37 protein-coding genes, 1 tRNA gene, 1 rRNA gene and 1 riboswitch are annotated in these 42,395 nt (G+C 44.4%); of the genes, 25 read left to right on the top strand and 14 right to left on the bottom strand.

All coding sequences use genetic code 11. The annotated features are described in order from the left end of the window. The first annotated feature begins 83 nt into the window (after positions 1–83). The 9 genes from CW749_RS07640 to thiH all read left to right on the top strand — a co-directional run bounded on the left by CW749_RS07640 (position 84) and on the right by thiH (position 7,209). Positions 84–159, top strand: a tRNA-Thr gene (locus tag CW749_RS07640). A 52-nt stretch (positions 160–211) separates the two neighbouring features. Then, a 5S ribosomal RNA gene (gene rrf / locus CW749_RS07635) occupies positions 212–328 on the top strand. A 196-nt stretch (positions 329–524) separates the two neighbouring features. Continuing rightward, positions 525–908, top strand: a complete 384-nt coding sequence (gene crcB, locus CW749_RS07630) for a fluoride efflux transporter CrcB (RefSeq protein ID WP_101111440.1) — start codon at positions 525–527, stop codon at positions 906–908. Between the two features lie 50 nt (positions 909–958). Continuing rightward, a riboswitch (TPP riboswitch) is annotated at positions 959–1,075 on the top strand. Between the two features lie 136 nt (positions 1,076–1,211). Then, positions 1,212–3,152 carry a phosphomethylpyrimidine synthase ThiC gene (gene thiC, locus CW749_RS07625; RefSeq protein ID WP_101111439.1) on the top strand — a complete coding sequence of 647 codons (1,941 nt, stop codon included), beginning with the start codon at positions 1,212–1,214 and terminating at the stop codon, positions 3,150–3,152. Beyond that, entirely contained in the window at positions 3,153–4,346 is a 1,194-nt protein-coding gene (locus CW749_RS07620; RefSeq protein WP_101111438.1) for a thiamine phosphate synthase, read from the top strand. A 4-nt stretch (positions 4,347–4,350) separates the two neighbouring features. Continuing rightward, complete coding sequence (locus CW749_RS07615; protein WP_101111437.1) at positions 4,351–5,118, top strand: HesA/MoeB/ThiF family protein; 768 nt, start codon at positions 4,351–4,353, stop codon at positions 5,116–5,118. Then, the gene (gene thiS, locus CW749_RS07610) at positions 5,118–5,327 is read left to right on the top strand and encodes a sulfur carrier protein ThiS (RefSeq protein WP_101111436.1); all 210 of its coding nucleotides are present in this window, start codon (positions 5,118–5,120) and stop codon (positions 5,325–5,327) included. The genes CW749_RS07615 and thiS overlap by 1 nt, the downstream gene beginning before the upstream one ends. A gap of 2 nt (positions 5,328–5,329) precedes the next feature. Next, on the top strand, positions 5,330–6,091 hold the full coding sequence (locus CW749_RS07605; protein ID WP_101111435.1) for a thiazole synthase: 762 nt from the start codon (positions 5,330–5,332) through the stop codon (positions 6,089–6,091). A gap of 5 nt (positions 6,092–6,096) precedes the next feature. Beyond that, a complete protein-coding gene (thiH, locus tag CW749_RS07600; protein WP_101111434.1) occupies positions 6,097–7,209 on the top strand; it encodes a 2-iminoacetate synthase ThiH in 1,113 nt (370 codons plus the stop codon). Positions 7,210–7,363: 154 nt separating this feature from the next. On the opposite strand, the gene CW749_RS07595 is transcribed toward thiH, so the two are convergent. Then, entirely contained in the window at positions 7,364–9,151 is a 1,788-nt protein-coding gene (locus CW749_RS07595) for an aminopeptidase P family protein (RefSeq protein WP_101111433.1), read from the bottom strand. Positions 9,152–9,320: 169 nt separating this feature from the next. After that, positions 9,321–10,271, bottom strand: a complete 951-nt coding sequence (locus CW749_RS07590; protein ID WP_101111432.1) for a LysR family transcriptional regulator — start codon at positions 10,269–10,271, stop codon at positions 9,321–9,323. Positions 10,272–10,374: 103 nt separating this feature from the next. Here CW749_RS07590 and CW749_RS07585 point away from each other — a divergent pair, with 103 nt between their 5' ends. Further along, the gene (locus CW749_RS07585; protein WP_237322363.1) at positions 10,375–11,571 is read left to right on the top strand and encodes a multidrug effflux MFS transporter; all 1,197 of its coding nucleotides are present in this window, start codon (positions 10,375–10,377) and stop codon (positions 11,569–11,571) included. A 134-nt stretch (positions 11,572–11,705) separates the two neighbouring features. Further along, positions 11,706–11,990 carry a hypothetical protein gene (locus CW749_RS07580; protein WP_101111430.1) on the top strand — a complete coding sequence of 95 codons (285 nt, stop codon included), beginning with the start codon at positions 11,706–11,708 and terminating at the stop codon, positions 11,988–11,990. Between the two features lie 785 nt (positions 11,991–12,775). Here the strand turns inward: CW749_RS07580 and CW749_RS07575 are convergent. The 4 genes from CW749_RS07575 to CW749_RS07560 form a co-directional block, all read right to left on the bottom strand. Continuing rightward, a complete protein-coding gene (locus CW749_RS07575; protein WP_101111429.1) occupies positions 12,776–13,231 on the bottom strand; it encodes a DoxX family protein in 456 nt (151 codons plus the stop codon). Further along, the gene (locus CW749_RS07570; protein ID WP_101111428.1) at positions 13,228–14,007 is read right to left on the bottom strand and encodes a DNA-binding domain-containing protein; all 780 of its coding nucleotides are present in this window, start codon (positions 14,005–14,007) and stop codon (positions 13,228–13,230) included. Before CW749_RS07570 ends, CW749_RS07575 begins: the two co-directional genes overlap by 4 nt. Further along, the gene (locus CW749_RS07565) at positions 13,988–14,857 is read right to left on the bottom strand and encodes a DUF692 domain-containing protein (protein ID WP_101111427.1); all 870 of its coding nucleotides are present in this window, start codon (positions 14,855–14,857) and stop codon (positions 13,988–13,990) included. The genes CW749_RS07570 and CW749_RS07565 overlap by 20 nt, the downstream gene beginning before the upstream one ends. A 126-nt stretch (positions 14,858–14,983) precedes the next feature. Continuing rightward, positions 14,984–15,244, bottom strand: a complete 261-nt coding sequence (locus CW749_RS07560; protein WP_101111426.1) for a DUF2282 domain-containing protein — start codon at positions 15,242–15,244, stop codon at positions 14,984–14,986. Positions 15,245–15,520: 276 nt separating this feature from the next. On the opposite strand from CW749_RS07560, the gene uvrD reads away from it, so the two are divergent. Then, a complete protein-coding gene (uvrD, locus tag CW749_RS07555) occupies positions 15,521–17,692 on the top strand; it encodes a DNA helicase II (protein WP_101111425.1) in 2,172 nt (723 codons plus the stop codon). A 794-nt stretch (positions 17,693–18,486) separates the two neighbouring features. On the opposite strand, the gene ggt is transcribed toward uvrD, so the two are convergent. The 4 genes from ggt to rarD all read right to left on the bottom strand — a co-directional run bounded on the left by ggt (position 18,487) and on the right by rarD (position 22,870). Next, the gene (gene ggt / locus CW749_RS07550; RefSeq protein WP_101111424.1) at positions 18,487–20,244 is read right to left on the bottom strand and encodes a gamma-glutamyltransferase; all 1,758 of its coding nucleotides are present in this window, start codon (positions 20,242–20,244) and stop codon (positions 18,487–18,489) included. Between the two features lie 99 nt (positions 20,245–20,343). Next, complete coding sequence (locus CW749_RS07545; RefSeq protein WP_101111423.1) at positions 20,344–21,009, bottom strand: LysE family translocator; 666 nt, start codon at positions 21,007–21,009, stop codon at positions 20,344–20,346. A gap of 63 nt (positions 21,010–21,072) precedes the next feature. After that, the gene (locus CW749_RS07540) at positions 21,073–21,882 is read right to left on the bottom strand and encodes an AraC family transcriptional regulator (RefSeq protein WP_101111422.1); all 810 of its coding nucleotides are present in this window, start codon (positions 21,880–21,882) and stop codon (positions 21,073–21,075) included. 94 nt (positions 21,883–21,976) lie between these two features. Further along, the gene (gene rarD / locus CW749_RS07535) at positions 21,977–22,870 is read right to left on the bottom strand and encodes an EamA family transporter RarD (RefSeq protein ID WP_101111421.1); all 894 of its coding nucleotides are present in this window, start codon (positions 22,868–22,870) and stop codon (positions 21,977–21,979) included. Positions 22,871–23,087: 217 nt separating this feature from the next. On the opposite strand from rarD, the gene recQ reads away from it, so the two are divergent. The 3 genes from recQ to CW749_RS07515 all read left to right on the top strand — a co-directional run bounded on the left by recQ (position 23,088) and on the right by CW749_RS07515 (position 26,219). Beyond that, on the top strand, positions 23,088–24,926 hold the full coding sequence (recQ, locus tag CW749_RS07530; protein ID WP_101111420.1) for an ATP-dependent DNA helicase RecQ: 1,839 nt from the start codon (positions 23,088–23,090) through the stop codon (positions 24,924–24,926). Between the two features lie 71 nt (positions 24,927–24,997). Continuing rightward, positions 24,998–25,312 carry a DUF3630 family protein gene (locus CW749_RS07525; RefSeq protein WP_101111419.1) on the top strand — a complete coding sequence of 105 codons (315 nt, stop codon included), beginning with the start codon at positions 24,998–25,000 and terminating at the stop codon, positions 25,310–25,312. Between the two features lie 241 nt (positions 25,313–25,553). Beyond that, entirely contained in the window at positions 25,554–26,219 is a 666-nt protein-coding gene (locus CW749_RS07515) for a 7-cyano-7-deazaguanine/7-aminomethyl-7-deazaguanine transporter (protein WP_101111417.1), read from the top strand. 251 nt (positions 26,220–26,470) lie between these two features. Here CW749_RS07515 and CW749_RS07510 read toward each other — a convergent pair whose 3' ends face one another. Together CW749_RS07510 and CW749_RS07505 are read right to left on the bottom strand one after the other, a co-directional pair. Beyond that, on the bottom strand, positions 26,471–27,580 hold the full coding sequence (locus tag CW749_RS07510; RefSeq protein WP_101111416.1) for a Gfo/Idh/MocA family oxidoreductase: 1,110 nt from the start codon (positions 27,578–27,580) through the stop codon (positions 26,471–26,473). Positions 27,581–27,630: 50 nt separating this feature from the next. After that, on the bottom strand, positions 27,631–28,365 hold the full coding sequence (locus tag CW749_RS07505; protein WP_101111415.1) for a GntR family transcriptional regulator: 735 nt from the start codon (positions 28,363–28,365) through the stop codon (positions 27,631–27,633). 329 nt (positions 28,366–28,694) lie between these two features. Between CW749_RS07505 and CW749_RS07500 the strand changes: the two genes are divergently transcribed. The 4 genes from CW749_RS07500 (at position 28,695) to CW749_RS07485 (ending at position 32,994) form a co-directional block, all read left to right on the top strand. Then, on the top strand, positions 28,695–29,228 hold the full coding sequence (locus CW749_RS07500; RefSeq protein WP_101111414.1) for a TRAP transporter small permease subunit: 534 nt from the start codon (positions 28,695–28,697) through the stop codon (positions 29,226–29,228). A 3-nt stretch (positions 29,229–29,231) separates the two neighbouring features. Then, complete coding sequence (locus CW749_RS07495) at positions 29,232–30,521, top strand: TRAP transporter large permease (protein WP_101111413.1); 1,290 nt, start codon at positions 29,232–29,234, stop codon at positions 30,519–30,521. Positions 30,522–30,660: 139 nt separating this feature from the next. Continuing rightward, positions 30,661–31,722, top strand: coding sequence for a TRAP transporter substrate-binding protein DctP (gene dctP / locus CW749_RS07490; RefSeq protein WP_101111412.1), 1,062 nt, complete (start codon positions 30,661–30,663; stop codon positions 31,720–31,722). A gap of 291 nt (positions 31,723–32,013) precedes the next feature. After that, positions 32,014–32,994, top strand: a complete 981-nt coding sequence (locus tag CW749_RS07485) for a TauD/TfdA family dioxygenase (RefSeq protein WP_101111411.1) — start codon at positions 32,014–32,016, stop codon at positions 32,992–32,994. Positions 32,995–33,072: 78 nt separating this feature from the next. Here the strand turns inward: CW749_RS07485 and gppA are convergent, their stop codons facing one another. Further along, on the bottom strand, positions 33,073–34,566 hold the full coding sequence (gene gppA, locus CW749_RS07480) for a guanosine-5'-triphosphate,3'-diphosphate diphosphatase (protein ID WP_101111410.1): 1,494 nt from the start codon (positions 34,564–34,566) through the stop codon (positions 33,073–33,075). 18 nt (positions 34,567–34,584) lie between these two features. Further along, the gene (rhlB, locus tag CW749_RS07475) at positions 34,585–35,886 is read right to left on the bottom strand and encodes an ATP-dependent RNA helicase RhlB (protein ID WP_101111409.1); all 1,302 of its coding nucleotides are present in this window, start codon (positions 35,884–35,886) and stop codon (positions 34,585–34,587) included. Positions 35,887–35,998: 112 nt separating this feature from the next. On the opposite strand from rhlB, the gene trxA reads away from it, so the two are divergent. The 6 genes from trxA (at position 35,999) to fre (ending at position 41,879) form a co-directional block, all read left to right on the top strand. Beyond that, the gene (gene trxA / locus CW749_RS07470; RefSeq protein WP_101111408.1) at positions 35,999–36,325 is read left to right on the top strand and encodes a thioredoxin TrxA; all 327 of its coding nucleotides are present in this window, start codon (positions 35,999–36,001) and stop codon (positions 36,323–36,325) included. Between the two features lie 205 nt (positions 36,326–36,530). Continuing rightward, entirely contained in the window at positions 36,531–37,790 is a 1,260-nt protein-coding gene (gene rho, locus CW749_RS07465; RefSeq protein WP_101111407.1) for a transcription termination factor Rho, read from the top strand. A gap of 108 nt (positions 37,791–37,898) precedes the next feature. Further along, positions 37,899–38,900 (top strand): hypothetical protein, encoded by a 1,002-nt coding sequence (locus tag CW749_RS07460; protein WP_101111406.1) that lies wholly within the window; start codon positions 37,899–37,901, stop codon positions 38,898–38,900. Positions 38,901–39,021: 121 nt separating this feature from the next. Next, complete coding sequence (gene ubiD, locus CW749_RS07455; RefSeq protein ID WP_101111405.1) at positions 39,022–40,887, top strand: 4-hydroxy-3-polyprenylbenzoate decarboxylase; 1,866 nt, start codon at positions 39,022–39,024, stop codon at positions 40,885–40,887. Next, positions 40,884–41,156 (top strand): 2Fe-2S iron-sulfur cluster-binding protein, encoded by a 273-nt coding sequence (locus CW749_RS07450; protein ID WP_004399134.1) that lies wholly within the window; start codon positions 40,884–40,886, stop codon positions 41,154–41,156. The genes ubiD and CW749_RS07450 overlap by 4 nt, the downstream gene beginning before the upstream one ends. Before the next feature lie 9 nt (positions 41,157–41,165). Beyond that, entirely contained in the window at positions 41,166–41,879 is a 714-nt protein-coding gene (gene fre, locus CW749_RS07445; protein WP_101111404.1) for an NAD(P)H-flavin reductase, read from the top strand. Positions 41,880–42,395: the final 516 nt, after the last annotated feature.

The raw sequence follows: 42,395 nt of genomic DNA, 5'->3' as shown, positions 1-42,395 counted from the left end.
ACATCGCCAGGCTTTAAATTTATTGAAAGAGCCCGTTTGAAAAAACGGGCTTTTTTAGTCCAACGCATATAAGAATTTAATGTGCTGGTATAGCTCAGTTGGTAGAGCGCACCCTTGGTAAGGGTGAGGTCCCCAGTTCAAATCTGGGTACTAGCACCACTATTTATTGTTTTTAGATTTAAAGAAAGTCTAAGAGCAAAAACCAAATTTACTTGGCGACCATAGCATTGTGGACCCACCTGACTTCCATGCCGAACTCAGAAGTGAAACGCAATAGCGCCGATGGTAGTGTGGGGTTTCCCCATGTGAGAGTAGGACATCGCCAGGTTCAAATTGATAAGCCCTGATCTTTGATCAGGGCTTTTTTGTTTGCCTGTTAAAAAACATGCTTTACATCACCTAAAGTGACTCCTGTAACTTTTTATATTTATCCTTCTTTATGGCGAGTATTACCCGAAATTAAAAACGAATTTTGGCGTATATAGAGATAGAATGGTTTCAATATTTGATTAGGGTTGGTAGAGATGGGACAGTTATCCATTCTTGGTTTCATAGCATTAGGTGGTGCATTTGGCGCATGTTCTCGCTTTTTGGTGTCGGAGTTATGCGCGAGTTTATTTGGTAGAGGGTTTCCATATGGCACGCTCACAGTGAACGTAGTGGGTTCATTAGCGATGGGAATGCTGATAGCTTCATTTGAGAATGGAAGCCTTGCTACAGAGCCTTGGAGGCAGATAATCGGTCTTGGCTTCCTAGGAGCACTAACTACTTTTTCTACCTTTTCTATGGACAACGTTTTACTCATACAGCAAGGTGCGTTTTTTAAAATGGGTCTCAATGTGTTATTGAATGTCGTTCTTAGTATCTCTGCCGCATGGATTGGCTTTCAATTGTTGATTAAAAGTTAATCTTTTTAAACTTTGGTCTTGGTTTTGACCTAACCTTTCCCTTATACTGGCTTCACTTGTCGGAGTGCTCCGCCCGATTTATTAATGGGCGAGCTGAGACCGCGTTAGCGGGATCCGTTGAACCTGATCAGACTAATATCTGCGAAGGGAACAAGAGAAGATACCTCACCTGATATTAGTCGGGATCTATCTACTTTCAGATGGCGTTACTCACGCACATTTGCCCTCTTGTAACAACAATCCGCCAAGCATTTTCTTCCTAGGGACTTTGTCCTAAAAATAATGATTGCAAGGAAAAATGCTATGTCGAATCGCAAGCAAGCGAGACTGGAAGCCAAACAGTTTATTGATAACCTGTCGACTCAACCGTATCCAAATTCTCATAAAGTGTATGTAGAAGGCTCTAGAAGCGATATTCGAGTGCCAATGAGAGAGATCTCTCTGGCAGACAGTTTGGTTGGCGGGACTAAAAAAGACCCAATATTCGAGCCTAATGAACCAATACGTGTCTACGATACGTCTGGGGTCTATACCGATCCAGAGCATGAAATCGATCTTTATAGTGGTCTGCCAAAGTTACGTGAAGACTGGATTAAAGAGCGAAATGACACCGAAATCTTGTCGGATGTGAGTTCGGTTTATACCAAAGAGCGTTTAGAAGACGATACGTTAGACGATTTACGCTACGGCAATCTTCCAAAAATCCGACGTGCTAAAGAAGGTCAGTGCGTTACTCAGCTGCACTATGCGCGCCAAGGTATTATTACCCCTGAAATGGAATACATTGCCATACGTGAGAACTTGCAGCGTCATAAGTTTGCTGATGATCAACTGAACATTGAACATCCTGGTGAAAGCTTTGGTGCAAACCTTCCTAAAGAAATTACCCCTGAATTTGTGCGAAAAGAAGTTGCTGAAGGACGCGCCATTATTCCTTCCAATATTAACCACCCTGAATCAGAACCTATGATTATTGGGCGTAATTTCCTTGTTAAGGTAAATGCGAATATTGGTAACTCTGCTGTGTCATCTTCAATCGAGGAAGAAGTTGAAAAGCTTGTTTGGTCGACTCGATGGGGCGGTGATACAGTAATGGACTTGTCTACTGGTCGAAACATTCATGAAACACGTGAATGGATCATGCGTAATAGTCCTGTTCCTATTGGTACTGTTCCTATGTATCAAGCACTAGAAAAAGTAAATGGTGTCGCTGAAGACCTCAATTGGGAAGTCATGCGAGATACGCTAATTGAGCAGGCAGAGCAGGGAGTTGATTACTTCACCATTCACGCTGGTTTGCTATTACGTTACGTGCCAATGACGGCAAAACGTGTCACCGGTATCGTATCTCGTGGTGGTTCTATCATTGCGAAATGGTGTTTAGCTCACCATCAGGAAAGCTTCCTATATACCCACTTCCGTGAAATCTGTGAAATATGTGCGAAGTATGATGTTGCTCTTTCACTTGGTGATGGCTTACGCCCTGGTTCAATTGCAGACGCGAACGATGAAGCACAGTTTTCCGAGCTGAGAACCTTAGGTGAGTTGACTAAAATTGCGTGGGAATATGATGTTCAGGTAATCATAGAAGGTCCTGGTCATATCCCAATGCACATGATCAAAGAAAACATGGACGAGCAGCTTAAGCACTGTCATGAAGCTCCATTTTATACTCTTGGTCCACTAACAACAGATATTGCCCCTGGTTACGATCATATTACTTCAGGCATCGGTGCGGCCATGATTGGTTGGTATGGCTGTGCCATGCTTTGCTATGTGACACCGAAAGAGCACCTAGGCTTACCCAACAAAGAAGATGTTAAAACGGGTTTGATTACCTATAAGTTAGCGGCGCACGCAGCAGATTTAGCGAAAGGGCATCCTGGTGCTCAAATTCGCGATAACGCACTTTCAAAAGCTCGATTTGAATTCCGCTGGGAAGACCAATTTAACTTGGGTCTGGATCCTGAAACCGCACGTAAGTTTCATGATGAAACGCTTCCACAAGAGTCCGGGAAAGTCGCTCACTTCTGTTCAATGTGTGGTCCAAAGTTCTGTTCAATGAAGATTTCTCAAGAAGTAAGAGAGTACGCAAAGGATACTAAGCAAGTCGCGCAGGATCAGGCTATTGAGATCAAGATGCTAGATGACCCATTGGAAGGTATGCGTAGGAAGTCCGAAGAGTTTAAAGCGACGGGCTCAGAGTTGTACCACCCTGCCAAGCAGAGTGTTTTGGAGGATTAAATGGCTCAGCTATTACTGCCAAAGGCTCAAGTCGAATTAACAGGTCTCGTTCAGTCTAGACTGTTATTAGCTCAGGAGCAGGGCTTTGATATTGCTGATATCGAGTTGGGTGTAAGCCCAACTCATTTGACGCAATGCTACGTTGATGACAGGTGTACGTCTCTTTCGTTTGATGAATCCGATAGTGAAGCAACTCATGTTTGCCGTTTTTCTAATGGTCAGGCTTCACCTTTGGCTTTATCTCAACTTTCGAAAGAGCCTAACCTACTGCTGATTGACGTTTATCATGATTTTCAGCTTGTTGATCTATGGTGCCACGACGAATCTAATAGAGCGTTGAGTTTCAAAGGCGCTCCATTATCTGAGGCAGAACAACAATCCTATCTGGCTTGGTTATTGACATCTCTTGTACTTGATTTTCCGATTGAAGATGCGCTCGTGATAGCAAGAGGTGCAGTACGTTCTGATGTTTCACGTGAAACATGGCCTCAGAATCTTTCTGAATTTCCAACACCGATACTCTCTGATGAGCTATTAGATATCCATGTAGGATGGGATATAGAAAACGCTTTGCCTTTTCCTGATACAAATGCCGAACATCTTAGCTTATATCCGGTTGTAGATACGGTGGAATGGGTAGAGCGACTTCTTGAACTAGGAGTAAAGACAGCACAGCTTCGGATAAAAAACGTCGATGACCCGGAGCTAGAAACAAAGATTACAAAAGCTATCGAATTAGGACGTCAGCATAACGCTCAAGTCTATATTAATGACTATTGGCAGTTAGCGGTAAGACATGGTGCTTATGGCGTGCATTTGGGACAGGAAGATCTCGAGTTTGCAGACTTAGACCAAATTGCAAAAGCTGGCGTACGGATAGGGTTATCCACTCACGGTTACTACGAAATACTTAGAATAAAACAGGTTAACCCTAGCTATATAGCGCTCGGTCATATATTTCCAACGACCACTAAAGTAATGCCCTCACGCCCTCAAGGGTTAGTGAGGCTTAAGCTTTACCAAGTACTGTCAGGAAAGTTTCCCACCGTTGCGATTGGTGGAATTGACTTAGAACGAGCACCAAAGGTGTGGGAGTGTGGGGTTTCAAGCCTAGCCGTTGTTCGGGCTATTACACTAAGTTCTGACCCAAAGAAAGCTATTAGCGATTTTCGTGAAATTCTAAGTAGTAGGTAGTTCCGTGACGATTACAGATTCTGAGTTTCTGAGATATCAGCGTCAGGTAGCGTTACCTGAGATTGGAGAGCTCGGACAAGCAAAGCTTAGAAATTCGAGCATTCTAGTTGTTGGGTGTGGTGGGTTAGGGTGTTCTGCCATTCAGCATCTTGCTGCTTCGGGTATAGGTCATCTTGTTATTGCTGATGATGATGTTGTTGAAGTGAGTAACCTCCCGAGGCAAATACTCTACTCAAATGACGAGATAGGTCTAGCCAAGGTAGATGCAACAAAAAAAGCTATTGCCAAAATCAATTCGGATGTGCGCGTTCGTGCTATCAAAAAGAAACTTCTGGGTAGTCGGCTTCAACTTGAATGTATGCAAGCGGATATCGTTTTAGACTGCAGCGATAATTTTGAAACTCGACAAGAAATTAATCGTGCGTGTCACAAATCAAAAACACCTTTGGTATCTGGTGCCGCAATCGGCTGGGAAGGTCAATTAGCTACTTTCACGTATCAAGACTCAGATCCTTGCTATCACTGCTTATATCCAATCAACGAGTCACAACCCAATATGCGCTGCTCAGAATCTGGTGTAGTGGGTCCTGTCGTAGGAATTATTGGAACTCATCAAGCTCTTGTCGCTATTCGTTTAGTCACATTAGAGCGAGATTTAGCGAACCGTCTTACATTATTCGATGGCTTATCCATGCAGTTCCATCAATTTGCTATTCCAAAAGACAACGCGTGCAGTGTGTGCAACCCAACTTTTGATGCTCAAGGAAAATAATGAGTACGTTAAAAATTACTTTTAATGGCGAGCCTATTTCGATTTCAGATGAAATGACGCTTGTTGATTTGCTGGAAAACAAAAAAATTGAACTAGTAGGTATTGCAATCGCAGTTAACCAAGAAGTTCAAACCAAAACAATGTGGTCCGATACTCGCTTTAAAGCGGGTGACGATGTTGTGGTATTTAGAGCGATTGCCGGAGGTTAAAAGTGTTAACAATAGCAGGAAAAACATTTGAGTCTCGCTTATTCACAGGGACAGGAAAGTTTTCAAATAGCCGTGTAATGAGCGATGCCATTATTGCCTCTGGCTCCCAGCTTGCGACGATGGCATTAAAGAGAGTGGATCTCGATACAAAGGATGACGACATACTTTCGCCACTCATCGAAAATAGAATAGCCTTACTGCCAAACACATCGGGCGCAAAGAATGCGAAAGAAGCGATATTTGCTGGTCAGTTAGCGCGTGAAGCCTTGGGTACAAAGTGGCTTAAACTAGAAATTCATCCAGACCCTAAGTATCTAATGCCCGATCCTATTGAGACGCTAAAAGCTGCGGAAAAGTTGGTTGAACAGGGGTTCATTGTATTGCCTTATTGCCACGCTGACCCAGTACTTTGTAAACATCTTGAAGAAGTGGGTTGTGCTGCGGTAATGCCTTTAGGAGCACCTATTGGTTCAAACAAGGGTATCGCGACACAGGACTTTCTGGAAATCATTATCGACCAAGCAAATGTTCCGGTTGTTGTAGATGCAGGGATAGGCGCACCTTCTCACGCAGCAAAAGCGATGGAACTTGGAGCGGACGCGGTATTGGTAAATACGGCAATTGCTGCCGCGGCTAATCCCGTTCAAATGGCTAGAGCCTTCAAGCTTGCTGTTGAAAGTGGTCGCCTAGGTTACGAAGCTGGCTTGGTTGGGCAAGTGAATCACGCTGTTGCATCTAGCCCACTCACATCATTCTTGGAGTGATCAATATGAGTTTTTCAGACCAGTTTGAAAAGATGAATTGGGATGAGATCCGCATGTCTATCTACAGTAAAACGTCTGAAGATGTACAAAGAGCAATATCGAAATCAAAGCGTGATTTAGAAGATTTCAAAGCGCTTATTTCGCCTGCAGCGGAACCCTTCCTAGAACAAATGGCGCAACAATCTTACGCGCTTACACGAAAACGCTTTGGCAATACTATTGGGTTTTATATTCCATTGTATCTATCAAATCTATGCGCAAATTCCTGCACCTATTGTGGCTTCACTATGGAGAACAGAATTAAGCGTAGAACATTGAACGTTGATGACATTCAGCTGGAAATCGATGCGATCAAGAAAATGAGTTTCGATTCAGTTTTACTCGTCACGGGGGAGCATGAAACGAAAGTAGGTATGAATTACTTTCGTGAAGTAGTTCCAGCTATAAAAAAACGATTTAGCTATCTGGCTATGGAGGTTCAACCTCTGGACCAAGAGTGTTATGCAGAGTTAAAAACACTCGGCTTAGATGCGGTTATGGTTTACCAAGAAACGTATCATCCATCGACCTACGGTCAGCATCACCTTCGCGGCAACAAAACAGATTTTAACTATCGTTTGAATACTCCGGATAGATTGGCTTCCGCTGGCATCGATAAAATTGGTATGGGTGCATTGATCGGATTGGAAGAGTGGAGGACGGATTGCTTTTTTGTTGCTGCTCACCTTAGCTATATGGAAAAGACTTATTGGAAGTCCCGCTATTCGATTTCTTTCCCTCGATTGAGACCTTGTGAAGGGTCTTTGCAGCCAAAGTCAGTGATGTCCGATAAACAACTGGTTCAATTGATATGCGCATACAGAATGCTAAATCCGGAAGTTGAGCTTTCCCTTTCAACACGAGAGTCACCGGAATTTAGAGACAATGTATTGCCTCTTGGAGTGACAAGTATTTCAGCTGCTTCAAAGACTCAGCCAGGAGGGTATGCTAATGACGAAGAAGAACTTGAGCAGTTTGCGATAAGCGACGAGCGTTCTTCTGCTCAAGTGGCAAATGCCGTTAGGAGTAAGGGATTTGAACCTGTTTGGAAAGATTGGCACCACGCTTATTCTGGATAAGTTGTTTTTCTGGAAGGTGATTAGAATGCGTTTTTCGGTGAGATGTTTCACGTGAAACACAACGGTCCAACTTAGTATCTTTTTGACTTTCATTACTCATATAAAAACCCCGCTAAACTTAGCGGGGTTTTCGTTTATGAGACCTTCGGAAATCTTATCGAGTTAGTGGCTCAGTAGCGAGTTTTAACCAATCTAAAGATGAACCAGATACTAACGGGCTGATCTCATCCCACACTTTTGTATGGTAGCTGTTTAACCAAGTTAATTCTGGATCGGTCAGAAGAGCGACATCAATATTGCGCTTATCGATAGGGCATCGTGTCAGTGATTCAAACGCTAGCATATTCGTATCGCCTTGCGTTTCAACTTCGACAACTAACTCCAAGTTTTCTATCCGAATACCGAACTCATCAGCACGGTAATAACCTGGTTCATTAGAAAGTACCATGCCTTCCAGTAGAGCGACGTTATTAACAACAGGCGCGATTCTTTGAGGACCTTCATGAACACTTAGGAAATGCCCAACACCATGACCAGTACCATGATCGAAATTATAGCCATTTGCCCAGAGATGCTGACGCGCAAGAATGTCGAGCTGGTGACCTGTTGTGCCATGAGGGAATATTGCATTAGCAAGCCCGATATGACCTTTCAAAACCAACGTAAATTGCTGGATCATGTCGTGGCTAGGTTTACCTATCGCAATAGTACGTGTGATGTCTGTTGTACCATCTGGGTACTGACCACCTGAATCTACAAGGTAAAGTGAATTTGGTTCTAACTTACCGGGTTCTGGTTGGTTCATGTGATTGTAGTGACACATTGCGCCATTGCCTGCTGAAGCAGAAATAGTGTCAAAGCTTAAATCTGCTAACGTTGGATCGGCCTTACGGAACTCATGAAGCTTATCTGCAAGAAGACCTTCATCATGATAATTACCTGCTTCTACCTCGGCATCAAGCCACGATAAGAAGTTAACCATTGCCGCACCATCACGAAGGTGCGATGCGCGCATCCCTTCAATTTCTGCTGAGTTTTTTGCTGCCTTCGGAAGTAAACATGGGTCGTCACCATTAATAACTTCGGCACCGGCATTTTGTAGAGTCAGTGTAAACCAAGCGTTGCTTGTTGCCGGGTCCACTAAAACATTCTTGCCTGAAAGCGCTTGAAGTTGTGTCTCAAGATGTTCCGGAGAATAAACCGTTACACCTTGACCTACATGCTTAGAAAATTCGCTAGGTAAGCGTGCTGGGTCAATAAAGAACTCGACATTAGCGTCAGCATGAACAATGGCGTGTGATAGCAGCACCGGCAAGCAAGAGACATCTAAGCCGCGGACATTCAACAGCCAACAAATGGAATCAAGTTGAGTTAGTAATGCAACGTCGGCACGGTTTTCTTTTATTATTTCGGCTATTTCTTGGCGCTTACTTTCACTTGTTTGTCCAACAAGCTCTTGCTCCATTAAGCGAGCATCTGTATAGACTGGAGCAGGTCTGTCCGACCAGATTAGATCGACCGGGTTATCGTTGACCAGTACTAACTCAAGCTTATCAGTAACCTTGTCTTGCGCTTTTAGAAGCCAAGAGTGTGAGTGCATTTTAGGATCGACGGCCAACTTAGCATTTGTCGGTAAGTTGTCGAGTACCCAATCCAAAGGAGGTTGCTGGATGAGATGACAGTATTCAAAAACATCAGCAGGTGATTGCTTCGTTACTTGAACAGTGTATCTACCGTCGACAAAAATAGCGGCTTTGTCAGCCGTGATTACAGCTGCACCAGCAGATCCAGTAAATCCGGTCGCCCAAAGTAAACGTTCATGGTGAGCGGGAACGTATTCTCCTAAAAACTCATCTTCATGGGGAATGATAACCGCATCAACGTTGTTCTCGCTTAACCAGCGACGAAGGGCTTCTACTCTTTCTTTAATCATGACATCCATCCGTATGATTCATTTTCGACTGTTCTATTATCCGTACTTGCGACGAAATTGCGTACAAACTATCGTTTTTTAATCAGACAAGCAATGTATTCTGCTGTGAGATGAAGCCTAGCTTGTAAGCAATTTTGAACGTACCAAAATATAGCTAAAATGATTCAATCTCTGAGTCTTAATCGACACCATTTAAGTGGTGTGTATGCGAGGTGATGATATTCCTAAACCAGCTAAGCGCTGCGTCTTGTGTTCTGTCTTTATGCCAGAAAAGCGTATATGCCATTGGAGGTAATTCTGTTGGTAAAGGTAATAGTACCAAGTCGAGGTAGCCAGAAATGTACTGAGCGAAATGTCTTGGTGCTGTGAACACGAAGTCGGTGTAAGTACACAAGCTGGCTGCGCTGTTAAAGTCGGGAACATATAAAGCGATGTCTCGTTCCAAGCCTTTATCAGCAAGTTTATAATCAAGTAACCAGCGATCGTTCCCATCACACCTTACTTGGACGTGTCGCTCGGCAAGATAAGAATCAAGGTCCCAGTGACGGCTCAGAACTGGATGGTATTTTCGAACCAAGCAAATCTGCTCATCCTGAAATATTTCCTGCATTTCTATATCGCTAGGAGGTAACATCGTCAGAGTGGCATCATTAATATCGATGTCTTTTCCAGTAATACCGAAGTCTATATCACCGGATTGAAGAAGCTTAAAGGTATCTTTATTCCAGGGGTGGGTCGTAAGTTTGATGCCTGGCGATTCTTGGAAAAGTTTCGGAAGAAAATGGGGCAGAATAAGTGGGTACACACTTTCAACTAAAGATATATGGAATCGACGATCAGATGTTTTCGGGTCAAAACTATCTGGCTGTGTAATAGATTCCAAATGATAGATTAGAGCTTCTAATTTGGGTTTAAGGAATAGTGCCCGTGGTGTTGGGTTTAGTCCGTGTGCGCTCCTATAAAACAGTGGATCATCAAATTGTGTACGCAGCTTGGCTAATGATTTGCTGACCGCAGATTGTGTTAAGCAGAGCCGAGATGCGGCTCGGGTTACGTTTCTTTCTTCAAGAAGCACGTTAAGGCAAACCAGAAGGTTGAGATCGATTCGACCCAGTTGTTCAATGTTCATTGAGAAATTCCCCCATGGAATATCTGAGATGAAAATAGTCCATTTCCATTCATATCTTCATGATAATAAACTGCGCCTTAAGAAAACAGAAGTGACGGTTACTATGTCGACAATAAATCCAGAGAAAGTCTCAAAGCTACAATTCACCATGTTGGTAATGCTTGTGCTCTTTAGCCCGATGGCTATAGATATTTATCTTCCAGCGCTACCAACTATGGCGAAAGCATTTCAAGTGGAAGCCACGCTTGCACAAGATACGGTGACCTGGTTTTTATTTGCGATGGGAGTCGGGCAATTATTTGCAGGTCCCATTGCCGACAGATACGGACGTCGAACTGTTGCATTAGGAGGCATAGTTATTTACGGGTTGAGCGCTTATTTGGCGTGGGTTGCTCAATCCATAGAGTGGATGCTAATGGCTCGGCTGCTACAAGGCTTCGGTGCTTGTGCGACATCGGTGGCAGCTTTTGCAACAGTTCGCGATATGTTTGGTCCTAAAAAAAGCGGCAGAATGATCAGTTACCTAAACGGGGCAATATGTTTCATTCCGGCTCTGGCACCAATCTTAGGAAGCTGGTTAACCCAACAGTTTGGCTGGCGGAGTAACTTTAGCTTTATGGCTGGTTTTGCTGTGGTTGGCGGTATCATGATGCTGATGAACTTCAAAGAAACCAACCCATCACGCTCGGAAGAGCCCTTGTTTAGACCTTCGAGATACTTGAGCGTATTGAAGCATCCGAGTTTTATATTTCATTCGTCTCTTTGCATGTTGGGCATGGCTGTCATTCTTGCTTACGTAACATCAGCCCCCGTTGTATTAATGACGAATATGGGGATTACGATGAACGCGTTTACGTTCTGGTTCGGAATCAATGCCATATTCAACATCGTATTTTGCATGGTTGCACCTAAACTAATGGATCGCTGGGGCACGCATGGGACATTGGTATTTGGAGTCGCTGTTTTGTTAATTGGCGGTACCATGATGCTTGGCATGAAATCGTGGCAAACGCCTTTAGGGTTTATGTTGCCTATATTTATGTCATCCATTGGATTTGCATGTATCATGGGCGCGGGAGCAGGGAAAGCTTTGGCTCCATTTGGTGATAAAGCAGGCACAGCTGCGGCTCTATTGGGTCTATTTCAAATGAGCGGTTCTGGTCTTATGGTTGGTATTATGCAAAGATTGTCTTTTGAACCTGAAACGCTAATTGCATTGCATATGTGGCTTTTGGCACCGGCTTTAATCATTCTGTACAGCCGAGTGGGTCGTAATTGGCATGCAGAAGCAGTCAGCTAACCGCATTTTGTAAGGTGCTGAGTATATAAATGACCAATAATTGAAATTGATTGTTTTCCCAACAGCGAAAGGGGTGTATATTTAGCGTCACATATATAATTATTTCCCCGATCTATTTGGAAGATACATATTCAATGTCGATGACAACATATGAGATGGCTCGTATTTTAGAGCAATTAGAAGAGTCTCCAGAAAAAGTAATGTTCGGAAAACTGCTTAGTGAACTCGGGAATCAGAGTGAAGAGCGTATTCGAAGCGCCGCCAAACAAGTTCCTTTGCATATGCTAAGAGATATTGTTTACCAATTTCAGCAAGTGATTGAATCCCGTAAGAGTGAAAGTGTTCAGCAACTCGCTGCTGAATTGGCTCAGCAGGGTATTTCACCGGATGAACTGAAAGAATTCCTTTCTAAGAAATAATCGGATTCTAAAATTAAAAGCCAGCCTTTGTGCTGGCTTTTAATTTATCTGCGGAATTCTTAGTAATATTTAGCAAATTCGAAAGGCTTTTGACTGTTAATATATTTCTCAAAATTATCCAAATAAATAATCTAGGTTTTCATCCAACCCTGCCTAATTATATTTTCCCTATCTGCATTAAATATCCTGAAACTTATCCATTCACTTTCGTATTGATAGCTGTAAGCGCCTAGAGCACTAAAAAAAGGCGGCTCTATAACAGCCGCCTTGGTCATCCACGGTTGAGGGGGGAGGTGTGGTGACGAAATACATCAATGTTTTAGCTTCATTTCAACAATATTGGTGTTTACTGCACAAACGATAGTAGTGATATAGATGTTAATAGAATATTTATTGAGCCTAAGACAATAATTTCAGGCTTATACTCAAGTAACCTCAAGATGCTAGGTTCAGCGAGAGTTAACTGGTTTTCAGGCAAGGCATCGATTTGAAGATCTAGTTATTCTAAATCAAGAATCGATAACGCAGTATGAAAGCCAGTTAAACTCGCCCTTGGGAGCTCATATTCTGCTCCACTTCATCGTCTAAGAATTTGGAAAGGACTTGTCATTCCGCTGCGTTCCTGATTTTGAAGTAGAAAGGCTTGAATTGAAACAGAATATGAGGCTCTGAATCCTGCATTTTGAAGTCACTTGGGTATAGAGGCACAAGCAAAAAAATGCCCCAGAAACTGGGGCGAATTGGTAGGTAGCTTACAGGTTGCTACTTAACTAAAGGGAGGTTTGTTATTGGGTTATCTTTCTCTTTAGGATATGGTCGACCGAAATCAGACCTGCTCCCCAAACAACATTTATAAGAATCATCAAACCCCACAGTTGATGATCGTAGAAGCCTTTTTCCCAAAGAAGCGGATAAGAGATAACGGCAATAATATTGAATACAAATAGTATGGCGGCCATTGGGCGTGTAAAAAGCCCGAGCGCTAGGAATACAGGCAGAATCAGTTCTGCTGCTGTTCCTGAATACGCAGCAAACTCCCAAGGCAGTAATGGGACGACATATTCAAACTCAAAGAGGTACAGGGTACTGTCCCATGATGCAATTTTGGTTAGACCTGAATTGAAAAAGACCCAGGCTACCCACAAGCGGCAAAAAACAAGTAACAACGGAATAAATCCAGCTTGAAGTTTGTCTACGATTCCATCGTAGGTGTCGATAATATTTCGAATGGCTGAACTCATAATTCTTCCTCTATTTGTTGTTCTTTTATACTGAACCCATCTAAGTAGCCTGAAGCCATTAAAGTGTTCAAATGCGTCAATAAATCGGGTTCGATTTCTGCTAGTGATAACCCCATCGAACAAGATTGAATAAGTTGATGTACTTCATCTGATATCGGATCGATATGAAGATGGCGAGCAGAATCAAGCCATACCACACCTTGCTCGGCGTTATTCAGCTCTACTCCGTCGAATTTCTCTTTCTCTAAGGCTTCCCACAAAGAGAAAACGGCAAATTGGCTGGATATAAGCTGAATATTTGAAGCAAGATGAAAGACAAGCGATGGCTGTTGTTCCTCAGCCACGGAGGCGAGTTTGTCCAAAGATAAGTATGGCTTTTCTCTTGCTAAAGATAATGCCATTTCACTTAGATCCAGTTTCCATTCCATGTCAGCGATATCCGAGAGGTAAGGCACAGCAGCAATGACTTGATCAAACTGTCGTATCGTGTCGGCAAAACCTTCACCATATCCAGAGACATCACCTTCGGTTAAAGGGCGTGTCAAAACGTGTTGACGAGCAAGCTGTTGAAAACATTCCTCACCGACTAGCGCTAAAACCTTGGGATAGGTTGCTTCAATTACCTCGCACAAACTCATCACAAAATTGTTGCGATAAATCTGCATGCGTTCGTCAGCAGAGAACTCATCAGACACTAAATCACAGGATTCACCAGTGGCCTGGTAATGCAGCGCTTTGGCAAACTGACTTTGCAGCTCAGCGAGGGAAAGTGCCATAAGACTCTCCTTGGATTCGCATTAAGTAATGACTGGCTTTGCTGGCTTCCTGAATCAAAACTTGAGGTTCAGGAATATCCAAATCCCACTCTATAAGAGTATGTCGCTCACCATGCTTGTTGATCCAGGCATTAAATAACGCCCAAACTTCATCACAAACAGGGCGACTATGGGTATCAATCCAGATTTCCCCTTTCTCATGTTGCTTAATGGTGAAGCCTGCAAGGTGTATCTCATCCACCTTTGTTGCATCGATGCCTGCTAAGAATTCATCGCTATCGAAGCCGTGATTGAACGCGCTGACATAGATGTTATTGAAGTCGAGTAATAATCGGCAATCGGTACGCTTTTGCACTTCGGACAGAAAAACCCACTCATCTATCGTAGAGTGAGAAAACTTCACGTAACTCGATGGATTTTCAATGAGTAGCGGTCTCTTTATCGCATCTTGAACTTGCAGTACATTCCGACAAAATACATCCAACGCCTCTTCCGTATAGGGAAGCGGCAAAAGATCGTTGAAGTAATGACCGCCGTTTTCGCTCCAACTTAAGTGATCAGAAACTAAAATTGGCTGTAAATCACTGATTAAGCGTTCTAGTCGCGCCAAGTGTGATTGACTGACGCCGTCTACCGAGCCGAGAGACAGTCCAATTCCATGGCAGCTTATGTCGTAATTATCCGCTATCTGATTAAGTTGTTGGCGTTGCAGAGAGTTAGGGAGAAAGTAGTTTTCACTGTGGATTTCCAACCAGCTCAATCCAGTCGCTTCCTCAGAAAAGTAATCCAAATGTGGTGTTCTTAATCCAACGCCAACTTTGTTATGCATGTCTCTCTCCGGTGAGTTCATCAAGATTTAGCCAATCTTGTAAAGCTGTATGCGTTTAGCGGTTATTAAGCCTTTTTCACAAAGCCACTCCATAAATTAGGGCGATAAGCATGGCTCATCGCCCTGAAATGGCTAAGAGGGAAAGGCTTAAGAAGACGTGTTGCTTCCACCAGCCAAACGGTCACAAAGACCTTTAGGTACTACGATGAATGCGTCTTTTTGGAAATCTTCTTTAGATGTACCAGCACATGAGCTAGTTTTGGTTGCACAGTCGTTTTTACCTGCTTTGGAAACGCCATAGCATTTCTCTTTTTCTGCTGCGACCGCAGAAGTAGCAGTTAGAGTAGTACCAGCGATGGCAAGAAGACCTGTAACAGCAGCAGTAACAGCAAGATTAGACTTTTTCATATTTCAATCCTCGAACTTGATCCTTAGTTTCTTTAATAAAGACAACCTGTTTCGCGATGGACAAGCGTTTGTCAGGTTGCTTACACAATAAGATTAGGAATGAACGACAAATCTTTCACAAAAAAGGCGATTTTTTTTTACTTATTTTTTTTAAAATTCCCAACTCATTGATTTTGTGTGGATTATAAAGTGGGATTTTTATTGCGAATTCAACCTTATTCTTGATAGGAATTCGGTTATAATGACCAGTTATGTATAAATACACAGTAGAAAACGATGGACGCTTCCCTATTACTTGATGGTTTGAATGACAAACAACGCGAAGCGGTAGCAGCCCCGCTAGAGAATATGCTCGTGCTTGCGGGCGCTGGCAGTGGTAAAACACGCGTGCTGGTACACCGAATTGCTTGGCTAATGGCTGTCGAGAATGCCTCTCCGTTTTCTATTATGTCGGTAACGTTTACCAACAAAGCCGCGGCTGAAATGCGTGGTCGTATCGAAGAGTTAATGATGGGCAGCGCATCGGGTATGTGGAACGGCACTTTCCACGGTATCTGCCATCGTATTCTGCGGGCGCATTACTTGGATGCCAAGCTTCCTGAAGACTTTCAGATATTGGATTCAGAAGATCAACAACGTCTACTGCGTCGATTGATCAAAGCCATGAACCTTGATGAAAAACAGTGGCCAGCGAGACAAGCGGCTTGGTGGATTAACGCCAAAAAAGACGAAGGTTTGCGCCCTAACCACATCGATTGCTATCAAGACCCCATTACTAAAACAAACCTACAAATATACACCGCATACCAAGAGGCTTGTGACCGAGCTGGGCTGGTGGATTTTGCTGAAATTCTGCTCCGAGCGCATGAGTTGCTTCGAGACAAACAACACATTCGCGAGCATTATCAGGCGAGATTTAAACACATATTGGTCGACGAGTTTCAAGATACCAACAACATTCAATACGCTTGGCTTCGTATGATGGCGGGACCTGAGGCACGCGTCATGATCGTGGGTGATGACGACCAATCCATTTATGGTTGGCGTGGTGCGAAGGTCGAAAACATTCAGCGTTTTCTTGATGAATTTCTTGGCGCAAAAACCATCCGATTAGAGCAAAACTATCGTTCAACCAAGACCATTTTATCGGCAGCCAATGAATTGATTTCTAATAATACGGAGCGCATGGGTAAAGAGCTCTGGACTGATGGCAATGATGGCGAGCCCATCTCTGTGTATTCGGCGTATAACGAGCTCGATGAAGCTCGCTTTACCGTTAGCAAGATAAAAGAGTGGCAAGAGAAAGGCGGAGCGCTGAATGACACTGCCATGCTTTATCGTAATAACGCCCAATCCCGTGTTCTGGAAGAAGCGTTAATTCAGTCTGGATTACCTTATCGTATCTACGGTGGTATGCGATTCTTCGAACGACAAGAAATCAAAGACGCACTGTGCTACTTGCGTTTGATGTCTAACCGGAATGACGATGCCGCATTCGAACGTGTTGTAAATACGCCAACCCGTGGAATGGGAGATAAGACACTCGAAACTATTCGGTTTGCTGCGCGAGATCGTGGTGCCACACTCTGGCAAGCCTCACAAGCGTTGTTGGAAGAAAAGGTTCTAGCCGGACGAGCCGCTGGTGCGTTAAGTCGATTTATCGAACTCATCAATGCACTTGAAGACGATACGTTTGAAATGCCGATGCATCATCAAACCGACCACGTCATTAAAAATTCAGGTTTGTACGCGATGTACGAACAAGAAAAAGGCGAAAAGTCGAAAGCTCGAATTGAAAACCTTGAGGAATTGGTTACGGCTACTCGCCAATTTGAAAAGCCAGAAGAAGCCGAAGAATTATCCGAACTCACTGCATTCCTTACGCACGCTGCGCTTGAAGCCGGAGAAGGGCAAGCCGACGAATTCGATGATGCGGTGCAGCTCATGACTCTTCACAGTGCTAAAGGGTTGGAGTTTCCCCTCGTATTTATGGTTGGTGTCGAAGAAGGGATGTTCCCAAGCCAGATGTCGGCTGAAGAAGCTGGCAGGTTAGAAGAGGAACGACGCCTTTGCTATGTGGGTATGACACGAGCAAAAGAGAAGCTTTACATCACTTACGCGGAAATGCGTCGTCTATACGGGCAAGATAAGTACCATAAACCTTCACGCTTTATTCGTGAACTGCCAGAAACGTGCTTGGATGAAGTTCGAATGAAAGCGCAAGTGAGCCGACCGGCATCATCTGGGCGGTTCAGTCAGCAAGTCGTGAAGGAAAACTTCAACGAAACGGGCTTTTCATTAGGCGCGAGAGTGATGCATCCGAAATTTGGTGAAGGGACGATTATTAACTTTGAAGGCAGTGGCCCTCAAAGCCGTGTTCAAGTCGCGTTCAATGGTGAAGGGATTAAATGGTTAGTAACGGCATTCGCCAAGCTAGAAAAGCTCTAACCGCGACAATGAATGGAATCAAAGCCTGCGCAAGCGGGCTTTTTTTGTCTCACTACAGGTTCGCTTTATCTCTGGCTATCTATATTGCTGATTAGTTTTATCGCTGACTAGTTTTATCACGGAATAGTGGCACAGGTGATAAAACCGTTAGGCTGAAAGGTTACTTATGTACAGATAAAGAAAAACCCCGAGAGCAATGCCCATCGGGGTTATAATCTTACTCGCAGCAATCCGGCTACTAAAGTTGCTCCATGCATCAAATCCTTGATAGCAATACTGAATCCTTCAGCATAATCCTTTTCATCGCCATCCTAGCGGTGTCCATGATCTTATCCTGATCAGCCAACGTTCCTCGTTAGCGTGCTCACTTGTTCCTTGAGCGGTGTCCTTTACATCATCCTGATGTTTGTTCCTTGCCTCATCCTAGAGGTGTCCATTGTCTTCCTTGCGTTATCTTCCTGATAACGATTGAGTCCGTTCAATGTCCTTTTTTGCTCCATGCTGATTATTCATCCTAAATAATCAAATCTTCATCCTGAAGATAACCAAATCCTTGGCTTTTCCTGTTCCGTGTCAGCATCCTTCCGACAGGGTTAATATTAAGAGATTGAGGATTTTCCTCAATATACGAGCAGAAAAAACCTCTGCTCAAATAAGCATCAATATTGCCTAATTTGTTTTATATCAGTACTTTAGGTTTGGCTTCTTCTCTTGTTGATATAAATGAAACCGCGTTCACTTACGCCCTTGTAAGAGATATCTCACAAGGGCGTTGGCACAACGTCTAGATTCGGCTATTCACCAATAGCGGCACCTTCACGGCGGGGGTCAGCAGCACCTTCTAAACCGTCTTTGGTGAGTCGAATAGCATGCAGTCCGGAATTGAGATCGCGAATGTTTACCTTATGCCCCATGCCTTCAAGCGTTGACTGCATGGACTCGGCTGCGGTGCCTTTCTCGATATCTAACGTTCCGAATCGGTTTACCAAATGAGGTTGGTTGATGGCTTGTTGAATATCCATGCCCCACTGTAAATGTGCGATAATGGATTGAGCCACGTAACCAATGATACGGCTTCCCCCTGGCGAACCGATCGCCATATAAGGTTTACCATCTTGCATGATGATGGTCGGCGACATTGAAGAGCGAGGGCGTTTTCCTGGCTCAAGTCGGTTTGCGATGGGCGCTCCATCTTTGTGCGTTTTGAAAGAAAAATCCGTTAATTCATTGTTGAGTAAAAAGCCACGAACCATTAAGCGCGATCCAAAAGCGTTTTCTATGGTTGTGGTTATTGAGACAACGTTACCTTCCGAGTCCACGACATTAAAGTGGCTGGTGGAAGGCAGTTCAATGGATTCATCATCAGCTAAACGCATGGCATGACTCCAAGGAGGCGAACCCGCGCTGACACTCTCTAGTGCTTTGTTTGGAGTAATTAACTTAGCTCGTTCGGCAATGTAGCCAGAGTCCAGTAGCCCTTGAGTCGGCATTGGTACGTAATCACTGTCAGCCATATAGCGACCACGATCCGCAAAAGCGAGACGAGAAGCGTCGGAAATGATCTGCCAGCTGGTTGGGTTGTTAGCACCGAGCTTTTTCAAATCAAATTTTTCAGTGATAGAGAGGATTTGCCCCACGGTTAATGCGCCAGAGCTTGGAGGACCCATACCGCATATGTCATAAGACTGATAGGGAGCACAGACGGGCACGCGCTCTTTTGTGCGGTAATTTGCAAAATCCTGCATACCAAGTACCCCTGGGTTGCCTGGTGCGTTTTGTACGGTTTCTACTATGTCTTTTGCGATGTTGCCAGAATAAAAGGCGTTCGCCCCATTATTCGCAATTTGAGCAAGGGTATCCGCGTATTGTGGGTTCTTAAGGATTGTACCTTCGGTTTTCGGTGTGCCATCGGCATTAAAGAAGTACGCTTTTGTTGAATCAAAGCGGCTCAAGCGTTCTTTATCTTTTGCTATCAAGCCAGCAAGGCGCGGGCTGATCGCAAACCCTTTTCGCGCTAAGTCGATTGCAGGTTGAACGACTTGCTTCCACGATAACTTTCCATGTTGCTGATGGGTATCCCACAGCAATTTAACGGTGCCAGGGGTGCCAACAGAGCGACCACCGACAACAGCATCATAAAACTTGAGTGGTTTGCCTTGTTGATCTTGAAATAGAGTCGGAGTTGCCGCTAAAGGAGCAGTTTCTCTGCCATCAATGGTCGTAAGACGATTGCCTTTGGCATCCCAGTACACGAGAAAAGCCCCACCACCTATGCCGGAGGATTGGGGTTCTACAAGTCCGAGAATGAGTTGAACCGTCACCATTGCGTCGATGGCATTTCCGCCAGCAGCAAGAATATCCGCTCCTGCTTGCGTGGCAATTGGATTTGCAGCGGTGACCATCCATTTCTTAGCTGTGGTTAGCGTTTTGTTTTCAAGCCCGGTACTTTCTTCCGGTGCAACGCCATCTGCTGCCTGATTTGCAAAGCCAAAGGAACTGACAAGCAAGAGTGAGCAGGACGTCATTTGTGTGAGAGTTGTTTTCCATGACATAAGCTTCTCCTTTTGTTGGATCTTCAGCCTGTCAGGACAACGGAATTCGGTCTATACAAGGGAGATGCTTTTGTAAGCAATGTACCAGATTTGCTACGCCTAAATTCCAGAAGTGAATACGTTACTCAAAACTTGATACAAAATACTGAGTCCAATTCCTGTAAATATCAGCCCACACAATCCATCAATGTATAGCGACATGCGTTTCAATTTTGTTTGAAAACGAGCCGTAGAAAGCATCCATGCAAGTGCAGAAAACCAAGCAAAGGAAAGGCTCCATAAGATAAGAAGCGCTACGCTTTTTCCGCTTAATGACATACTGGCAGGGACAAGTGAAGACATAAGACTAACAAAGAAGACCAACGCTTTCGGATTTAAAATATTAGTGATGAATCCGCGTAAAAAGGCTTGTTTACGGTTACTTAGCACCATATTGGGCGCTGAGGTGTCTTGGGATATAGCTTGGTTCCTATATTGAAAGGCAAATCGAAGGGCGCCCAAGCCTAGATAAAGTAGGTAACTACCCCCTGCGACTTGCAACAGTTGAAAGACAGAAGGGTGTTGGTGAACAAGGTAACTAACGCCCGTTAGGCTGAAGATCGAATGCAATAGAATGCCAACGGAAAGCCCAAATGCAATGTAGACGCCGGTTTGCCTGCCATGCCGGCTGGCATTTTGAACCACAAGTGCAAAATCAGGCCCTGGGCTCAAAAGCGCTATAAAATGGACCGTTGCAAGGGTGAGCAATAGGGTAGTTTCATTCATCTAACAGACTCTAGAGTGCAAAAAACGCCATTATCATTAATAGATACCAAGAGGTCTTGTAAATTAGTGACACTGAACTTGACTGGGTGTCGTGCCATAGGTGGTTTTAAAGGCTTTAACGAAGTGGGCTTGATCGTAAAACCCAACTTGTATGGCGACATTGATACTATTAACCCCATGCAACAGTAGGCTAAGTGCTTGTTCCATTCTCAATCTCATTAACCAAGCGTAAGGTGTTATCCCCATACTGGCTTTGAAATGGCGCTGGAATTGAGAAGGTGTTAGATCACACATATCGGCCAAAGCCTTTAATCGTATGGGCTGATCAAGGTTCCCCATTAAGTATTCACGCAGAGATTGAATCGTTGTTTTACCTAAAGGTAAAGCAACTCCTGGCTTTAGGCTTCCATATCGATCCAACATGCTGTCGAAACCTTCGAAAGGCAAACAATCCTGCGCAAGTTGGCAAACCCTATTGTGCATAAGTTGTGTGTGAAGGCAGGATAATTGGTGGAAAAGTGCAGGATCGCTAATGATCAACTGAGTAAACTGAGTAAAGTGTGTCATTGCTTGTTTATTGCCCAGATCCAGTTGATCTGTAAACCATTCTGGTTTTACCGAAAACACTTTCACTTGATAGCCACTCTGCAACTCTGAATGACCGTCATGCATTTCATCTGGAGGCATGACAATAATCTGCCCTTGACCAACTTGATGACGGCTACCTGAATGGTTGAAGTTTTGAACGCCACGCTGAATCAACCCGATATGAAAGTCGAGGTGGTAATGGCGAGAAAAGGCAAACTTTTTATAATCGGCGTCTATCAGTTGGATACTGGGATCGCTAGATAGAGAGTATTTAACGTTGTCCATCACTTAAGTCGGTTCAATAGAATACAAAACAGCTGGTTGCTTTATCTACACTAAAGCATAACCAGCGTATTGTTGTCTTGTAAAAAACGAACAGTTAGTGTTTTTTCCGACCGTTTCGAATTCCGTCGAAACTGAATACCACCAAAGCACTCCATATAAAGCCAAAGGTTACGGCTTTATCGAGTGTAAATGCTTCTCCGTATACCAATACGGCTAGAAGGAACATTAAGCTTGGACCAATGTATTGAAAAAAGCCCAGTGTCGAGAGTTTGATGCGCGTCGCTGCTCCCGTAAAGCATAGAAGGGGAAGCGTGGTGACTATCCCGGCAGCCAACAGCAGAAGGTTTAGTGTTAATGTGTTGCTGCTCAAATCTGACGTTGCACTGTCTGCAATGAAGAGGACATAGATAGCGGCGGCAGGAAGCATCACCATGGTTTCAATAAACAGACCAGTTTGCGCTTCCATATTGATTTTCTTTCTAAGTAAGCCGTAAAAACCAAAACTAAAGGCAAGTGCAATGGCGACGATGGGAACAGAACCAAAAACCACGAGCTGTACGATCACACCAATTGTGGCGAGTGAGACGGCAAACCATTGTAGCTTTCTTAGGCGCTCTCCAAGAAAAATCATTCCCATAAGAACGTTAAGAAGAGGGTTAATGTAATACCCTAAACTGGCATCCAGCATGTGATCCGCATTGACCGCCCAGATAAAAATTAACCAGTTAACACCTACCAGAACCCCAGTCAGGGCAAGTAAACCCAAACGCTTTTTATTTTTAATAACAGTGACGACAGAATGCCAACTTCTTCCTATGTGCAGCAATATCGCTAAAAACACAAACGACCAAATTACCCTGTGGCTTAGGATTTCCAGGGCAGGGACATTATTGAGTGCTTTAAAGTAGATAGGTGCGATGCCCCACATGGTATAGGCAAGTACAGCTAATATGCCGCCTTGGCGTGATCTTTGTTGCTCTTCCGTCATTCTTATCTTTCACGTTTTCGTAACAGAACGTTACATTTAGAGGAAAAACACAGTATATCGATAGCCTTGTTAATGCCCTAGCAATTTAATTGTCCTTTAGGGATATTTTCTGTGCACGGAATTATCTCCAGCAAAGGTTAATTTAAGTTTAATTAACCGTTAAAGCGCTCTACAATATGACGCTTTGCCGCAATCCAATTGTCCCTCAGAGAACCGAATGTCCGACTCCGCTCTAGCTCAGCCGATAGATCCAGAAACTAACAGTGCCATCAAGGTATTGAATGATGTTTTCGGTTACCAGTCATTCAGAGTTGGGCAGGAAGAAGTCATTGATTCAGTACTCGATGGCAAAGACAGTTTGGTGATCATGCCAACGGGTGGCGGAAAATCTCTGTGTTACCAGATCCCTGCATTGGTAAAAGAAGGGGTGACGCTGGTGGTGTCGCCTTTGATTTCCCTGATGAAAGATCAAGTCGACCAACTAAAAGCCAACGGTGTCGCGGCCGAGTGTATTAATTCCTCTATGGAGCGCGATACGCTGATCAGCGTGTATAACCGAATGAACTCTGGTCAGTTGAAGCTAGTGTATGTCTCACCAGAGCGTGTCCTAACTAGGGATTTTCTAGAAAGGCTGGAACATTTAAAGCTGTCGATGATTGCGGTCGATGAAGCGCACTGTATTTCCCAGTGGGGACACGATTTCCGCCGAGAGTACGCTGCGTTAGGGGAACTCAAGCAGCGTTTTCCTTATGCGCCGATCATGGCTCTGACGGCGACAGCGGACGAAGCCACCCGCAAAGACATCATTTCTCGGCTTCAACTTGACGAGCCACTCGAATACCTAGGCAGCTTTGACCGACCTAATATTCGCTATACATTGACCGAAAAACACAAACCCGTCTCGCAAGTCATTCGCTTCCTTGCCACACAGCAAGGCCAGTGTGGGGTTATCTATTGCGGTAGCCGGAAGAAAGTCGAAATGCTGACGGAAAAGCTGTGCAACAATCACATTCGTGCTGCTGGTTATCATGCGGGCATGGATGCTGATGAGCGCGCCTACGTACAAGACGCATTCCAAAAAGATGACATTCAGGTCGTTGTCGCAACCGTGGCATTCGGAATGGGCATCAATAAACCCAATGTTCGCTTTGTTCTGCACTTTGATATTCCGAGAAACATCGAATCCTATTATCAGGAAACCGGTCGGGCAGGGCGGGATGGATTACCCGCGGAAGCGATGATGCTTTACGACCCAGCTGATATTAACTGGTTACGTCGAATGTTGGATGAGAAAGACGACGGTCCTCAGAAGCAGGTTGAATCTCACAAGCTCAATGCCATGAGCGCGTTTGCTGAAGCGCAAACATGCCGCCGTCAGGTATTGCTTAACTATTTTGGTGAATACAGCGAAAAGCCATGTGGTAACTGTGATATATGCCTTGATCCACCTAAACATTTTGATGGCATTGAATCGGCGCAGAAAGCCCTATCTTGCGTATATCGTGTTAATCAAGGTTTTGGTATGGGGTACGTGGTTGAAGTGCTGCGCGGTATGCAAAACATTCGTGTACGCGAAAATGGTCACGATAAGCTTTCGACGTATGGGATAGGACGTGAACACAGCCACGACTACTGGGTGAGTATCATTAGGCAGCTTATTCACAAAGGGTTACTTACTCAAAACATTACCCGTAACTCAACATTGCAGCTTACCGAAGAGGCTCGTCCCGTTCTACGTGGTGAACAATCGCTAGAGCTCGCGGTGCCAAGGCTGGATACGGCAGCTCGTACAGCGAAATCAGACAAGATGGTGAACAAGCATTACGATAAAAAGTTGTTTGCCAAACTACGCAAGCTGCGTAAGTCCATTGCTGACGAAGACGGTTTACCACCATACGTTGTTTTCAGTGATGCCACCTTAATAGACATGGCGGATATTCTGCCAACTTCTTATGGTGAAATGCTGGCGGTGAATGGTGTTGGTCAAAGAAAACTGGAGAAGTACGCCGATCCATTTTTGGATTTGATTCAAGAACATCTGACTAACGGTAGCTAATAAAAGTAATAGCGAACATCAAGTGGATGTAAAACAAGGTTCTCGCAGGTAAACAAGAAGTGACTAATGACATGAATACAGATTACGGTTTGGTGGAGTATCAGAAAGAGCAGGGTCGAATCATTATCCGAGCACCGCGATTCGATTATGATTCTTTTCCTGAACTTGGCGAGGTGCTAGTAAAAACCCTGTCTGCCGATGTGCTTGAAAAGCAATCGGATGCCGATATTCATTCATGGCTCATCGATTTTGAAGGGTGCCAACTGTTTTTAAGAGCAGAGCATTACAGTGAATCATTGTGGTTGGAAGTACTTTCTAAGGAAGACAACAGTGAAGACCTCGATTACCTTGCTGGTCTATTCCAAAAAGGCTTCAATATTCTTTAGTGCAACGTTTCCTACCATTCTATTTGAGACAGCGTAGGGGAGCATAGGTATTGAATGTTTCACATGAAACACTCGATTTAAACCGACTTTCAGGTTTATTGAAGTTAAACGATTGCCTAATAAATCATCTATTGCACCGCCTTCAAGTTGCAGTATAATCCCCATCCTTAATTCACAGTCATGAAGCATTTTGCTTCGATTTGGGTTCCCTCACCCCCAAATAAAACGAAAAAGGTACAATATGAGTCACTTTACTCCTGCGCAGCAGCGCAACGCCCTTTTCTTTTTGGTTCTATTCCATCTGATCATCATTGCATCTAGCAACTATTTGGTTCAGCTACCCTTTACCATATTCGGTTTTCATACCACTTGGGGCGCGTTTACGTTTCCGTTTATCTTCCTAGCAACCGATTTGACCGTACGAATTTTTGGGGCTGCGTTGGCTCGGAAAATCATTTTCCTTGTTATGTTGCCTGCACTAGCGGTGTCCTACCTGTTATCTGTCGTCTTCTTTGAAGGTCAATTCCAAGGTTTTGGGCAGCTTTCCGAGTTTAATCTGTTTGTAGCTAGAATCGCCATCGCGAGTTTTATGGCATACATGCTAGGTCAGATTTTAGATGTGCATGTGTTCAACCGCCTACGTCAAATGAAAGCTTGGTGGGTTGCACCAACTTGTTCGACACTTATCGGTAATGCTTTAGATACACTCGCGTTTTTCTCTATCGCTTTTTATCAAAGCAGCGATCCTTTTATGGCAGAGCATTGGACGGAAATAGCGCTGGTGGATTACGGCTTTAAGCTGGTGATAAGTTTAGGTCTGTTTGTACCTATGTACGGTGTGTTACTTAATTATTTGGTGAAAAAACTCACCTTGGCAAAACCAAACTTAAGAGCACAGCAAGCGTAAACAAAATGGAAAAGGAGCCGAAAGGCTCCTTTTTCGTATCTAAGAGATGAACAATCAGCAAGCTATGTTTAGCTGTTCAAGATTTCCAACGCCTTAATTTTCGATAGCCTCTATTTTTTGTGAATTCAAAAGGCAGAAATATCGATGATTGAGCTTTTCGTTCTTTTTCTCGCAATTCATTTTCTAAGGCGTGAATTGGGCTGTTTACTGTTTCTGATGGTTATTTTGTGTTGGTTTGGTCGGTGGTTTACCTAAAAAGACCAGCCATCATCCAAAATATGGATGGCTTTTCCCTGTTCAATAGACGCTTGCGCAGCTAAACCAATCACGACAGCTTTCAGCCCGTCTTCCACCGTGACTTCTATCTTTCCATTTTCCGTGACCGCTTGGTGGAATTTTTGATGCTGATAGAACGTTGACCCATTGTGGTCGCCAGCTTCAAGTAGTTCTGGGTCGACAGGGATATCGATTTCTTCAGGACCTGACGGTGTTCTTGGCGAAATCACAACTTTAGGGGTAGGTGGATCGCCAAGTTCTGTATTCCAAAAACGGGTCGGACCGGGCACAAAAGCTTCTACTTTCCCTTGGTGTCCTACTACGGAAATCTCTTCTTGATAACGTGAGCCTTCGGCAAACATACAGAGTTCCAACATGGCACGCTGACCATTAGCAAAATCGACAATGACATACGCATTGTCGAGGATATCGGGTGTTTCACCGCGATACTGTTCATCAATATGGTTGTGGTGTTGGCTACCAGAAGCATAGACGCGAACCGCTTCACTTTGCGTTTGCAGACGCATTAAATCGAAAAAGTGGCAGCACTTTTCAACCAATGTCCCCCCCGTATTCCGGTTAAAGCGATTCCAATCGCCCACTTTTTCTAAAAAGGGAAAGCGATGCTCACGGATACTCAGCTGGCTTACGCGCCCAGCTTGGTCGTTATTGATGAGTTCGAGAAGCTTACTAATAGGTGGCATGTAGCGATATTCCATTGCAACCCAAAGCGGAGCCGTGTGTTTCGCTACCGCTAAACGAATTTGGTGCGCTTGCTCTAGTGATGTGACGATAGGTTTTTCAACCAATATGGGTAAACGAGTGTGTTTGATTACTTGGAGTAATTGATCGGCATGGCAATGGTTAGGGCTGGCGATCAATATGGCGTCGATATCCTGACGTTCAAGCAGCGATTCGGTCGATGACTCGAATTCAATAGAGCTGTCCAGTGCATGAATGGCTGTTTTCATCTGCTCGTCAGGTTCAAAAACAGCGGTAATACTGGCATCAGGCAATAATAGAATATTCCGAATGTGCTCTTGTCCCATCATACCGCATCCAATGATGGCGTATCGAATTGCCATATCAACTCCTTTTGACTTTTGAGGCTTTGCCTCAAGAGCATCGAGAGCCCTTAAGACATGCGTGAAACGTAGTGACAGGTTTCAGGGTTAAACCAAGTTCTGGAATACTCTTCAACCTTTTCATCATCTGACCAACTGATACGCTCAATCCAGCCGATCATTGTGTTCGTGGGAATACCTAAAATATCGGTTGCCCATTGATCCGCTTGTTTAACACTAATGCGGTCTTCCACACGACTTATCCAAAAATTGAAATGTTCACGGTAATGTCGATAAAGAGATTCATCTAACTCTTCTGGGCTAAGGGAATCGCAGTGTTCAGCACGGATCCACATTTCTTCTGCCGCTATGACCGTATTATTGAGAAATCGTTGACGTTCTATTCGCCAAAAGTAGCTATCTTTTGTTGCCTCAAAGTGTTCAGCGACATCGGGGTTTTGCTCTTTTCGCACCGTTAGCGTGTTGGCATGTGGTGTCCCGCCACCTTCAAGAAGCTCCAAGCGAAATAGTTGGTAAATGGCTTCTTTTGGTGGGCTTTTGACATACGTGCCGCTGCCTTGGCGACGTTCCAGTAGACCGTCTTGTTCCAGTAGAGCTAGCGCTTTTCTCAGAGTGCCAACTGCCACCTTCAACTCTACCGCCAATTCCGCTTCTACTGGCAGCCTTTCGCCCGCTCTCCAATGACCAGCATTGATTTCACGAATCAGTAATTCACTGACCTGAACGTACTTTGGGCGCTTCTTTTGCTTGCTCTGTCCTGTATTGGACTGAAAATCAATAGCCATTATTTTCTCGAATTTTCCGCAGTTTGTAACTAGTTTGAATTAAAACAGATACTCATTTTTGCATCAATTCATTTACATTTGATTTACATGTTGAGAATACACTGTTAGGGTAATCTTGCAAACTAAAAAAATAAATGAATTGTGAATGAAAGTGATTTTATTCGGACTGGGAAGCTAAATGCCAGAGGTTAAAGCGATTTTAACCTGATAGAGCCTTTGTGGTGAAATATGTGATGTTCAACCATTTTCGTATTCTTAACCTCTTCTTTTTCCGAATGTCACCCACGTTACAGTAAAAGCTGATAACGGATTATCGCTGGAGAGGGTTAATGAAGAAGGTGTTGCATGGAAGCTTGCGGCTTCTGGAAGCTGTCAACAACCGCATGATTTGGGCGGGTCGTCAAATCGCTTGGGTTCTAGTGTTTGCAATGGTTGCTACTATTCTATTGCAGGTATTTTGTCGTTACATACTGTCGAACGCATTACCTTGGCCGGAGGAAGTGGCGAGGGCATTGATGATATGGATGATGGCATTTGTTGCCGCTGGTGCTTATCGAACCGGTGGGTTTGTTGCGATAGAAATGCTACACGACTTTATACCCGGTAAGGTCGCACAGCTACTTAAGCTCACATTGCTGGTTCTTTCTGCGCTGGTGCTGTTCCAACTATCCAGTCTTGGCTTAGAATTTTTTGAGCGTGGGTTTCGTACTCGTGCCGCTTCTTTTCAATTATCTCGCGCTTGGATTTACCTCGCTATGCCCGTGTGCTTCATTACCATGTTAATGGTGAACGTGGAGCTTATTCTTAAAAATATTTTAGGTGTTAGCGTTTCATCGCCCGACACTGAAGCGGCGAGGGGGTAAGTGATGCTCGTTCTCTTTTTACCTTTATTTTTGGTTCTTCTCTTAATTGGGCTACCTGTTTTCTTTGCAACACTGTTTGCTCCTGGCGCAATGATGCTTGCGTTGGATATGGACCGCGACTTGCCCCTGCTATTTCGAAATATTTACAACGGTATTGATTCATTCCCTTTGATGGCTATTCCATTTTTTATGTTGGCGGGCGAATTGATGAACCGTGGAGGCATTACTCTTCAACTGGTTAACTTCTCTCAAGCTTTTATTGGGCACGTGAGAGGTGGATTGGCGCACGTAAATATTATGTCGAGCATGCTTTTCGCTGGGCTATCTGGATCTGCAGTAGCCGATACTTCTGCCTTGGGCTCTATGCTGATACCCGCGATGGAGAAGAATGGTTACTCGCGGCGCTTTGCGGCAGCGATTACCGCAGCCAGCTCTGTGATTGGGCCTATTATTCCGCCGTCTGGCATCATGATCATCTATGCCTACACCATGGAAGTGTCGGTTGCTGCCTTGTTTGCGGCAGGTGTGGTCCCCGGCGTGTTGATTGGTTTGGCGTTGATGGGAGTCACAACATTATTAGCGAAAAAGCACAACTTCCCCATAGCGAGCCAAAAGTCAACGTGGCCAGAGCGTGGGCAAGCAACTCGCGCCGCGATTCTACCGCTAATGACCCCCGTGATTATTTTGGGTGGGATTGTGGGAGGAATCTTTACCCCCACGGAAGCGTCTGCTATTGCAGTGGGTTATGCGTTATTCCTGAGCCTTTTCATGCTCAAAACCATAAACCTAAGAGACCTACCCGAGATATTTGCTCGCTCAGCGTCGTCTTCAGCCGTGGTTCTTCTTCTCGTAGGCTCTGCATTGGCATTCAAGACGGTGGTGAGCTTGTCTCACGCGGCAGAAGATTTGGCTGGATGGGTTTTGGCCATCAGTGATAACCCACTGATTTTACTGTTTGCCATTAACATCTTGTTGTTTGTTGTGGGTATGTTTTTAGATGCCGGTCCTGCCATCATCATTCTCGGTCCTATTCTCGCTCCTATCTTTATTTCTATCGGAATAGACCCTGTGCACTTTGCGATCATTATGAGTGTGAACTTAACCGTTGGGTTAGCCACACCACCTATGGGGCTGGTGTTGTTTGTGGCTTCGAGTGTGTCGGGGGAAAGGGTGGAATCTATTGCCAAGGGGATACTTCCGTTCTTGGCAGTCGAAGTTTTGGTGATTTTTATCATTACCTTTTTCCCATCCGTTTCCATGACCATTCCAAAATGGCTGGGATTAGTTCAATGAATTTGAGGTCAGCCTGATGGGTGACCTTAATGTTTGACCGTAAGGTCTGAAAGTGCTGCTGCTGAGGAAAGCGATAACAATAAGCCCAGTGCGCAACACGTAAAACAGGAAAGCGAAACATTCAAAAGGATAAGAAATTATGAAATTTGCTAAAGCGATGGTGAACAGTCTTGCTGCTCTGGTTCTTGCGTCGTCGATAACTGCTGCTCAGGCTGCAGATTTTCGATTAAGAGCCGTAGCCAACTCAAATGAAAACGATGAAGACTATGATGGTTTGGTCGTGTTCAAAGATTTTGTGGAATCGCGCTCTAATGGAAAGATCTCGGTGGACTTATTCATTGGCACTCAATTATGTGGCAACGGCACTGAATGTGTACAAGCACTGGAAGATGGCTCTATCGATATTTATGTGTCCACATCGGGTGGTACCGCAAATATGTTCCCTTACGTGCAAGTGCTCGACTTGCCTTACATCCTATCAAGCGACCGAGTTGCTGAAGAAGTGCTAAGCGGTCAGTTTGTGCAGGAAATGCGCAGCGATATTTTGAAAGATTCAGGCAACAAAGTCCGCTTGATGACCATCGGTAATACGGGCGGGTGGCGTAACTTTGCGAATACAAAGCGCACGGTGAAATCCCCAGATGACATTAAAGGATTAAAGATTCGTACCGTTGTGGCTGATTTACCTCAGGAGTTGGTGAAATCTCTGGGAGCAAGCCCTACGCCAATTCCATGGCCAGAGCTTTATACATCTTTCCAAACGGGCGTTGTGGAAGGGTCTAAGAACGGTATTACCGACATTATGGGCATGAAATTCCCAGAAGCAGGGTTGAAGTACGTAACACTCGATGGCCATGCGTACATGGCGGCATTGTGGTTTATGAATAACGAGCACTTCAGCAAAATGCCAGAAGATCTACGTAAAGTTGTTGTGGATGGGTTTTATGCACTCCAACAAGCGACATTTGCCTCACCTAAGCGCAAATCCATTAAAGCGTATCAAGATTTCTCAAAGGCAGGCGGAAAACTGTATGTGCCTAGCAAAGCAGAGAAAGATCAATTCAAGGAAAAGGCACAGCCAGTGTATCAATGGTTCTCTAAGAACGTGAAACAAGGCAAGAAGTACTACGAGCTCTTGGTCTCAGAAGCGGGTAATGCCGAAAAAGCCATTGCCGATACCTACGCTGCTGAATTGAAATAGAAATACTCCTGCCTCTCCACCAAGCGCTTTTCGACAGAAAGCTCGATTGGGTTTGAATAAAGTGGAGAGGTCCTTTGCTTGTGTAGCGGACATCGCTACCCATACAGCCACTCTTATAACCCAGGTCACTAGACCTTAGTCATCTAGCCTGTTAATTCTGAAAATACGATATGGCGTATATCGTATTTCGTGATCAGGATGTAAATTCATTCACAATTGATTTACATTTCTATTGGGTGTGATAGGGTGGTGATAATTCATTCACTATTGATTTATTTGTTGGAGAGAAGAATGACTTTGAATATTGGAAATATACCGGAGCAAAAAAGCGTTAATGGGCGCGCGTTTCCTTTGGTTATTCTTCCACCTGATGATGCTGTCGCTTTAGAGCCTACCGCCATGTTGAATTGGTTTTCTGGTGTAAAAGAAGCGGTTCACGAAAAACTGATTACGCACGGCGCGATACTATTACGAGGATTTCCGGTACAGGATGCGGATTTGTTTGAGCAGCTCCTGAATCAATCAGACTACGAAAACATGCCTTACATTGGTGGGGCAGCGCCTCGCGTCCAGGTCACACAATCACGTATTGTGACGGCTAACGAAGCCCCAGCGACCGAAAAAATACCGTTTCATCATGAAATGGCACAAACGCCCAACCCACCAGGGTACATTTTCTTCTATTGCGATATCCCTTCAGAAACTGGCGGTTCGACGTCCATCCTTCACTCTTCTGAAATATGCCAACGCTTTTTTGATATTGCCCCTGAGTTTGCAGAAAAAATCGAGCAAGAGGGTGTTCGATATGTGCGTTACATGCCAGAGGTAACCGATAACTCATCTCCTATTGGACGTTCATGGAAAGAAACTTTTCATGTAGAAACACGCGAGGAATGCGAAGCGAAGTTGCGTGAACATGAAATGAACTGGCAATGGGGAGAAAAAGGCGTACTGAAAACAGAAACCTCTATTTTACCCGCGATCCGATTTGACGAAGAAACGCAGAAAAAAACATTCTTCAATTCTATTGTTGCCGTGTTTGACGGTTGGAATGATAGCCGAAATGTTTCAACTAAAGCGGTGACCAGCGGTAGTGGAGCATTAATGGATGCAGAAGTTATGGAGAAAACCAAATCTGCCATGGACGAACTCAGTGTCAACTTTCGTTGGGAAGCAGGGGATGTATTGTTAGTTAATAACTACACCGTTTTGCATGCAAGGCAGCCTTTTACCGGAAAGCGACGCATACTGGCTTCCGTAGCAATTAAGTAAGGTTGCGTTTACCAAAAAGAAAGCCTCGCATGATGCGAGGCTTCGATATTCCAATAGGTTCTAGTGAAACAAGCTCAACTAGCACGCTTTGATTGCAAGCGGCCACCCCATATCAGATTGTCTATTCGATTCAATCTCTAGCTCAGCCTTGGTAAGGGGATTGCTCTCCAACCATTGTTTGTCTACACACAGCTCGAGCCTGTCACCCTCTGCATTCAACGTGACTTTTGGTTGAAGTTCGGAGCATCGCCTGTGCGTCAGCAATACGGCTAACCTGAGTAATCTCAGTACTCGTTTGGCACTTTGCCCCGACAATGCATGCTGTTCTGGTAAAGAGCTTACTTGCTCTCTGTATCGTCTGGCGAGTTCAGCCAATAAGTGTTTCTGTGCGCGGGTGAAACCCGGTAAGTCTAAGTGCTGTAGTAAGTACGCACTATGCTTTCCACCGCATTTGTAATCGATAGTCAGCCCAACCTCATGAAGCTTCGCAACAGAAGATAATAGATAGTGAGCTTGTGGTTCAGCAATCCAATCTTCGCCACCACATTGCTTGAAGAGCTGGCTTGCTGAATCAGCGACTAATTCGCCATATTCGGAATCTAGTTGGTAGCGAGACTGTATGCTGGCAATGGTTCTGGCTCGAATGTCGTCTTGACGCATTTCTGCCATCATTTCGTACACCATGCCTTCGCGAAGTGCGCCACCGGCGAGGGTCATCGACTCTATCTCTAGAAGCTCAAAAATCGCGATCAAGATGGAAAGACCACTTGGGAATACCAATGCTCGTTCCAGTGTTAGACCATCAATATCCAGCTCTTCTAAATGATCCGCCAACATGGCTTGCTTCTGTAGGCGTTTTAATTTGGCATGGGTGATCACTTCATCCATGCCTTGTGCCAGCATGATTTCTTGAAGTGCCTGCACGGTACCGCTCGCTCCGACACATACATCCCAGCCGATGTCTTTATACTGCTCTAGAATCGGTGCTAGGGTGTTTTTGGCGGCTTCAATAGCGGTATTGAAATTGGTTATGGTTAATTGTCGGTCTTTAAAATGCTGTTCAAGCCAAGTTACACAACCCATTTTCAAGCTGGTGAGTGCTTTTGCTTCAAATCCTTCACCAATAATCAATTCCGTACTAGCACCACCAATATCAACAACCAATCGGCGACCTAGACCGCCTGAAGTATGAGCTACCCCTTTATAGATAGTGGCAGCTTCTTCTTCACCGGCAATGACATTGATGTCGTAGCCTAAAATATCATTCGCCTTTTCTAAGAAAACATCCACATTTGTTGCGGTGCGCAATGTCGCGGTTCCAACGATGCGAATGTTCTCTGGCGATATATCTTGCAGCCTTTCTGCAAATAAGCTGAGGCAATCCCACCCTCGCTGCATGGCTTCAGTGCTAAGTTTATTATCCTTATCTAACCCAGCGGCCAAACGCACTTTGCGTTTGATTTTGGCCATGGTTTGAACGCTGCCATCAATATGACGCACAACGAGCATATGAAAACTGTTCGACCCGAGGTCGATAGCAGCGTAAAGCGGCGAAGTAGCTGACTGACTCATAAATATTTGCTGTGTTCCTTAAGACTGATGACGAGGTGCTCTTGGGCGCGAATGGCGCTTGCGGTTACCGCCGTGTTTGTTTCCACCAGTGTTGGTGCGACGCTGCTGCATTTGTTTGTGACGCAAGCGAAGCGGAGCCGGTAGATGTTCAAGTAATGCGCTAGCATCGTAATCTGACACAGGGATCGGGTGCTCGATGTAGTCCTCGATCGCAGTCAGGTTGATGGCGTACTCTTCACATGCAAAGCTAATTGAGTGGCCACTTTCGCCCGCACGACCTGTACGGCCAATTCGGTGCACGTAATCTTCACAATCGTCCGGCAAGTCATAGTTAAAGACGTGTGTCACTTGAGGAATGTGCAATCCACGCGCGGCAACATCGGTGGCAATCAGTAGATCAACATGACCTTGTGTGAATTGCTCTAGAATACGTTCACGCTTCTTCTGTGGTACATCACCCGTTAGCAAACCTACGCGGTGTCCATCAGCGGCTAGGTGACCCCAAATGGTTTCGCACTTGTATTTGGTGTTGGCAAATACAATGGCGCGATCTGGCCATTCTTCCTCTATCAACGTCTGAAGCAAGTTCATCTTGTCTTCGTTAGACGGATAGAAAAGTTCTTCTTGAATACGGTGACCGGTTTTTCTTTCTGGTTCTACGACGACATGCTCTGGGTTGTGCATGTGCTCGAAAGCCAGTTCTTGTACGCGGTAAGACAAGGTTGCCGAGAACAGCATGTTCAGTCTATCTTTCGGCTCAGGCATACGGCGGAACAAGAAACGGATGTCTTTAATAAAACCGAGGTCAAACATACGATCGGCTTCATCAAGAACAACCGCTTGGATGTTATTTAGATTGAAAACGCGTTGTTTGTAGAAATCGATGATACGACCAGTTGTACCGATAAGAATATCAACACCTTGTTCAATGGTCGCCAATTGCTTGTCGTAGCTTTCGCCACCGTAAGCCAGTGCGATTTTAACGCCAGTTGACTCCATTAAGGGTTTAGCGTCGTTGTGGATCTGAATCGCAAGCTCTCGAGTTGGTGCCATCACAATCGCACGTGGTTGCGATGGATTGCGACCTTCGTGTTCAGGCGTTGTCAGTAAATGGTTGAAAGTAGCAGTAAGAAACGCGAGGGTCTTACCAGTGCCCGTTTGGGCCTGGCCTGCAATGTCTTGGCCGGTGAGCAGTACCGGCAACGCCAAGGCTTGAATAGGGGTACAAAATTCGAACCCTTTTTTCTCAAGCCCTTCAATGATTTGGGGGTGTAAATCCAAATCGGCGAACTTTTGCTCTGTGATATGCGTCTTTTTCATGGGTATAGAATATCAGCTTAAGCTTGCATTACGAAAGTAAATACATTCCAATAGGGCATCTATTTACTGGTTATCATCCAACCAGTTCCTGAAAAACACAACGGAGTGGAAGATGAGTGACAAGATTTTGCAGCTTACAGATGACGGTTTTGAACAAGATGTAATCCAAGCTGCAGGTCCAGTTCTGGTAGATTTCTGGGCAGAATGGTGTGGTCCTTGTAAAATGATTGCTCCAATTTTGGACGAGATCGCAGACGAGTACGAAGGCAAGCTCACTATCGGTAAGCTAAACATCGATCAAAACTCGGGTACGCCACCAAAGTTTGGTATCCGCGGTATTCCAACACTACTTCTATTTAAAGATGGCGGTGTTGCAGCGACGAAAGTTGGCGCGCTTTCTAAGACTCAACTGAAAGAGTTTCTAGACGCTAATATTTAATAGCGAATGCAAACTTAGTCATAAAACCGTGCTCCACATCTAGATGCACGGTTTTGATTTTTTTTAATGGCTAGACTAGGCTTGATTTTAGTGCTAATTTGTCGCACGCTAATTAAGCAAATGTTCATTTCTTGGTCGATCCTGTGACCAAATCTCTCTAACTAACACAACAGATCCTATTTTGACTAAACAAGTATCCACTACTATGAACCTGACAGAACTGAAGAACAGACCTGTGTCTGAGCTCGTGAAACTAGGTGAAAGCCTGGGTTTAGAAAACCTAGCGCGTTTAAGAAAACAAGACATTATATTTTCCATCTTAAAGGCTCACGCAAAAAGTGGTGAAGATATCTTTGGTGATGGGGTTCTGGAAATTCTTCAAGATGGGTTTGGTTTCTTACGTAGTGCCGACAGTTCTTATCTAGCTGGTCCAGACGATATCTACGTATCACCAAGCCAGATTCGTCGATTTAATTTACGCACTGGTGACTCCATTGCAGGGAAGATTCGACCACCTAAAGACGGTGAACGCTATTTTGCCCTTCTAAAAGTCAACACAGTCAACCACGACAAACCAGACAACGCTCGCAACAAGATCCTTTTCGAAAACCTTACTCCTCTTCATGCCAACGAACGTATGGTAATGGAGCGCGGTAATGGCTCGACCGAAGACATCACTGCACGTGTTTTGGATTTAGCCTCACCAATCGGTAAAGGTCAACGTGGTCTTATCGTTGCTCCGCCAAAAGCGGGTAAAACGATGCTTCTTCAGAACATTGCACAAAGCATTGCGCACAATCACCCAGAATGTGAACTGATGGTTCTTCTGATTGATGAGCGTCCGGAAGAGGTAACTGAGATGCAACGCCTAGTAAAAGGTGAAGTGATTGCATCCACGTTTGATGAACCTGCTTCTCGCCATGTTCAGGTTGCTGAAATGGTTATCGAAAAAGCTAAACGCTTAGTAGAGCACAAGAAAAACGTAGTCATCCTATTGGATTCCATTACACGTCTAGCACGTGCATACAACACCGTAGTACCTTCGTCAGGTAAAGTCCTGACTGGTGGTGTAGACGCAAATGCATTGCACCGTCCAAAACGTTTCTTTGGTGCAGCACGTAACGTAGAAGAAGGTGGTAGCCTGACTATCATCGCTACAGCGCTAGTGGATACGGGTTCTAAGATGGACGAAGTTATCTACGAAGAATTTAAAGGTACAGGTAACATGGAATTACACCTGAACCGTAAGATCGCTGAGAAGCGTGTTTTCCCTGCAATTGACTTTAATCGCAGTGGTACTCGTCGTGAAGAGCTTCTAACGAAAACTGATGAGCTTCAAAAAATGTGGATTCTCCGCAAGATTGTTCACCCAATGGGTGAAATAGATGCAATGGAGTTCCTTATCGATAAATTGGCAATGACCAAAACAAACGATGAGTTCTTCGACGCGATGCGTCGACAGTAAAATACGTTAATATTGTTTAACAAAACACCACCGACTCAGGTGGTGTTTTTGTTTGCGTCTCATTCATAATGGTTGCAAAATAGACGAAATCGTTAACAGGATGTTAATATGCAACAAGGGATGTTGGCATGGTTTATATCTTTACTTCTATTGTTTTCTCCATTGTCAGCAAAAGAGCTGTCACATGAGGAAGCTCAGCAGTGGGTTTTAGACCAGCAAGTTCTGAATAAAGCCGATGAGCTTTATCAATTAGTTTTGAAAGATGAAGTCAGCTCTTTGGATTTTTCTTTGCAAAGGCTAAGTCTGCCTCAGCAAGATGTTGTGCGTTTTCTGCTATTAGAGCATATGGAAGACCAAAACATTATTCTCACATCCAAGATGGCTAAGTTTGTGCAAAAACAAATTGGTCGCCCTTCGCCTTATAAAGTGCGTAAGCAAGGCGACGGCTATGAATTTTCTGTTCCCGCATTTGACTCCAGTGCTGTCGCCAGCCGCTTACTGAAGCGTTGGCATAGCGACCAACAAATTTTGACCTTTATCCTTAAAGCAGAGCAACTCGATCTGGTTTTGTCTCAGTGGTTAACGGATGAGGTGAGTAAAAAAAATAAAGAAAGAGAAGCGTTGTTGATCCGTGAATTAGACGGTTTATCTCCTAAGGCGCTGGACTACCTTATAAAGCAAATCACACAAAACCCCATCACCAATTGGCTTCCTTCGACCCAAGTGGTCGTTCGTATGGCTCAAGTTAGCGAAGATCCAGAAGTCTATAAGTTGCTATGGCGCATGAAAGCGGATAGTCACAGTAAGTCAGAATTGAAGCGATTGGCTAAAATCAAAAGCGAGTTTTCACTTCAGCAACTCATGCTTGCGAGTGATAACCCATCACTGCATGATGCTGCGTTGGATGAGTTGACACGCTTAGACCCTATTCCGTTGGAAGTGAAAGCTTTTCTGATTAAGAAGCTCAAACAGTCAAACGATGCTTCTATTGTCGCTCGCAACCTTGTTAAGCATGGACACAGGGGATGGGTTGAGCAATTGGCTGAAAATCATCGAGGCTTGAATACCAAATCGTTGCTTCAAGTGCTCTCGAAAGCAAAAGATAAATAGAATTGCTCTGAGATTCCGCCATTCACGTATCTATCCCTGCCGAGAGTTTATCGGTAACGAGAGTATATTGCATTTGTCTTTGATATAATGCGCGCAATTTAACCTGTTACAAGAAAGGTCTATGAGTTTTAAGGATTTACGCGATTTTATTGAACACCTTGAAAATGAAGGCTTATTAAAACGCATTACCCACCCAGTTGACCCACATTACGAAATGACCGAGATCAGCGATCGTACTTTGCGCGCTGGTGGTCCTGCCTTATTGTTTGAAAACCCGATTGGCTATGATGTTCCAGTATTAGCGAACTTGTTTGGTACAACAGAGCGAGTGGCAATAGGAATGGGGCGCGGTGACGTATCCGAATTACGAGAAGTTGGGAAATTACTGGCTTACTTGAAAGAACCAGAACCGCCTAAAGGATTCAAAGACGCCCTAGACAAACTCCCAGTTTTTCGACAAGTCTTGAATATGCCAGCAAAGCGTTTGCGAAAAGCACCTTGCCAGCAAATTGTTTGGTCTGGTGAGCAAGTCGATTTAGACAAAATCCCAGTGATGAGCTGTTGGGCTGAAGACGTTGCACCACTTCTCACTTGGGGGCTAACGGTTACGAAAGGTTCAAGTAAAAAGCGCCAGAACCTTGGAATTTACCGTCAACAAAAGCTGAGTAAGAACAAAGTTATCATGCGTTGGCTTGCCCATCGTGGTGGAGCTCTCGATTTACGTGACTGGATGGAAACGAACCCCGGTAAACCTTTCCCCGTGTCGGTTGCATTTGGCGCTGATCCCGCAACTATTCTTGGCGCTGTTACTCCTGTACCGGATACTTTATCTGAATATGCTTTTGCTGGTTTACTTCGAGGCAGCAAAACCGAAGTCGTAAAATCGGTCAGTAACGAGCTTGAAGTACCAGCCAGTGCAGAAATTGTATTGGAAGGGTATATAGACCCAAATGAATATGCCGACGAAGGTCCTTATGGTGACCACACGGGATACTATAATGAAGTGGAGAAACACCACGTCTTTACGGTAACTCATGTGACGATGCGCGAAAACCCTATCTACCACAGTACATACACAGGTCGTCCGCCAGATGAACCCGCAGTATTAGGGGTTGCGTTGAACGAAGTGTTCGTACCTATTTTGCAAAAGCAGTTTCCAGAGATTACGGATTTCTATCTGCCACCCGAAGGCTGTTCTTACCGAATGGCTGTCGTGTCGATGAAGAAACAATACCCAGGACATGCCAAGCGCGTCATGATGGGAGTTTGGTCCTTCCTTCGTCAATTCATGTATACAAAATTTGTCATCGTAGTTGATGAAAGTGTAAATACTCGTGATTGGAGTGAAGTGGTTCGTGCCATGACAACGCAGATGGATCCTGTTCACGACACTGTCATGATAGAAAATACACCGATAGACTCATTGGATTTTGCTTCTCCGGTGGTTGGACTTGGGTCAAAAATGGGATTGGATTCCACCATCAAATGGGAAGCCGAACTGTCGGTTTCATCAAAACCGAAAGAAACCATGCCTGAGGCGGAAGTCGTCGATAAGTTAGTGTCTCAGTTCAAACAAAAACATCCAGAGCTGATTGATCTGCATTTGCCTGAAGCCGCAAACGGTAGAAGCATGGCAATTGTGAGCATCAACAAAACGGAAGCCTGGCAAGGTCACCGCTTGATGAACGCACTATGGGAAGAGTTTGTTGAGGCGCATATCCACCTACAATACATCATCATTTGCGATGAAGATGTGAATGTCAGAGATTGGAATGATGTTATATGGGCAATTACCACGCGTATGGACCCAGCTCGTGACACGCTGATGAAGCAAGAAGCCAATCTTCCAACGACCCAAATGGGGCTAGATGCTACCAATAAAGTCGAAAGAGAAGAGACGCAGCGTGAATGGGGTCGACCAATTAAGAAAGATCCTGCGGTAGTCGCAAAAATTGATGAGATTTGGGATCAACTAGGAATAGAATGACTCAAACTGTCACAATAATGCCTCAGCAATGGGTATTTGAAGTTTCTACTGGGCAAACAATACTGGAAGCAGCGCTCAACAATAATTATCGCTTCCCGCATCGTTGCACAGTAGGTGCATGTGCTATGTGTATGTGCAGAAAATTAGAAGGGGAAGTCAGTTATCACCTTGAGCCTATGCTTACGGAAAAAGAAATAGCTCACGGTTGGATCTTCCCATGTCAGGCATACGCCGAAAGTGATTTACTGCTCACGTTCGAAAGTGAGTAAGAGGAAACCATGACAATTAAGTGCCAAGTAAAGTCCATTGAGCCTTTGGCGTGCAACACCTATCAAATATTGTTGCACCCAGAAACACCAGTCAGCTTCAAAGCAGGTCAATACCTGCTGGTGGAAATGGGGGAGAAAGACAAACGCCCATTTTCAATCGCAAGTAGCCCTTGCCGTCACGAAGGAGAGCTCGAACTGCATATCGGTGCTGCGGAGCATAATGCTTATGCAAGTGAAGTCGTCGAAGCAATGCAAAAAGCACTAGAAGACGGCAGCGAGATCGCAATAGATGCACCACATGGTGATGCGTGGGTACGTGAAGAGAGTACTAACGATCTGTTACTAATAGCTGGCGGAACTGGATTTAGCTACGTGCGTTCTATACTTGACCATTGCGTCAGTCAAAAATTGAATAACACGATCCACCTATATTGGGGCGCGAAAGATGAGTGCCAGCTCTATGCTAAAGAAGAGTTGGTTGAAATTGCAGATGCTCACAGCAACGTGCACTTCGTTCCTGTAGTAGAAGAAGCAGATGCAAATTGGTCTGGTAAGTTAGGCAATGTGCTTCAAGCGGTAGAAGAAGACTTTAATAGTTTAGAGAATGTAGATATCTACATTGCAGGTCGTTTTGAAATGGCCGGCGCAGCAAGAGAGCAATTTACTCAATCTAAACAAGCTAAGCGAGATCAGATGTACGCTGACGCGTATGCATTTATCTAATTAGTAGAGATAAATGAAAGAAAAAGAGGGTTTTTTAACCCTCTTTTTTCGTTTTTGATGGATTCTTCATCGAAAACGCATTTTTTTCGATTTTTTATCAAAAAGGTCTTGCGCACTTCATTAATCTCCCTATAATGCCGCCTCACTGACACGGCAGACGCCACAAGGCTTCAGCAGTGTTAGAGAGGTGAAAAACTTCTGAGAAAATAAATTTGAAAAAGTGTTTGACTCTTCAAATTATCTCGCTAGAATGCACCTCCGCTTTGAGAGAAAAACTTCTCGAAAAGCAACGCTCTTTAACAATATAGACCTATCAATCTGTGTGGGCACTCGTTGATGATAATCCAAATAGTTTCTTCGGAAACAATTTAGGTTTCAATGAACTGAGTGACCAATACGATGATAACTTTCTTTAGAAAGGAATCATTGGCACAGTCAATTCATTATCGTTCTGTTGGAACGATAATAAGCTTTAGAATTACATGTTTATGTTTTCATAAATATTAGTTTTGAATT

The organism is Vibrio sp. vnigr-6D03 (assembly GCF_002835515.1).
Classification (GTDB): Bacteria; Pseudomonadota; Gammaproteobacteria; order Enterobacterales; family Vibrionaceae; genus Vibrio; species Vibrio penaeicida.
Note: the sequence above shows the minus strand (reverse complement) of the source record. Positions and strands in the feature narration are given on the sequence as shown.

Bases quoted from the DNA above. Each gene is read 5' to 3' on its own strand.
- crcB (WP_101111440.1), top strand. From the start codon at position 525: ATGGGACAGTTATCCATTCTTGGTTTCATAGCATTAGGTGGTGCATTT.
- thiC (WP_101111439.1), top strand. From the start codon at position 1,212: ATGTCGAATCGCAAGCAAGCGAGACTGGAAGCCAAACAGTTTATTGAT.
- CW749_RS07620 (WP_101111438.1), top strand. From the start codon at position 3,153: ATGGCTCAGCTATTACTGCCAAAGGCTCAAGTCGAATTAACAGGTCTC.
- thiS (WP_101111436.1), top strand. From the start codon at position 5,118: ATGAGTACGTTAAAAATTACTTTTAATGGCGAGCCTATTTCGATTTCA.
- thiH (WP_101111434.1), top strand. From the start codon at position 6,097: ATGAGTTTTTCAGACCAGTTTGAAAAGATGAATTGGGATGAGATCCGC.
- CW749_RS07595 (WP_101111433.1), bottom strand. From the start codon at position 9,151: ATGGATGTCATGATTAAAGAAAGAGTAGAAGCCCTTCGTCGCTGGTTA.
- CW749_RS07590 (WP_101111432.1), bottom strand. From the start codon at position 10,271: ATGAACATTGAACAACTGGGTCGAATCGATCTCAACCTTCTGGTTTGC.
- CW749_RS07585 (WP_237322363.1), top strand. From the start codon at position 10,375: ATGTCGACAATAAATCCAGAGAAAGTCTCAAAGCTACAATTCACCATG.
- CW749_RS07580 (WP_101111430.1), top strand. From the start codon at position 11,706: ATGTCGATGACAACATATGAGATGGCTCGTATTTTAGAGCAATTAGAA.
- CW749_RS07575 (WP_101111429.1), bottom strand. From the start codon at position 13,231: ATGAGTTCAGCCATTCGAAATATTATCGACACCTACGATGGAATCGTA.
- CW749_RS07570 (WP_101111428.1), bottom strand. From the start codon at position 14,007: ATGGCACTTTCCCTCGCTGAGCTGCAAAGTCAGTTTGCCAAAGCGCTG.
- CW749_RS07565 (WP_101111427.1), bottom strand. From the start codon at position 14,857: ATGAACTCACCGGAGAGAGACATGCATAACAAAGTTGGCGTTGGATTA.
- CW749_RS07560 (WP_101111426.1), bottom strand. From the start codon at position 15,244: ATGAAAAAGTCTAATCTTGCTGTTACTGCTGCTGTTACAGGTCTTCTT.
- uvrD (WP_101111425.1), top strand. From the start codon at position 15,521: ATGGACGCTTCCCTATTACTTGATGGTTTGAATGACAAACAACGCGAA.
- ggt (WP_101111424.1), bottom strand. From the start codon at position 20,244: ATGTCATGGAAAACAACTCTCACACAAATGACGTCCTGCTCACTCTTG.
- CW749_RS07545 (WP_101111423.1), bottom strand. From the start codon at position 21,009: ATGAATGAAACTACCCTATTGCTCACCCTTGCAACGGTCCATTTTATA.
- CW749_RS07540 (WP_101111422.1), bottom strand. From the start codon at position 21,882: ATGGACAACGTTAAATACTCTCTATCTAGCGATCCCAGTATCCAACTG.
- rarD (WP_101111421.1), bottom strand. From the start codon at position 22,870: ATGACGGAAGAGCAACAAAGATCACGCCAAGGCGGCATATTAGCTGTA.
- recQ (WP_101111420.1), top strand. From the start codon at position 23,088: ATGTCCGACTCCGCTCTAGCTCAGCCGATAGATCCAGAAACTAACAGT.
- CW749_RS07525 (WP_101111419.1), top strand. From the start codon at position 24,998: ATGAATACAGATTACGGTTTGGTGGAGTATCAGAAAGAGCAGGGTCGA.
- CW749_RS07515 (WP_101111417.1), top strand. From the start codon at position 25,554: ATGAGTCACTTTACTCCTGCGCAGCAGCGCAACGCCCTTTTCTTTTTG.
- CW749_RS07510 (WP_101111416.1), bottom strand. From the start codon at position 27,580: ATGGCAATTCGATACGCCATCATTGGATGCGGTATGATGGGACAAGAG.
- CW749_RS07505 (WP_101111415.1), bottom strand. From the start codon at position 28,365: ATGGCTATTGATTTTCAGTCCAATACAGGACAGAGCAAGCAAAAGAAG.
- CW749_RS07500 (WP_101111414.1), top strand. From the start codon at position 28,695: ATGAAGAAGGTGTTGCATGGAAGCTTGCGGCTTCTGGAAGCTGTCAAC.
- CW749_RS07495 (WP_101111413.1), top strand. From the start codon at position 29,232: ATGCTCGTTCTCTTTTTACCTTTATTTTTGGTTCTTCTCTTAATTGGG.
- dctP (WP_101111412.1), top strand. From the start codon at position 30,661: ATGAAATTTGCTAAAGCGATGGTGAACAGTCTTGCTGCTCTGGTTCTT.
- CW749_RS07485 (WP_101111411.1), top strand. From the start codon at position 32,014: ATGACTTTGAATATTGGAAATATACCGGAGCAAAAAAGCGTTAATGGG.
- gppA (WP_101111410.1), bottom strand. From the start codon at position 34,566: ATGAGTCAGTCAGCTACTTCGCCGCTTTACGCTGCTATCGACCTCGGG.
- rhlB (WP_101111409.1), bottom strand. From the start codon at position 35,886: ATGAAAAAGACGCATATCACAGAGCAAAAGTTCGCCGATTTGGATTTA.
- trxA (WP_101111408.1), top strand. From the start codon at position 35,999: ATGAGTGACAAGATTTTGCAGCTTACAGATGACGGTTTTGAACAAGAT.
- rho (WP_101111407.1), top strand. From the start codon at position 36,531: ATGAACCTGACAGAACTGAAGAACAGACCTGTGTCTGAGCTCGTGAAA.
- CW749_RS07460 (WP_101111406.1), top strand. From the start codon at position 37,899: ATGCAACAAGGGATGTTGGCATGGTTTATATCTTTACTTCTATTGTTT.
- ubiD (WP_101111405.1), top strand. From the start codon at position 39,022: ATGAGTTTTAAGGATTTACGCGATTTTATTGAACACCTTGAAAATGAA.
- CW749_RS07450 (WP_004399134.1), top strand. From the start codon at position 40,884: ATGACTCAAACTGTCACAATAATGCCTCAGCAATGGGTATTTGAAGTT.
- fre (WP_101111404.1), top strand. From the start codon at position 41,166: ATGACAATTAAGTGCCAAGTAAAGTCCATTGAGCCTTTGGCGTGCAAC.